Origin of the sequence: Nitrospirillum pindoramense, assembly GCF_007827955.1 — a bacterium.
GTDB lineage: Bacteria > Pseudomonadota > Alphaproteobacteria > Azospirillales > Azospirillaceae > Nitrospirillum > Nitrospirillum amazonense_B.
The window spans coordinates 172,185-224,292 of record NZ_VITR01000011.1 but is presented as its reverse complement, the minus strand read 5'-3'; the positions used below and the strand labels follow the sequence as shown (position 1 = coordinate 224,292).

Annotated in this window: 66 protein-coding genes (2 of these 66 only partly in view); 9 read left to right on the top strand and 57 right to left on the bottom strand. The window is 67.1% G+C overall.

Annotation, left to right across the window (positions count from 1 at the left end):
• The 9 genes in view from hypB to FBZ90_RS19130 are tightly spaced (at most 12 nt apart) and all read right to left on the bottom strand, a layout consistent with a single transcriptional unit that may run on beyond the window.
• Positions 1-611, bottom strand: partial view of a hydrogenase nickel incorporation protein HypB gene (gene hypB, locus FBZ90_RS19170; RefSeq protein WP_145734612.1) — the 5' portion only. Its footprint begins 304 nt before the window's first position; 611 of the gene's 915 nt are visible here — the first part of the coding sequence; the start codon lies at positions 609-611; its stop codon lies off the left edge, out of view.
• Complete coding sequence (gene hypA, locus FBZ90_RS19165; protein WP_246130504.1) at positions 611-943, bottom strand: hydrogenase maturation nickel metallochaperone HypA; 333 nt, start codon at positions 941-943, stop codon at positions 611-613. The genes hypB and hypA overlap by 1 nt, the downstream gene beginning before the upstream one ends.
• A gap of 8 nt (positions 944-951) precedes the next feature.
• Positions 952-1,914: a hypothetical protein gene (locus FBZ90_RS19160; RefSeq protein ID WP_145734577.1), complete on the bottom strand. Its 963-nt coding sequence runs from the start codon at positions 1,912-1,914 to the stop codon at positions 952-954.
• Complete coding sequence (gene hybE, locus FBZ90_RS19155; RefSeq protein WP_145734576.1) at positions 1,911-2,441, bottom strand: [NiFe]-hydrogenase assembly chaperone HybE; 531 nt, start codon at positions 2,439-2,441, stop codon at positions 1,911-1,913. Before hybE ends, FBZ90_RS19160 begins: the two co-directional genes overlap by 4 nt.
• Positions 2,438-2,662, bottom strand: coding sequence for a rubredoxin (locus FBZ90_RS19150; protein WP_145734575.1), 225 nt, complete (start codon positions 2,660-2,662; stop codon positions 2,438-2,440). The genes hybE and FBZ90_RS19150 overlap by 4 nt, the downstream gene beginning before the upstream one ends.
• Positions 2,659-3,519 (bottom strand): hydrogenase expression/formation protein, encoded by an 861-nt coding sequence (locus FBZ90_RS19145; RefSeq protein ID WP_246130502.1) that lies wholly within the window; start codon positions 3,517-3,519, stop codon positions 2,659-2,661. The genes FBZ90_RS19150 and FBZ90_RS19145 overlap by 4 nt, the downstream gene beginning before the upstream one ends.
• A 12-nt stretch (positions 3,520-3,531) precedes the next feature.
• On the bottom strand, positions 3,532-3,975 hold the full coding sequence (locus tag FBZ90_RS19140) for a thioredoxin domain-containing protein (protein WP_145734574.1): 444 nt from the start codon (positions 3,973-3,975) through the stop codon (positions 3,532-3,534).
• A complete protein-coding gene (locus tag FBZ90_RS19135) occupies positions 3,972-4,289 on the bottom strand; it encodes a HypC/HybG/HupF family hydrogenase formation chaperone (protein WP_145734573.1) in 318 nt (105 codons plus the stop codon). The genes FBZ90_RS19140 and FBZ90_RS19135 overlap by 4 nt, the downstream gene beginning before the upstream one ends.
• Complete coding sequence (locus tag FBZ90_RS19130) at positions 4,289-5,005, bottom strand: HyaD/HybD family hydrogenase maturation endopeptidase (RefSeq protein WP_145734572.1); 717 nt, start codon at positions 5,003-5,005, stop codon at positions 4,289-4,291. Before FBZ90_RS19130 ends, FBZ90_RS19135 begins: the two co-directional genes overlap by 1 nt.
• A gap of 48 nt (positions 5,006-5,053) precedes the next feature.
• Between FBZ90_RS19130 and FBZ90_RS28675 the strand changes: the two genes are divergently transcribed.
• A complete protein-coding gene (locus FBZ90_RS28675) occupies positions 5,054-5,179 on the top strand; it encodes a hypothetical protein (protein WP_276509106.1) in 126 nt (41 codons plus the stop codon).
• A 61-nt stretch (positions 5,180-5,240) separates the two neighbouring features.
• On the opposite strand, the gene cybH is transcribed toward FBZ90_RS28675, so the two are convergent.
• The 10 genes from cybH to sufB form a co-directional block, all read right to left on the bottom strand.
• On the bottom strand, positions 5,241-5,978 hold the full coding sequence (cybH, locus tag FBZ90_RS19125) for a Ni/Fe-hydrogenase, b-type cytochrome subunit (RefSeq protein WP_186455916.1): 738 nt from the start codon (positions 5,976-5,978) through the stop codon (positions 5,241-5,243).
• 13 nt (positions 5,979-5,991) lie between these two features.
• A complete protein-coding gene (locus FBZ90_RS19120) occupies positions 5,992-6,573 on the bottom strand; it encodes a HupE/UreJ family protein (protein WP_145734571.1) in 582 nt (193 codons plus the stop codon).
• 19 nt (positions 6,574-6,592) lie between these two features.
• Positions 6,593-8,392, bottom strand: a complete 1,800-nt coding sequence (locus FBZ90_RS19115) for a nickel-dependent hydrogenase large subunit (protein WP_145734570.1) — start codon at positions 8,390-8,392, stop codon at positions 6,593-6,595.
• Entirely contained in the window at positions 8,392-9,495 is a 1,104-nt protein-coding gene (locus FBZ90_RS19110; protein WP_145734569.1) for a hydrogenase small subunit, read from the bottom strand. The genes FBZ90_RS19115 and FBZ90_RS19110 overlap by 1 nt, the downstream gene beginning before the upstream one ends.
• Positions 9,496-9,672: 177 nt before the next feature.
• Entirely contained in the window at positions 9,673-10,032 is a 360-nt protein-coding gene (locus FBZ90_RS19105) for an iron-sulfur cluster assembly protein (RefSeq protein ID WP_145734568.1), read from the bottom strand.
• 5 nt (positions 10,033-10,037) lie between these two features.
• Positions 10,038-10,502: a Fe-S cluster assembly sulfur transfer protein SufU gene (gene sufU / locus FBZ90_RS19100; protein ID WP_145734567.1), complete on the bottom strand. Its 465-nt coding sequence runs from the start codon at positions 10,500-10,502 to the stop codon at positions 10,038-10,040.
• 15 nt (positions 10,503-10,517) lie between these two features.
• Complete coding sequence (locus FBZ90_RS19095) at positions 10,518-11,786, bottom strand: aminotransferase class V-fold PLP-dependent enzyme (protein WP_145734566.1); 1,269 nt, start codon at positions 11,784-11,786, stop codon at positions 10,518-10,520.
• Positions 11,783-13,111, bottom strand: a complete 1,329-nt coding sequence (gene sufD / locus FBZ90_RS19090) for a Fe-S cluster assembly protein SufD (protein WP_145734565.1) — start codon at positions 13,109-13,111, stop codon at positions 11,783-11,785. Before sufD ends, FBZ90_RS19095 begins: the two co-directional genes overlap by 4 nt.
• Positions 13,112-13,130: 19 nt before the next feature.
• Positions 13,131-13,889 (bottom strand): Fe-S cluster assembly ATPase SufC, encoded by a 759-nt coding sequence (sufC, locus tag FBZ90_RS19085; protein WP_145734564.1) that lies wholly within the window; start codon positions 13,887-13,889, stop codon positions 13,131-13,133.
• Between the two features lie 46 nt (positions 13,890-13,935).
• Complete coding sequence (gene sufB, locus FBZ90_RS19080; protein ID WP_246130500.1) at positions 13,936-15,420, bottom strand: Fe-S cluster assembly protein SufB; 1,485 nt, start codon at positions 15,418-15,420, stop codon at positions 13,936-13,938.
• 251 nt (positions 15,421-15,671) lie between these two features.
• On the opposite strand from sufB, the gene FBZ90_RS19075 reads away from it, so the two are divergent.
• Positions 15,672-16,097 (top strand): group II truncated hemoglobin, encoded by a 426-nt coding sequence (locus FBZ90_RS19075; protein ID WP_145734563.1) that lies wholly within the window; start codon positions 15,672-15,674, stop codon positions 16,095-16,097.
• Between the two features lie 33 nt (positions 16,098-16,130).
• On the opposite strand, the gene FBZ90_RS19070 is transcribed toward FBZ90_RS19075, so the two are convergent.
• From FBZ90_RS19070 to nifT, 14 genes are all read right to left on the bottom strand, one after another.
• The gene (locus tag FBZ90_RS19070; protein WP_145734562.1) at positions 16,131-16,349 is read right to left on the bottom strand and encodes a hypothetical protein; all 219 of its coding nucleotides are present in this window, start codon (positions 16,347-16,349) and stop codon (positions 16,131-16,133) included.
• A 14-nt stretch (positions 16,350-16,363) separates the two neighbouring features.
• Positions 16,364-16,672 (bottom strand): 2Fe-2S iron-sulfur cluster-binding protein, encoded by a 309-nt coding sequence (locus tag FBZ90_RS19065; protein WP_145734561.1) that lies wholly within the window; start codon positions 16,670-16,672, stop codon positions 16,364-16,366.
• A 47-nt stretch (positions 16,673-16,719) separates the two neighbouring features.
• A complete protein-coding gene (locus FBZ90_RS19060) occupies positions 16,720-17,892 on the bottom strand; it encodes a DegT/DnrJ/EryC1/StrS family aminotransferase (RefSeq protein WP_145734560.1) in 1,173 nt (390 codons plus the stop codon).
• Positions 17,889-18,149: a hypothetical protein gene (locus FBZ90_RS19055; protein WP_145734559.1), complete on the bottom strand. Its 261-nt coding sequence runs from the start codon at positions 18,147-18,149 to the stop codon at positions 17,889-17,891. The genes FBZ90_RS19060 and FBZ90_RS19055 overlap by 4 nt, the downstream gene beginning before the upstream one ends.
• An 11-nt stretch (positions 18,150-18,160) precedes the next feature.
• Positions 18,161-18,505, bottom strand: a complete 345-nt coding sequence (locus FBZ90_RS19050; RefSeq protein WP_211102177.1) for a DUF3024 domain-containing protein — start codon at positions 18,503-18,505, stop codon at positions 18,161-18,163.
• Between the two features lie 43 nt (positions 18,506-18,548).
• A complete protein-coding gene (locus tag FBZ90_RS19045; protein ID WP_145734557.1) occupies positions 18,549-18,788 on the bottom strand; it encodes a nitrogen fixation protein NifZ in 240 nt (79 codons plus the stop codon).
• On the bottom strand, positions 18,785-19,132 hold the full coding sequence (locus tag FBZ90_RS19040; protein ID WP_145734556.1) for a nitrogen fixation protein NifZ: 348 nt from the start codon (positions 19,130-19,132) through the stop codon (positions 18,785-18,787). Before FBZ90_RS19040 ends, FBZ90_RS19045 begins: the two co-directional genes overlap by 4 nt.
• Complete coding sequence (locus tag FBZ90_RS19035) at positions 19,129-19,917, bottom strand: 4Fe4S-binding leucine-rich repeat protein (RefSeq protein ID WP_211102175.1); 789 nt, start codon at positions 19,915-19,917, stop codon at positions 19,129-19,131. The genes FBZ90_RS19040 and FBZ90_RS19035 overlap by 4 nt, the downstream gene beginning before the upstream one ends.
• Positions 19,910-20,398, bottom strand: a complete 489-nt coding sequence (locus tag FBZ90_RS19030; protein WP_211102173.1) for a hypothetical protein — start codon at positions 20,396-20,398, stop codon at positions 19,910-19,912. The genes FBZ90_RS19035 and FBZ90_RS19030 overlap by 8 nt, the downstream gene beginning before the upstream one ends.
• Before the next feature lie 87 nt (positions 20,399-20,485).
• Positions 20,486-20,818, bottom strand: a complete 333-nt coding sequence (locus FBZ90_RS19025) for a HesB/IscA family protein (protein WP_145734554.1) — start codon at positions 20,816-20,818, stop codon at positions 20,486-20,488.
• Positions 20,819-20,829: 11 nt separating this feature from the next.
• A complete protein-coding gene (locus FBZ90_RS19020) occupies positions 20,830-21,054 on the bottom strand; it encodes a 4Fe-4S dicluster domain-containing protein (RefSeq protein WP_145734553.1) in 225 nt (74 codons plus the stop codon).
• Between the two features lie 70 nt (positions 21,055-21,124).
• A complete protein-coding gene (gene nifB / locus FBZ90_RS19015) occupies positions 21,125-22,624 on the bottom strand; it encodes a nitrogenase cofactor biosynthesis protein NifB (RefSeq protein ID WP_246130522.1) in 1,500 nt (499 codons plus the stop codon).
• A gap of 285 nt (positions 22,625-22,909) precedes the next feature.
• Positions 22,910-23,809 (bottom strand): SIR2 family NAD-dependent protein deacylase, encoded by a 900-nt coding sequence (locus FBZ90_RS19010; protein ID WP_145734551.1) that lies wholly within the window; start codon positions 23,807-23,809, stop codon positions 22,910-22,912.
• Between the two features lies 1 nt (position 23,810).
• Positions 23,811-24,026 (bottom strand): putative nitrogen fixation protein NifT, encoded by a 216-nt coding sequence (gene nifT, locus FBZ90_RS19005; RefSeq protein WP_145734550.1) that lies wholly within the window; start codon positions 24,024-24,026, stop codon positions 23,811-23,813.
• A 325-nt stretch (positions 24,027-24,351) separates the two neighbouring features.
• Here nifT and FBZ90_RS19000 point away from each other — a divergent pair, with 325 nt between their 5' ends.
• The gene (locus tag FBZ90_RS19000; protein ID WP_145734549.1) at positions 24,352-24,930 is read left to right on the top strand and encodes a DUF2478 domain-containing protein; all 579 of its coding nucleotides are present in this window, start codon (positions 24,352-24,354) and stop codon (positions 24,928-24,930) included.
• 25 nt (positions 24,931-24,955) lie between these two features.
• Here FBZ90_RS19000 and FBZ90_RS18995 read toward each other — a convergent pair whose 3' ends face one another.
• The 13 genes from FBZ90_RS18995 to FBZ90_RS18935 form a co-directional block, all read right to left on the bottom strand.
• The gene (locus FBZ90_RS18995; protein ID WP_145734548.1) at positions 24,956-25,165 is read right to left on the bottom strand and encodes a TOBE domain-containing protein; all 210 of its coding nucleotides are present in this window, start codon (positions 25,163-25,165) and stop codon (positions 24,956-24,958) included.
• Positions 25,166-25,233: 68 nt separating this feature from the next.
• Positions 25,234-26,994 carry a nif-specific transcriptional activator NifA gene (gene nifA, locus FBZ90_RS18990; RefSeq protein ID WP_211102171.1) on the bottom strand — a complete coding sequence of 587 codons (1,761 nt, stop codon included), beginning with the start codon at positions 26,992-26,994 and terminating at the stop codon, positions 25,234-25,236.
• Positions 26,995-27,179: 185 nt separating this feature from the next.
• On the bottom strand, positions 27,180-28,064 hold the full coding sequence (gene modD, locus FBZ90_RS18985) for a ModD protein (protein WP_145734547.1): 885 nt from the start codon (positions 28,062-28,064) through the stop codon (positions 27,180-27,182).
• Positions 28,064-28,387 (bottom strand): ferredoxin family protein, encoded by a 324-nt coding sequence (locus FBZ90_RS18980; RefSeq protein WP_416211179.1) that lies wholly within the window; start codon positions 28,385-28,387, stop codon positions 28,064-28,066. Before FBZ90_RS18980 ends, modD begins: the two co-directional genes overlap by 1 nt.
• Positions 28,384-29,688 carry an FAD-dependent oxidoreductase gene (locus FBZ90_RS18975; protein WP_145734546.1) on the bottom strand — a complete coding sequence of 435 codons (1,305 nt, stop codon included), beginning with the start codon at positions 29,686-29,688 and terminating at the stop codon, positions 28,384-28,386. The genes FBZ90_RS18980 and FBZ90_RS18975 overlap by 4 nt, the downstream gene beginning before the upstream one ends.
• A 12-nt stretch (positions 29,689-29,700) precedes the next feature.
• Positions 29,701-30,807, bottom strand: coding sequence for an electron transfer flavoprotein subunit alpha/FixB family protein (locus FBZ90_RS18970; RefSeq protein WP_145734545.1), 1,107 nt, complete (start codon positions 30,805-30,807; stop codon positions 29,701-29,703).
• A 43-nt stretch (positions 30,808-30,850) separates the two neighbouring features.
• Positions 30,851-31,705, bottom strand: a complete 855-nt coding sequence (locus tag FBZ90_RS18965) for an electron transfer flavoprotein subunit beta/FixA family protein (RefSeq protein ID WP_145734544.1) — start codon at positions 31,703-31,705, stop codon at positions 30,851-30,853.
• Between the two features lie 193 nt (positions 31,706-31,898).
• Positions 31,899-32,249: a nitrogenase stabilizing/protective protein NifW gene (gene nifW, locus FBZ90_RS18960; RefSeq protein ID WP_145734543.1), complete on the bottom strand. Its 351-nt coding sequence runs from the start codon at positions 32,247-32,249 to the stop codon at positions 31,899-31,901.
• Positions 32,233-32,958, bottom strand: a complete 726-nt coding sequence (gene cysE, locus FBZ90_RS18955) for a serine O-acetyltransferase (RefSeq protein ID WP_186455915.1) — start codon at positions 32,956-32,958, stop codon at positions 32,233-32,235. Before cysE ends, nifW begins: the two co-directional genes overlap by 17 nt.
• 21 nt (positions 32,959-32,979) lie before the next feature.
• Positions 32,980-34,107 carry a homocitrate synthase gene (nifV, locus tag FBZ90_RS18950; RefSeq protein WP_145734542.1) on the bottom strand — a complete coding sequence of 376 codons (1,128 nt, stop codon included), beginning with the start codon at positions 34,105-34,107 and terminating at the stop codon, positions 32,980-32,982.
• Positions 34,108-34,132: 25 nt separating this feature from the next.
• Positions 34,133-35,314, bottom strand: a complete 1,182-nt coding sequence (gene nifS / locus FBZ90_RS18945) for a cysteine desulfurase NifS (RefSeq protein ID WP_145734541.1) — start codon at positions 35,312-35,314, stop codon at positions 34,133-34,135.
• Positions 35,315-35,336: 22 nt separating this feature from the next.
• Entirely contained in the window at positions 35,337-35,642 is a 306-nt protein-coding gene (locus FBZ90_RS18940) for a NifU family protein (protein ID WP_211102169.1), read from the bottom strand.
• Between the two features lie 12 nt (positions 35,643-35,654).
• The gene (locus FBZ90_RS18935) at positions 35,655-35,975 is read right to left on the bottom strand and encodes a HesB/IscA family protein (RefSeq protein ID WP_145734540.1); all 321 of its coding nucleotides are present in this window, start codon (positions 35,973-35,975) and stop codon (positions 35,655-35,657) included.
• A gap of 297 nt (positions 35,976-36,272) precedes the next feature.
• Between FBZ90_RS18935 and FBZ90_RS18930 the strand changes: the two genes are divergently transcribed.
• On the top strand, positions 36,273-36,863 hold the full coding sequence (locus FBZ90_RS18930) for a hypothetical protein (protein WP_145734539.1): 591 nt from the start codon (positions 36,273-36,275) through the stop codon (positions 36,861-36,863).
• Positions 36,864-37,116: 253 nt separating this feature from the next.
• Positions 37,117-37,737, top strand: a complete 621-nt coding sequence (locus FBZ90_RS18925) for a hypothetical protein (RefSeq protein WP_211102167.1) — start codon at positions 37,117-37,119, stop codon at positions 37,735-37,737.
• Between the two features lie 19 nt (positions 37,738-37,756).
• Here the strand turns inward: FBZ90_RS18925 and FBZ90_RS18920 are convergent, their stop codons facing one another.
• The 11 genes from FBZ90_RS18920 to nifH form a co-directional block, all read right to left on the bottom strand.
• Positions 37,757-38,173, bottom strand: a complete 417-nt coding sequence (locus FBZ90_RS18920; protein WP_145734538.1) for a Rieske (2Fe-2S) protein — start codon at positions 38,171-38,173, stop codon at positions 37,757-37,759.
• A gap of 23 nt (positions 38,174-38,196) precedes the next feature.
• Positions 38,197-38,817 carry a nitrogen fixation protein NifQ gene (locus FBZ90_RS18915; RefSeq protein ID WP_145734537.1) on the bottom strand — a complete coding sequence of 207 codons (621 nt, stop codon included), beginning with the start codon at positions 38,815-38,817 and terminating at the stop codon, positions 38,197-38,199.
• Positions 38,818-38,832: 15 nt separating this feature from the next.
• Positions 38,833-39,135, bottom strand: coding sequence for a ferredoxin III, nif-specific (gene fdxB, locus FBZ90_RS18910; protein ID WP_145734536.1), 303 nt, complete (start codon positions 39,133-39,135; stop codon positions 38,833-38,835).
• Between the two features lie 15 nt (positions 39,136-39,150).
• Positions 39,151-39,384 (bottom strand): CCE_0567 family metalloprotein, encoded by a 234-nt coding sequence (locus FBZ90_RS18905; protein ID WP_145734535.1) that lies wholly within the window; start codon positions 39,382-39,384, stop codon positions 39,151-39,153.
• A 17-nt stretch (positions 39,385-39,401) separates the two neighbouring features.
• Positions 39,402-39,887 carry a NifX-associated nitrogen fixation protein gene (locus FBZ90_RS18900; RefSeq protein ID WP_211102165.1) on the bottom strand — a complete coding sequence of 162 codons (486 nt, stop codon included), beginning with the start codon at positions 39,885-39,887 and terminating at the stop codon, positions 39,402-39,404.
• Positions 39,888-39,892: 5 nt separating this feature from the next.
• Positions 39,893-40,288 carry a nitrogen fixation protein NifX gene (gene nifX, locus FBZ90_RS18895; protein WP_145734534.1) on the bottom strand — a complete coding sequence of 132 codons (396 nt, stop codon included), beginning with the start codon at positions 40,286-40,288 and terminating at the stop codon, positions 39,893-39,895.
• Entirely contained in the window at positions 40,285-41,667 is a 1,383-nt protein-coding gene (gene nifN, locus FBZ90_RS18890) for a nitrogenase iron-molybdenum cofactor biosynthesis protein NifN (RefSeq protein WP_145734533.1), read from the bottom strand. The genes nifX and nifN overlap by 4 nt, the downstream gene beginning before the upstream one ends.
• Before the next feature lie 5 nt (positions 41,668-41,672).
• On the bottom strand, positions 41,673-43,319 hold the full coding sequence (nifE, locus tag FBZ90_RS18885; protein WP_145734532.1) for a nitrogenase iron-molybdenum cofactor biosynthesis protein NifE: 1,647 nt from the start codon (positions 43,317-43,319) through the stop codon (positions 41,673-41,675).
• Positions 43,320-43,451: 132 nt separating this feature from the next.
• Positions 43,452-45,011 (bottom strand): nitrogenase molybdenum-iron protein subunit beta, encoded by a 1,560-nt coding sequence (gene nifK / locus FBZ90_RS18880; RefSeq protein WP_145734531.1) that lies wholly within the window; start codon positions 45,009-45,011, stop codon positions 43,452-43,454.
• A 99-nt stretch (positions 45,012-45,110) separates the two neighbouring features.
• The gene (gene nifD, locus FBZ90_RS18875; protein WP_145734530.1) at positions 45,111-46,616 is read right to left on the bottom strand and encodes a nitrogenase molybdenum-iron protein alpha chain; all 1,506 of its coding nucleotides are present in this window, start codon (positions 46,614-46,616) and stop codon (positions 45,111-45,113) included.
• 94 nt (positions 46,617-46,710) lie between these two features.
• Entirely contained in the window at positions 46,711-47,595 is an 885-nt protein-coding gene (gene nifH, locus FBZ90_RS18870; protein WP_145734529.1) for a nitrogenase iron protein, read from the bottom strand.
• A gap of 436 nt (positions 47,596-48,031) precedes the next feature.
• Between nifH and FBZ90_RS18865 the strand changes: the two genes are divergently transcribed.
• The 4 genes from FBZ90_RS18865 to FBZ90_RS18850 form a co-directional block, all read left to right on the top strand.
• On the top strand, positions 48,032-48,457 hold the full coding sequence (locus FBZ90_RS18865) for a response regulator (RefSeq protein ID WP_145734528.1): 426 nt from the start codon (positions 48,032-48,034) through the stop codon (positions 48,455-48,457).
• Positions 48,454-48,897 (top strand): thioredoxin domain-containing protein, encoded by a 444-nt coding sequence (locus tag FBZ90_RS18860; protein WP_145734527.1) that lies wholly within the window; start codon positions 48,454-48,456, stop codon positions 48,895-48,897. The genes FBZ90_RS18865 and FBZ90_RS18860 overlap by 4 nt, the downstream gene beginning before the upstream one ends.
• Positions 48,894-49,724 (top strand): xanthine dehydrogenase, encoded by an 831-nt coding sequence (locus FBZ90_RS18855; RefSeq protein ID WP_145734526.1) that lies wholly within the window; start codon positions 48,894-48,896, stop codon positions 49,722-49,724. Before FBZ90_RS18860 ends, FBZ90_RS18855 begins: the two co-directional genes overlap by 4 nt.
• A gap of 752 nt (positions 49,725-50,476) precedes the next feature.
• A protein-coding gene (locus FBZ90_RS18850; RefSeq protein WP_186455914.1) for a non-ribosomal peptide synthetase crosses the window boundary here: on the top strand, positions 50,477-52,108 show its start. Its footprint extends 2,454 nt past the window's final position; 1,632 of the gene's 4,086 nt are visible here — the first part of the coding sequence; the start codon lies at positions 50,477-50,479; its stop codon lies beyond the right edge, outside the window.

Genomic DNA, 52,108 nt, shown 5'->3' with positions numbered 1-52,108 from the left:
GCCGCCGGGCAAACCAGGTTGCCGACATTCTCGATGAACAGCACGGAGGCGTCGGGCGGGTTCAGGTGGTCCACGGCATGGCCCACCATGTGCCCGTCCAGGTGGCAGCCCTTGCCGGTGTTGATCTGGATGGCGGGGGCGCCCGTGGCCCGGATGCGGTCGGCATCGGCGCTGGTCTGCTGGTCGCCCTCGATGACCGCGCAGGGGAACTCGCCCGCCAGCAGGGCCAGGGTCCGGCACAGCAGCGTGGTCTTGCCCGACCCGGGGCTGGACACCAGGTTCAGCGCCAGGATGCCGGCCTTGGCGAACCGCGCGCGGTTGGCGGCGGCATAGCCGTTGTTCTTGCCCAGGATGTCGGCCTCAAGCTGGATTAGGCGCGCCTGGCTCATGCCTGGAACGGCCGTGCCCGCGGGCCCCGCGCCATAGTCCAACGTCCCATCCGCACCGTGGTGGTGATGATCATGGTCATGATGGTGATGATGGTGATGGTGGTGATCATGATCGTGGTCATGCCCGTGATCATGGTGATGTCCATGATGGTGGTGATCATGGCCATGAGGATCGGCCTCGATCTTGACCTGGCCCTCGCCGCATCCACAGACCGTACACATCACGTCACCTCCAGTTCGCGTATCTTCATCTCTTCCCCGCCCGTCACCTGCACCTGGTGCGAGCCGCAGCGGGGACAAGGGTCATAACGCCGGCCGATGGACACGGTCACGGCGCAGGGCAGGCACCAGGCGGTGCCGGCGGTCTCGACGATCTCCAGCCGGGCGTCGGCTGCCACGCTGCCGCGCATCACGACATCGAAGCCGAAGCGCAACGCCTCCACCTCCACGCCGGACAGGGCGCCGATTTCCAGACACACCCTGTCCACGCGACTGAAGTGCTGGGTGCGAGCCTGCTCCTCGATCAGGGTGCGGATGTTTTCGCAGATGGCCATTTCATGCATCAGGCCACCTCGACCGCATAGTCGACGCAGGGGTCCAGCGCCAGCATCATCACCTCCGCCCGTCGGGCACGGTCGCCCGGTGGCCAGGCGCCCAGCCCCTGGAACTGCCGTTCCGCCGTCCCGCCTGGCGCGAATACACCATCAGTGGGCGACAAGATACGATAGCGCTCCACCTGTCCGGCCACCACGCCAACCTCATGGACCAAGGTGCCCCGGGCGCAGGGCACCGACGCCGTTCCCAGGCCCGACCCCGTGGATAGGCCGCGCAAAGGGGCGGCGTCGCCGGCGCGCAAAGCGTCCAGGCGGGCCGGCACGCGGCAAAGATCGATCAGCCGGGCGACATGGCACGCGATGAGGGAACCGGCGGGCAAGGCGCGGGCCAGCAGGGGATGGTCGGCATGGCGCGCCACCAGCGCCCCTGGCTCGATCTCCTCCACCGGCGTCAACATGGACACCTCGAACAGGGTGGCGATGAAGCGCGCGGCCACCGTGCGCCCAGCGCCCGCCCAGCGGGCCAATTCTCCCGCCGAGGTCATGGCCAACCACTCCTGCGGGCGCAAGCCGGTCACAGCGTCCGCGATCAGGCGCATGGGATCGTCCGCGGCGGACAGCGCCACGAAGGCGCGCGCGCGGGCCAAGTCCGGCGTCTCCCCCAGCAGGCGGGCCCAATCCAGGCAGATGCGCAGGCCATGCTCCCGCACCACCTCCACCCACGTCCGAATTTCACGCTCCGCCAGGGTGTCCGGCGTGGCCTCAAGGCCCAGCGCCGCCTCCACCGCCAACTCCGCCGCGTGCCCCTGGGCATGGGCGCACACGGCGAACAGCGCCCGGACCACGGCCGGCGCCCGTTTCGCCGGCACGGCCGCCAACAGGCCGGTGACATCCCCGCGCGGCGTGTAGCTCAGCGTCACCGCGCCCCCCGCCTCGGCAGGCAGCCGCACAATGATGGCCGGCCGGGTCATGGCCCCGCCCCTTCACCCAAGCGGAACAGCGCCCGGCGGCTGAGCGGCGGCGGCGGTTCGACCTTGGCCGGCGGCGGGGCGGCAGGACTTCCCGCCCAGATGGTGGCCATGCCATCGTCACCGGCGTCCGGCTCAGGCACCGCCATGATTTCCGCAAGGGCGGCATCCGCCGTCGCGACCGCCGTCTCCTGGTCCGCGAAGTCGAACATGGGGGAGAACAAGGAGCAGCTCCAATACCCGCCCAACTCGTCCTCATGCCCCCAGATGCCTTCATAATGGCCGGACGGCAACGCCAAGGCCGTCTTCGCCCCTACCCGCCAGGGCCCTTCCTCCGCCACGGGCAACAGCAGCAGGTTCATGAACCACGGGGTCACCAGCACGCCGACCCAATGCCCGCCATGGCGGTGCAGTCCCCGCATGGCCACCGACAGCGCCGGGTTCATCACCGGCACGCCGGCCATGCGCGTCGCCGCGATGCGGCTGAAGGCGGCCTCGATACGGGCGGAAAGGGCCGGCGCGTCGGTCATTCGTCAGCCATCACCATGAAACCCGCCTTGGCGCTGTCGCACTCGGGACAGGTCCAATGCTCCGGCAGGTCGGCGAAGGGGGTGCCCGGCGGCACCTGCCAGTAGGTGTCGCCCACCGCCGGATCGTAGACATGCCAGCAAATCTTGCACTCCAGCTTCGTCCGGGGGCCGATCTTGCTGACGTCGCCCCCGAACGATCCGGCGAAGAAATGATCCGTCACCGGTAGATCTCCAGGATCTCGCCCAGCCGTTCAGCGGAATCGGCCAGGTCCTCCGCCGCCGCCAAGGCCACCTGTGGAAGGGCGCAAATCTCGATGCTGTTGAGGATCAGCGTGTCCTGGGAATTGAAGTACTGCGTCCACCAGCAGCCGCGCGTCCCCGTCGACCGGATGCGGCAGTTGCCATAGCCGCGCGACAGGATGACCAGAGCGCCGCGCCCCAGCGCCTCATCCAGGAAGGCCAGGTCCTCCTCGGTATGGGGCAGCAGGGACAGGTTGATGACATGGCCCGGCCCGCCAGCGGCACCCAGGCGGGGGATATGCTCGTTGATCTCGGCGACCAGCGGCGGCGCGTTGAAGATGTTGGGACGCGCCGTTTCCGGCAGGATGGCCTGGGCCCGCGCGCCGTCAAAGGCGCGCTCCACCAGCCCGGTGGGGAAAGGACCGCAATCGACGTAGTCGCGCCGGCACCGGCCGCTACCGTCACTTTCCCGTACCCGCCACACCCCGGCCAGGACGGATTCCTGAACCTGGACGTCGGTGCCGAACACCACCGACACCTCGCCCTCGCCCAGCAACTGGTCGACGAAGGCCAGGTTGGCGCCGTCCAGGTGCGTCAGGTCCACCCGTTGCGGACCGGCACCGTCCACCATGCGGCTCAGGGCCGCCAGGATGGCCTCCCCCGCCGCGACACCCTGCGGCAGCGCCTGGGCGGCATCGGCCTCCGGCACGTTGGCGGCGGAGAAGACGGCCATGCCGTCGGGCATGACCATGTAATCCAGCCGGCCGCCATCGAAGTCCGCGGGCTGGCTGCCCGGCCCGACCAGGCCACCGCCGCCAAGGGCCATGGGATCAGTCATCAGTCTCTCTCCTCAATGCACGGCGTCGGTGCCGCAGCCGGCGGGCAGGCGGAAGGCGGGGGGAACGCTGGGTTCACGCTCCAGGATTTCCGGGATCTCACGCATGTAATCCGCCCAGTCGCGGATGCCTTCGATGGCGCCCAGATAGTCCCCCAGACGCAGGAAGACCAAGGCGGGATAGCGGGCGAAGCGGAAGCGGCGCTGCAGCGCACGCTCATCCGCCCGCGCGGCGATCAGCGGCACGACATGGCCGCCCATGGCATCGTCCAGTTCCGGCAGGATGGCGGCGACGTCATCGCTCTCCGCCACCCGCCAGTGATCCCCCGCCAGGAACAGCAGGGCCAACGGCTGGCCGGCGCAAACCTCCGCCAGGTCCGCCTCCCCCACCACCTGATAGCCGCGCCGGCCCATGACGGAGCGCAGCAGGGGGGAAAAGTCATCGCGTGCATCACTCATGCTTCAAGCTCCGGGATGGGGCGCAAATGGTCGGGCAATTGAGGTTCGCGGCCGATCAGGTCGGCGAAGGCGGCATCCAGATCGGCGGGCTCCCCCCGCATGACAGCCTCCAGGGCGGCCAACGCCGCCAGCGACCGCTGGGCGGCCTCGGGGCTCATCACCTCCCGCGCGGCACCCAGAAAGGTCATGAGCCAGGTGCCCGGGGCGACGTCACCCACCAGGCTGGTGTCGATGGTCAGTATCTCCGCGCCGGACCGGCAGCGGGCATGGCCGATGCCGGCCTCCACCACCTGCATGGGAATGCCGACACACATCAGGCGCCGCTCCCCGAGGCACCGGCCAGGGGGCCCGCCACCAGGGCTTGCATCTCCGCCTCGAAGTCCGCCGGCCCGGCCCAGCCGCCGGCGCCCAGCACCCGCGCGTCGCCGCCACGGAAGGCTGCCGCCTCGTCTGGGCGCTCCGCCTCATAGCGTTCCAGCATCATTTCCAGCGATCCAATCCCCTGCTCCGCCGGCAGCGGCACCAGGCGCGGGGTGGCGGCGATGCCGAAGCCCGCCAGATAGTCCAGCGCCAGCGCGATGGCCGGCTCCATCTGGGCCTTGACCTGCGGTCGCAGGCTACCGCCGAAATCCTCCAGCTCAACCGGCTGCACGCCGATCAACAACTGGTGGGTGGGACCGTCGCCCATCATCTCCGCCATGGCCAGCACCTCCTGGAAGCCGGTCTGGTGCAGGGAGATTTTCTTGGCGCCCAGGAACTTTGGCACCTCCGCCCCCTCCACCCGCTTCAGGGTGCCGGGCGGCAGGGCATAGTCGACGGCATCGAAGACGACGAGGATGTCGGTTTCGCGGATTTCCTGGACCAGGTAGATGCCCTGGGTGCCGCCGTCGATCAGGCGAACATTGGCGGGAAAGGCATAGTGGCGGTGCATATGCTCCACCGCCCGCACACCGAACCCCTCGTCAGCCCACAACAGGTTGCCGATGCCCAGCACCAGCACGCGGGACCCGCTTGCCGTTGTCACTTCCACGCGTTCTCACTCCCCTGTCATCCGACTTGCCGGACGTTGGGACACCTAATGAGCAAGGGCCGTGCCACCGCACCGTTCACCGCCGAAATGGCTGCCCCCCTGGCCGCCGGCATTGGCCGCGGCCTCGCCAACCGGATAGTTTCTTTCCAGTTTGGCGCCAAAGCGGAAGATTGATATCCAGACAAGAAAAGGGGGCCGCGAAGCCCCCTTTCCTGACTGGAAACTTGCCTGGCCCTCAGTGTTCGTCGGTCGGCCCGCCGTCGCGGAAGGTGCGCCAGCCTGAGAACATCGAGGAGATGATGGACTGGCGGGACATGATGTCCTCCCGCACGGCGGCATAGATGTGGACGATGGCGAAGATCACGATCACCCACATGGCCATGTGGTGCCAGGTGTGGACCGTCTGGCTTTGCCCGAACAGGGGGATGACCCAGCTGGTGAACAGCCGGTGGATCCAACCCGGCCCCTGGCCCTCGCCATACAGGGCAAGGCCAGTGACGATCATGAACAGCGTGCCCCACACGAACAGGACGTGCATGGACAGGATGGCCAGCGGGTTGTGCCCGCTATACTTCTTGGGCTCGCGCTCCAGCATGGCGTACCAGCGGATCTCATGGATCACGCCCAGCCAGAAGCTTTTGCGCCACACCGGCGGCCGGAAGATTTCGCGGGCGTGGGTGTTGCCTACAAAGGACCAGTAGAAGCGGAAGACGAAGCCGACGACCAGGATCTGCCCCGCCGAGAAGTGCAGGAAGCGGATCCAGCCGAACAGGAAATGGGCGCTGGGCTCGCCATGAATGGACGGCGGGGGTGAGCCGATCAGATAGCCGGTGACACACAGCACCAGGATGGCGGCGGCATTGGCCCAGTGCCACAAGCGCACCGGCGCCTCATAGACGTAAACCGCCTCTTCCTGATGGGCTCCCGCCTTGTGCGTTCCCACTTTATGAGTTCCCAGGGAGGCCTCGCTCATGGCGCGTCCCCCCTTACAGCGCGGCGAGCGCGAGGCCCGCAGCGCCCAGGGTCAGGCCAGAGGCCAGACGCCCCCAGCGGGTGGCCAGCAGGCCGCCGCCCAGGCGCCAACCGGCGGCGTGCAGCAGGGCCGACGCCACCATGAAGCCGGCGAAGTAACCCAGCAGATGGCCTCCCGCCTCCATGCCATGGGCATAACCATGCACCGTGGCGAACAGGGCGATGAGGCCCAGGCCCGCGGCGTCGGGCAGCAGCGGGGCCACGATCAACATGAGGCCCAGCAGGGTCACCGACAGCGCCGCCAGCGTGTCCACCGGGGCGAAGGCGCCACCGGCCACGCCCGCCACCGCGCCGACCGCCAGCATGGCCACGAACAGCGCCGGCGCCTGCCAGGCCCGCGCCGCCGGCCGGGTGGCCGCCCACAGGCCGACCGCCACCATGGCGGCCAGATGGTCCAGGCCCGTGAGCGGATGCACGATGCCGGCGGCGAAGCCACCGTCATGGCCCGGATGCGCCAAGGCCGGGGTGGTGATGAAGCCCGCCGCCAGGACAGCCGCCGAGACGCGGGGGACCGATTTCGTGATGAACGTCTTCATGGGATCAGTCTCCTTGGGATCAGCGGACTTTGACTTCGGCCAGTTCCTGCCCGTCCGGCCCCATGACATGGGTGGAGCAGGCCAGGCAGGGGTCGAAGCTGTGCAGGGTGCGCAGGATTTCCACCGGCTCTTCCGCACGGGCCACCTTGGTGTTCATGAGCGACGCCTCGAAGGCGCCGATATTGCCCTTGTTGTCGCGCGGGCTGCCGTTCCAGGTGGTGGGCACCACGCACTGGTAATTGTCGATCTTGCCGTCCTTGATGCGGACCCAGTGGGCCAGCGCGCCGCGCGGCGCCTCGGTGAAGCCCACGCCCTTGACCTCGGACGGCCAGGTCTTGGGATCGAACTTCGCCGTGTTGGCGGTGGAGGTGTCGCCGGCCTTGATGGTGGCGATCAGCTTGTCCAGGAAATAGCGCTGCTTGCGCGCCGCCCACTGCGCTTCCAGCGCGCGCGCCGCCGTCCGCCCCAGGGTGGAAAACAGCGCGTCCAGCGGCACGTTCAGCGCCGACAGGGTGCGGTCGACCTGATCCTTGATCTCGACATTGCCCTGCATGTAGCCGACCAGGTAGCGCGCCAGCGGCCCCACCTCCATGGCGTGCCCACGCCAGCGCGGCGCCTTGATCCAGCTGTACTTCGCCCCCTCGTCCAACTGCACGATATTGGTGCTGGTGCCCTTGGCGTTGGGGCCCAGCTGGTAATGGGGCTCGGTCACGCCGTCCCAGGGGTGCAGGCCCTTGCTCTCGTCCGGATACTTGTACCAGCTGTGCGGCACGAACTCCTGCACCTGCTCGGGATCGGTCAGGTCGACGGGGTGCACCTCCGACAGCTTGCCGTCGATGATGGCGCCGTGGGGCATCAGCAGGTTGCGCGGGCTATAGTCGTTGGCCCGGTCGGGGATGTCGCCGTAGGCCAGCACCGACTTGTTCGACAAACCGCCGCCGTACAGCCAGTCCTTGTAGAAGCCGCCGATGGCGATGATGTCGGGAATGTAGACGTTCTCCACGAACTCGATGCAGCGATCGGTGATGGAAGAGACGTAGTTCAGCGACGCCATGTTCACCGGGGCGCCGGCCGCCATGTCTCCATCCAGGTTGATGGCGCAGGGAACGCCGCCCACCAGCCAGTTGGGATGGATGTCCTTGCCGCCGAAGATGGTGCGGACCCGCATGATGTCCTTCTGGAAGTCCAACGCCTCCAGATAATGGGTCACCGCCATCAGGTCGGCTTCGGGCGGCAGCTTGTAGGCCGGGTTGGTCCAGTAGCCGTTCTTGAACGGCCCCAGTTGCCCGGATTCCACGAACTTGCGCAGGCGGGTCTGGATGTCCCGGAAATAGCCTGGGGAACTGTTGGGATGATGGGGGGAGACCGCCTGCTGCAGCTCGGACGTGGCCTTGGGGTCCGCCTTCAGGGCGTTGACCGGGTTCACCCAGTCCAGGGCGTGGAGGTGGTAGAAGTGGACCAGATGGTCATGCACCTGCAGCGACAGCTGCATGATATTGCGGATGCTGTTGGCGTTTTCCGGAATCTGGATGTTCAGGGCGTTTTCCACCGCCCGCACGGAGGTCAGCGCGTGGGTGCCGGTGCAGACGCCGCAGATGCGCTGGGTGAAGGCCCAGGCGTCGCGCGGGTCGCGCCCCTTCAGGATCACCTCCAGCCCGCGCCACATGGTGCCGGTGGACACGGCGTTGCGGATGATATTGTCGCCGTCGAGGTTGACCTCGCAGCGCATGTGGCCCTCGATGCGGGTGACCGGATCGACGACGACGCGCTTGCCGCTGGTGTCGAGCTGGTAGCCGTTGGGTGTCGCAAGCGTGGGCATCAGTCCCGTCCCTCTCTCTTATCGTTGGCACCGCTGCTGTTGGAGCGGGCGCGCTTGACCGCGCTGGCCGCGGCGTGCACCGCGGCGGCGGCGCCGACGATGCCGGCGGCCGTGCCGCCGATCTTGTCGGCGTTGGCCTCGATGCCGAAGCCATGGACATCGCTCAGGCGTTCATAGAAGCCGCCCTTGTCCCAGAAGCCGTCTTCGGAACAGCCGATGCAGGGATGGCCGGCCTGGATGGGGAAGCTGAGGCCCCCGTTCCAGCGCACGGTGGAGCAGGCGTTGTAGGTGGTCGGGCCCTTGCAGCCAACCTTGTAAAGACAGTAGCCGCGGCGCGCCCCCTCATCATCGAAGCTTTCCACGAACTGGCCGGCATCGAAGTGCGGGCGGCGGTAGCACTTGTCGTGGATGCGCTGGGAATAGAACATCTTCGGCCGGCCCTGCATGTCCAGTTCCGGGAAGCGGTCGAAGGTCAGGATATAGGCGATGACCGCTGTCATGACCTCGGCGATGGGCGGGCAGCCGGGGACCTTGATGATGGGCTTGGCCGGCAGGCCGGGCACCTTGTGGATGGGGGTGGCCTGGGTGGGGTTGGGCCGGGCCGCCTGGACGCAGCCCCAGCTGGCGCAGCTACCCCAGCTGATGATGGCCTTGCAGTGGTCGGCCGCCTTCTTCAACTGTTCCAGGTACGGCTTGCCGCCAATGATGCAGCTCATCCCCTCCTGGTTCAGCGGGGGGTTGCCCTCGCACGCCAGGATGAAGTTGCCGTTATACTTCTCGATGGTCTCATCGATGATGGATTCCGCCTGGAAGCCCGCCGCCGCCATGATGGTATCGTCATAGTCGAGGCTGATCATCGACAGGATGACGTCCTTGGCCAGGGGATGGGCGGACCGGATGAAGCTTTCCGAGCAGCAGGTGCATTCCAGGCCGTGCAGCCACAGCACCGGGATGCGCGGCTTGGTCTCCATGGCGGTTTCGATGGCCTGGGCGTAGGAGGGGCCCAGGCCCAGCGCCGCGGCCGTCAGGCTGCAAAATTTGGTGAAGCTTCGCCGGGTGATGCCCTGCCGGCGCATCACCTCGTAAAACGTCTCGCTCGCCATTCCGGCATTTCCTCCAACGTCCCCGGCGGGGCTGTCTCGTCCCGCATCACCACACAGTTTGGCAAGAAGCATGCCAATCTATGATATGAGGAAATTCAAAGAGTTGGGTGTGCCGGCGGTTCTCCTGGGGATGGTAAGCGGCTTTCCGACTGTAAGGTAACCTCGCAGCCGCCGAGGCTAGATCAGCCCCAATTCCAACCGGGCCGTCTCTGTCATCCGTTCCCGCGTCCAGGGCGGATCCCAGACCAGATCGACCAGCACCACGCTGACGCCCGGCACCAGCGAAACCAGGTTTTGAACCTGGCCTGGCAACATCGTTGCCACCGGACAGGCGGGCGTGGTCAGGGTCATTTCGATTTGGACCAGGCCGTCCCGGCGGACCAGCACCTGGTAGATCAGGCCAAGATCGACCAGATTGACCGGAATCTCCGGATCCTGCACGGCGCGCAGCGCCTCGAACACCGCCGCCTTCAAGGCCGGGGAGCCCTCATCCGCGCTTGGATCGGCCGACAACGGTTCTTCCTGGATGACGCCCATGGCCCCTACTCCGTCTTCACCGGCACGGGCGGGCCGCCGCCATTCAGCGCCGCCTCCAGCGTGTGCCAGGCCAGGGTCGCGCACTTCACCCGCGCCGGGTAAGCCTTGACCCCCGCCAGGGGCTGCAGCCTCTCCCCGTCCTCGACCAGCGCGTCGGGCAGTTCCGACGCCGTATCGCTGGTCACCGTGCCATGGAAATGGCCGAACAGGGCCTCCGCCTCCGCCAGCGTCTTGTTCAGCACGATCTCCGTCATCAGCGATGCCGACGCGGTGGAGATGGCGCAGCCCTTGCCCTCGAAACTGACCTCCGCGATGCGCTCCCCTTCCAGCCGCAGGAAGATGGTCACCTTGTCCCCGCACAGCGGATTATGGCCGTGGGCGAAATGGCTGGGCGCCGCCAGTACCCGGAAATTGCGGGGGGAGCGGCCGTGGTCCAGGATGATGTCCTGGTAGAGATCGCGCAAATCCATGGGACTCTCCCCTTTTCACCGGGTCGCGGCGCCGAATAGCCTCTGCGCCGCGCGGATGGCCTCCGCCAGGCGGTCCACGTCCCCTTCCGTGCTGTAGACCCCGAAGGAGGCACGCGCCGTCGCCGGCAGGTCCAGGCGGTCCATCAGCGGCTGGGCACAGTGATGGCCGGCCCGCACGGCGACGTCGTGCTGATCGAAGATGGTGGCGAGGTCATGGGGATGGATGCCGTCCACCAGAAACGACAGCGCCCCCAGCCGATGGCCCCCCGCCCCCACCAGCGTCACGCCCGGGATCTCCGCCAGCAGCACTTCGGCATAGCGGGTCAGGGCCGCCTCATGATCGCGGATGGCGGCCCGGCCCAGGCTGTCCATGAAATCCACGGCCATGGCCAGGCCGATGGCGCCGGAGATGTCGGGGGTGCCCGCCTCGAACCGCTGGGGGGCGTCCTGATAGGTCGTCTCGGCGAAACTGACAGTGCGGATCATGTCCCCGCCGCCCTGCCAGGGCGGCATGGCGTCCAGCAGCGCACGTTTGGCGTAAAGCGCGCCGATGCCGGTAGGGCCATAGCATTTGTGGCCGGAGAAGACATAGAAGTCACAGCCCAGCGCCCGCACATCCACCGGCAGGCGCGGCACCGCCTGGCAGCCGTCCAGCAACACTTTGGCCCCCTGCACGTGGGCCAGACGCACCACCTCCGCCACCGGCACGACATGGCCGGTGACATTGGCCAGGTGGGTCATGGCCACCAGGCGGGTGCGCGGGCCCAGCAGGCGCTCGAACGCCGCCAGGTCCAGGCCACCATCGGCGCCGATGGGCGCGACCACCAGCTCGATGCCCAGGCGCTGGCGCAGCATCTGCCAGGGCACGATGTTGGAGTGGTGTTCCAGTTCCGACACCACCACTTGGTCACCGGGGCGCAGGAAGGCCGCCCCCCAGGACTGGGCCACCAGGTTGATGCCCTCCGTGGCGCCCCGCACGAAAACGATCTCCGACGGGTCGGCCGCGTTCAGGAAGCGCGCCACGGTTTCCCGCGCCGCCTCGAACCGGGCGGTGGACCGGGCGCTCAAGCCATAGACGCCGCGGTGCACATTGGCGTAGTCGGTGCGATAGAACTCCGCCACGCCGTCGATCACGGCGCGCGGCTTCTGGGCGCTGGCGGCGGTGTCCAGGAACACCAGGCCGGGGTTGCGCCCGAAGATGGGGAACTGACGGCGGATCGCCAGGGGATCAAAGGTGGTGGTGTCCGGCCAGGTTTCCGCCCGGTGTTCCAGCAGCATAGTCATGAGTCCCTCCCGTCCAGCCAGCGCCACAGGTGCCGATGGGCCAGTTCCGCCAAGGCGGTGGGCAAGCCAGCGGCGTCGAGGACCTCCGCCGCGAATGCCTCAACCAGCATGCGGCGGGCCGTTTCCGGGTCGATGCCACGGGCCTGAAGATAGAACAGCGCGGCCTCATCCAGGCTGCCGACAGTGGCGCCGTGGGCGCACTTGACATCATCGGCCAGGATTTCAAGCTCGGGCTTGGTGTCGACGCGGGCCGTCGGGCTCAGCAGCAGGTTGCGGTTGACCTGGCGGGCGTCGGCGCCGTCAGCCCCCGGCGCCACGGCCAAGGTGCCCAGGAACACACCATGCGACGCCCCCGCCAGCACGCCCTTCACCACCTCATCCGTGCGGCAGCCCAATCCCAGGTGATCGGCGCGGACGGACAGCGTCGCCTCCTGCCCCCCATCCAGCAGGTAAGCGCCGTACAATCGGAATTCGGCCTCGTCGCCGGCCAGGACGACCGCCATGTCCCGGCGGGAGAGACGCGCACCGGTGATGACCGCACAGGCATCGTAACGCGCCCGGTCCGCCAGCACCGCCCGCACCGCCGCCGTGTGGCAGGCCGCCGGCCCTTCCGCCTGGATGTGCAGATGGGTCAGGACCGCGTCCGCCCCCAGGGTGACGACACCAACGGTATTGCCCCAACTGGTCACCGGGCCGGCCGCTGCACCATCCCCCACCGGACCGATCGCCGTCTCCACCACCGTGGCGCGTGAGCCGGCGCCCAAAGCGATGTGCAGGCGGGCATGGGCGCCGGCCGCTGTCGTGTGGTGGATGACCTCCACCGGGGTTTCCAAGGTCACGCCCGGCTCCAGCGCCAGGACCACCCCATCGGTGAACAGCGCGGCGTTCAGCGCGGCCAACGCCCCGTCCTCATCGCCAAAGGCGCCTTCCAGCAGGTCCGGCCGCCGCCGCAGCGTCTCCGCCACTGACGCCAGCCATACGCCATCCGGCAGCGGCGGCCCGGCCGACAGCGACGGCACGACATGGCCGTTGGCCAGCACCAGGCGGTGGGTGGTGACGGGCAGCAGCCAGAGCGCCAGCGACGCCGGGGACGGCAGGTCATCCGCCATCGCCATTGGCAGAGGCGCCGCCATTGGCAGGGGCGCCGCCGCCGTCAGCGGCTCCAGGTCGGTGAACCGCCATGCCTCCTGCCGCCGGGTGGGGAAGCCCAGCAGGGCGAACCGGTCCATTTCCGCGCGTCGGCGGAACGTGAGCCAGACGGGTTCCGCCGCCGTCGCCAACATCTGGTCGAAGCCCTCACGGAAGGGGGCGCTATCGTCGGTCATCAGCATGGCTCCCCCCGCCTCAAGCCGCATCGACCAGATGGGCATAGCCGGTGCGCTCCAGCTCGGCAGCGAAGGTCTTGTCGCCCGAGGCGACGATGCGGCCATCGGCCAGGACATGGACCCGGTCGGGCACGATATAGTCCAGCAGCCGCTGGTAATGGGTGATCATGACGATGGCGCGGGCCGGATCGCGCAGGCGGTTGACCCCATCGGATACGGCGCGCAGGGCGTCGATATCCAGGCCGCTGTCCGTCTCATCCAGGATGGCCAGCCGGGGTTCCAGCATGGCCATCTGGAAAATCTCGTTCCGCTTCTTCTCGCCGCCGGAAAAGCCGACATTGACCGCGCGCCGCAGCAGGTCGTCGCCGATGTCCAGCAGCTTCAGACGCTCCCGCACCGACTTCAGGAATTGCTGAGCGTCCAGCTCCGCCTGTCCGCGCTGGCGCCGCCCGGCGTTGAGCGCGGCACGCAGGAAGTACATGTTGTTCACGCCCGGGATCTCCACCGGGTACTGGAAGGCCAGGAACACCCCTTCGCGCGCCCGCTCGTCCGCCGGCATGGTCAGCAGGTCGTGGCCCAGGTAGCGCACGGTCCCCTCCGTCACCTCATAGCCCGGCTTGCCGGCCAGCACGCTGGACAGGGTGCTTTTGCCAGCGCCGTTGGGGCCCATGATGGCGTGCACCTCCCCGGGCGACACGTCCAGGTCGATGCCCTTCAGCACCTCGCGCCCCCCGGCGATGCGGGCCCGCAATCCACGGATTTCCAGAAGCTTGCTCATAATGGTTCCCTTCACTGGGTCGGGGTGGCGGGAAAGGGCAGGCGGCCTAGCCGACGCTGCCTTCGAGGCTGACGGCCAGAAGCTTCTGCGCCTCGACCGCGAATTCCATGGGCAGTTCGTTCAGCACTTCCTTGCAGAAGCCGTTCACGATCAGCGACAGCGCGTCCTCCGCCGTCAGGCCGCGCTGCTGGCAGTAAAACATCTGGTCGTCACTGATCTTGGAGGTGGTCGCCTCATGCTCCACCGTGGCGCCGGGGTGGCGCACGTCGAGGTAGGGCACGGTGTGGGCGCCGCAGCGCTTGCCGATCAGCAGGCTGTCGCATTGCGTGTAGTTGCGGGCGCCATCCGCGCCGGACAGCACCTTGACCTGGCCGCGGTAGGTGTTCTGCCCCCGCCCGGCGGAGATGCCCTTGGAAATGACGGTCGAGGTGGTGTTGCGACCGATATGGATCATCTTCGTGCCGGTGTCGGCCTGCTGGCGGTTGTTGGTGATCGCCACGGAATAGAAGGCGCCCGTCGCCCCCTCGCCCTCCAGCAGGCAACTGGGGTATTTCCAGGTGATGGCCGACCCCGTCTCCACCTGTGCCCAGCTGATCTTGGACCGCGCGCCCCGGCAGGCGCCGCGCTTGGTGACGAAGTTGTAGATGCCGCCCTTGCCGTTCTCATCCCCGGGGTACCAGTTCTGGACGGTGGCATATTTGATCTCCGCATCCTCCATGGCGACCAGTTCCACCACGGCGGCGTGCAGTTGGTTCTCGTCGCGCTGCGGGGCGGTGCAACCCTCCAGATAGCTGACATAGGCCCCCTTGTCGGCGATCAGCAGGGTGCGCTCGAACTGCCCGGTCTTGGCGGCGTTGATGCGGAAGTAGGTGGACAGCTCCATGGGGCAGCGCACGCCCGGCGGCACGTAGACGAAGGAGCCGTCGCTGAACACGGCGGAGTTCAGGGCGGCGAAGAAATTATCGCCCTGCGGCACCACGGAACCGAGGTAGCGCCGCACCAGGTCCGGGTGTTCCCGCACCGCCTCGCCGAAGGAACAGAAGATGATGCCGAGGTCGGCCAGCTTATCCTTGAAGGTGGTGGCAACGGAGACGCTGTCGAACACGGCGTCCACCGCGACCCCGGCCAAGGCCGCGCGCTCCCCCAGGGGGATGCCCAGCTTCTCATACGTCTTCAACAGCTCGGGATCGACCTCATCCAGGCTTTTCGGGCCAGCGGCCGCCTTGGGCGCGGAGTAATAGCTGGCGGCCTGGTAATCGATGGGGGCGATGTCCAGCTTGGCCCAGTCCGGGGGCGCCATGGTTCGCCAGCGGCGGAAGGCTTTCAACCGCCACTCCAGCAGCCACGCGGGCTCCCCCTTCTTGGCGGAGATGAAGCGGACGGTGTCCTCGTTCAGGCCCGGTGGCGCGTCGTCGGTCTCGACCTCGGTCACGAAGCCGTACTTGTACCCGTCGCCTTGGACGATACCGTCCAGAACGTCGGGCGCCGGGGCGTTGCTGGCGGGGCGGTTGGCGGTCGTGATGTCCGACATGATGGCCGATCCGATCGTGGCTGGGCTTGCCAAATACGTTCAGCAACCGGCGTGCCAGCGGCGACGTCCCGCTTTTCCGCGCTTTTCCAAGGGATTGGCGCGTCCGTAACCCGACGTTTGTCACAATCCCGACAGGGGGATTCACCACCAAGGGCCGCTATCGGAGCCGATATGGCCGACATGCGCGACGGCACGATTTCTGCAGTTCCCCAAGCGGGAAATGGCGACACGGCACAGGAGCGGAAGCAGCCATGGCAATTGAAGCGACCGTCCAGACGACGATCTATGAGGCCATTGGCGGCCAGGCCGCCATCAGCCGGCTGGTGGAGGCGTTCTACCATGAGATGGACACGGCGCCGGAGGCCCGGGACCTGCGTGCCCTGCACGCGGCCGACCTGGCGGAAACGAAGCGTGTCCTGATCCTGTATCTGGCGCAATGGATGGGCGGCCCGAACGCCTATTCGGCGGAGCGGGGGCATCCGCGCCTCCGGGCGCGGCATATGGGCTTCAGGATCGGCACGGCGGAGCGCGATGCCTGGATGCTGTGCATGGTCCGGGCGCTGACGGTCACCGTTCCGGATGACGCGATCCGCCAGGCCATCCTGGGCGCGTTGGCACCACTGGCCGACTGGATGCGCAACCAGCCGGAAACGGAAGCGGGCGCCGCGCCCGGATGACCCGGCCGCGACGCCCCCCAGAAAGGCGGCGGCCTATTGGGCGGCGGCCGCCCCCTTCAAGCCCTCGACCACCGGGCGCCCCAGGCGGAAAACACCCCGCCCGCCGGCAAAGGTCTGGTACTGGTCGGCCGCCTTCACGCTCAGCAGGTTGAACCAGGCTTGCGGGGTGAGGGCCGGCGGCCTCTCCCCGATCTCCGTCACCGAGCCGTCCGGCGCGAAGCGGACGTGGATCATCACCGTTTCGACGTGCATTCGCCCCTCCTGTCTTATAGGCCGGACCCGAAGCCCAGCAGTTCCACCTTGATGGGTTCGGTCCCCAGCACCTTGGCCTGGCAGGCCAGGCGCGACTTCGACCCCACGCCCACCATGGCGTCCAGCCGCTCGTTCTCCTCCCGTGCGATGCGGGAAAGGCCTTTGCGGCCCTCCTGAACGAACACATGGCAGGTGCCGCAGGAGGCGTTGCCGTTGCACTTGTGGGTCAAGGTCTCGTCCGCGGCCAGAATGGCGGCCAGCAGGGTCATGCCCTCGGCGGCGTCAACAGTCTTGCCGGACGGCAGGATGGTGAGAAGTGACATGGAAAACGCTCCCTGAAATCTTTGAGGCTGGAATGGTGAGGAATGGATCAGTAGATCGCGGCCCCGGCGCCGACGTTGACGGAGGCGTCCTTCATGGTCTCCACCACGTAGGCGATCTGGTCTTCGCCGAGGTGCGTATGGAACGGCAGGGCCACCGCGCGGTCCGCCACCTTCTCGGTCACGAAGTAGTCGCCACGGCGGTGACCCAGGTCGAAATAGTGCCGCTGCAGATGCAGGGGCTGGCAGTAGGCGGCGGCCTCAACCTCCGCCAGGCGCAGGTCCTCGACGATGGCGTCGCGGCTGGATCGGGAAAAGCGGGTGCCCAGCTGAACCAGGTACAGGAACCAGTTCACCTCGGTGACATCCGGCCCGATGTAGGGGTCCTTGATGCCCTCGAAGGACTGGACGTACTTGAAATACAGGTGCTGCACGCCCCGGCGCTTTTCCAGGATTTCATCCAGCCGCCGCAACTGGGCCAGCCCCAGGGCCGCCGCCAGGTCGCTCAAGCCCGCCTGATAGGGCGGCGTGCCCCCCACCACCACGGAGGTGCGTTCCGCCAGACTGTGGCGGCACTGCCGGCGCAGGGCCATGGCGATATCGGTATCGTCCGTCACCACCATGCCGCCCTCGCCACAGCACAGCGCGCCGGGCTGGGAGAAATCGAACACGGCGGTGTCCCCGAAGGTACCGACCAAGGCGCCCCGATACCGTGAGCCGATGGCCTCGGTCGAATCCTCGATCAGGATCAGGCCATGCGCCGTCGCCAGGTCCCGCAACGCCGACCAGGCCGCTGGATGGCCGTTGGTGTTGGCGGCCACGATGGCGCGCGTGGCGGAGGTGATGCGGGCGGCCGCCTTTTCCGGCGCCAGCGTCCCCGCCCAATAATCAATGTCGGCGAAGACCGGCCGGGCGCCAGACAGGCTGACGGCGTGCTGCGTCTCACGGAAGCCATAGGGGGAGACGATGACCTCATCCCCCGGCCCGATGCCCTGCGCGCGCAAGGCCATGAGCAGTCCCAGCGTGCCGCTGGCCACCGCCACGGCATGGCGCCGCCCCAGATAGGTGGCGAACGCCGCCTCGAACGCCGCCGTCACCGCCCCGACCCCCAGGGTCGGGGAGCGCAGCACCCGCTCCACCGCCGCCAAATCGGCGGGCGTGATGTCCGGATCGCTGAGGCGGATCAAGCCATCCGCCTCTGGAACCTCGGCCAGGGCGGTCATGGCGCACCCCGCCGGGCCAGCAGGACGCCGGTGGCGTGGGCGGGCTCATCCGTCAGGCGGACGCAGTGCCCGCTGCCGTCCAGCAGATGCACGTCGAAACCGCCGTAACGGCGGAACGGGTCCTCGGCCACATCCGCCGCGTCGCACCGCGTCCAGGCCAGATGGGGCAGCTGGTGGCGCAGCGTGGCGAAGACATCCTCCGCCGCTGCGCCCAGAATGGCATCCATCGTCGCCAGATCGTCTGCGCTAACCGCCATGTCATCCCCCGTCATTGCCAGAACTGCCGATCGGCATCGACGTTCAGCAGGTCCAACAGGTCACTCAACCGGCCGAAGGCGCCGTGCAGTTCCCAGACGCCCTGGACATGGTCCTTGCGGAACAGCCGCCAGGTCCCCTGGCTGAACTGGATCAGCGCCACGTCGACCACCCCGCCCTCGCGGTCCACATTGCGGGAACAGCAGGGGCTTTCGATGCGATAGCCGCCCGCCGCCGGCACGACGGTGGGGCGGACGTAGAGATAGCGTTGGCGCGATCGCAGAGCGCGCTCGATGCGCTTGCGGTCCACGTCGTTGGGGTGCCCCCCGATGGGGAGACTTTGCGATGCCGCCATCATGCACATAGCCCCTCCCCTGGGCCCTTCCGCCAGGTCTGCTCCTTCACACCGGAACGATCTCTTCCTCCAGGCAGCCGATCACCCGCCGGTCGGCGAATTCGACCAGGTAGATGGGCGTGCCGCTGTCGACATGGGTGCCGACCTGGACGATCTCCCCCACCGTGCCCGCCGGTTCCAGCAGGGCGTCGGCCGGCATGTCGGGGTAACCGCCGTCGTTGACCAGGTCGGTGACCACGCGCATGCGCTGCCCCCATTGGTACAGGGGTTGCCGGGGCTCGATCATGGCCGGCCCCCCAGGACTTGGCCCGGTACCGGCAAGGCGGTGGGCAGGGGCGTGTCGTCATCCTCGGCCGGCGCGAAGACGGCCTCCAACTCCTTGCGCTTCATGCCCACGCGGTTGCCGCTGCCCAGGAATTCGACGCCGTAGATATAGAATTGCTGCAGGAAGGTGCCGATGCTGACGACGTAGCCCTCCTCGCCCTTCTTGGCCAGGATGTCGCCGATCTCCTTCCCGGCATAGGTACCGTCATTGCGGACGGTGCGCCGGGACCGCACCTTTTCCCCATAGGCGAAGGCGGGCGGGTCGACGATCTCGACCACGTCGCTGTCGCGGACGATATTGCTCATGGCACAACCTCCAGTATGGGGGGCTCCAGCATGGGGAGTGTCGGGGTCGGCGAGAGGCGCGAGGCCACCATTTCCCGCACCAGGATGTCCTCATCCCGGGCCAGATCGGCGAGCTGCGCCACGGGCAGGCGTGTGGCAACCTCGAACCGCACCCGCCAATCGGGGTCGCGCTTCAGGCGGGCCAGCAGGTCGCCCGGCAGGCGTTTGGACACCTCATGCCGCACGCTGGCGTCGGCATCGGCGACCATGCGGATCAGCCACTCCACCGGCGCGCGGGTGGCGACCAGGCGGCGCACCTCCGGCTCCTTGTCGTCGATCATGCGGGCCAGCAGGCCGGGCCCGACGCGGCGCGCCACCATCAGGCGCACATAATAATCGGGATCACGCACCATGGGGATCAGGTCCGCCTCATCCAGCAGGGCGGCGACCCGGATGCGCACCTCGCGGTGGGGATCGTCGCGCAGGCGCAGGGCATAGCGCCGGGGCAGGCGCCGCACGGCGTTCCAGCGCACCGCCTCCTCCGGATCGTCCAGCATGGGCGGCAACAGGAAGATGTCGGCGTGCTTGGCGGCGATGGCCCGCACCTCGAAATGCGGATGGCGCACATGGCCATTGGCCAGACCAGGGTTCCAGGTGAAGAACCGGTCGATGCGGCGGGCGTAGCGATCGTTGACGCAGGCGTGCTTCAGCCGGCAGCGGCCGGCGGCCTGAAGCGCCGCGTGGACGCACGTCCCACAGGAAATCACCTGGCCCCGCCAGTCCACGGCTTCATCGATGTCAGTCATGATCATCCTGCCCCATGCGATGGATGACGTTCAGCAGCACCTGGGCCCCGACCTTGTCGCTGGGGTCCAGTTCCAGCAGCTTGAGGACGGCCGCCAAGCCCTCATCCAGGCCGCCGGTACGCATGTGCAGGTAGGCGTAGCCCTTGAGGGTGAACAGGAAGAAGCGGGGCAGCGGCGCGTCGAAGCGGCTGAAATCCGCGTCCGTGGCCACGACCTGACGCCAGTCCGCGGGCAGGTGGTTGTCCTGCGCCGCTTTGGCCAGGCAAAGGCGGGCGATATCCAGCGCCTCCTTCAGCCGGCCCTTGTAGAAGTAGAAGCGATAGAGGGCGATCAGGACAGCCGGATGCCAAGGCGCCGCCAGGCGCGCCAGGCGCAGGTGGCGTTCCGCCACCTCATCCAGGTGATAGGCCTCGCCGGCGGCGGACAGGTGCTGCTGCACCTCCGGCGGCAGACCACCCCCCAGAACGGCGAGGGACAGCATGTCATCATCCGGGATGGGGGGCTGCCCGTTCCCGTCAGGGGACATCATCACGGTCCTGTCCGCCGCCCGCATGGCCCTGTCCCCCGCTTATTGCAGCCGCACGATGGGCGTGGATGCCGTGGCGCAGGACGTGGCCTTGGGGTCGCGGAACACCAGGCCGTTTTGCGCGGCGCCGTCCGCGAAGTCGATGGTGACGCCAGCCAGCAGCAGCCGGCTTTCCGCCGGCAGGAACAGGCGCACACCGTCGCGCTCGACCACCGCGTCGCCCGGTTCGGGGGTCGCGCGGACGCTCATGTCAGCCGACAGGCCGGAACAGCCGCCGGGGCTCAGGACCAGGCGGAAGCCAGCCTGGGGCCCGCCATCGGCCCGCAGCATGAAGCGGATGAAGCGTTCAGCCGCCGGGGTGATCGTGAAGGTCATCGCCATCCCCCTCAACCGGCCGCCTGATAGCGGGGATAGGCGGTGTCGATGACACAGGTGTTGTCCACCGGGCAGACGGCGACGCACTGCGGCACATCGAAATACCCGATGCATTCCGTGCACTTCTTCGGATTGATGACGAAGGTGCCACCCTTTTCCGAAATCGCCACGTTCGGGCACTCCGCCTCGCAGGCGGAGCAGCTGGTGCATTGCGAGGCGACGATCTTGTAGGCCATGGCTTTGTGTTCTCCCTTGGTAAATGGCGCCGGGGCCGGATGCGGCCGGCCCGGTCCAAACGGAACGGCATCAGGCGGCGACGATCAGGGCGCCCTGGCGGATGGCGGCGTCGCCCCGCAGGGTGTGGACCAGCTCTCCGGCGGCCACCTTTTCCAGATAGCCCTTGAACCAGGCGATGGCCGACTTCTCGATGAACTCATGGGCGTACTGGTCCACGGGCTCGATGCCGGCCTGCACCAGGTCCGCCTTGGGGCAGCCGCCGATCTTGGCGACAAAGACGGCGTGGCAGTCGTTGATGGCGCGAATGACCGTCTGCAGGCTGTCCTCATCGCCAAAACCGCCTTGGCAATAAAGATCGACGCGCCGGTGGCCCACGAACTTGGCGCCGGCGGTGGACAGCTCATAGACCTGGAATTCCTTGGCGTGGCCGAAATGCTCGTTGATGAGGCCGGAACCCTTGGTCGCCACCGCCACCAGCAGCCGGATGTCGCTGTCCGCGCCCGCCAGGCCGGCCAGTTCCTCCTGCTTGGCGGCCACCTTGGCCACCCGCTCCTCCTCCACCCGCGCCTGATAGGCCTTGCGGCCCTCCAGGTCGTAGTCCACCTCCATCTCCATGATCTTTTCGGTGGTGAATTCGGCGCTGCGGTCCTCGCCCAGCAGGCCGACGGCATCGGCCCGGCACTGGCGGCAGTGCCGCATCATGTTCATTTCCCCCTCGCAGGCGTCCTGCAGGGCCTTCAGCTCATGGGCCGTGGGGCCGCGCTGGCCCGTCAGGCCGAAGACGGTGCCGTGTTCGGGCGCGGAGATCAGGGGCATGATGTTGTGCAGGAAGGCGCCGCGGGACTTCACCGCCCGGTTCACCTCAACCAGATGGTGGTCGTTGACGCCCGGGATCATGACGGAGTTGACCTTGCACAGGATCCCGCGCTCGGTCAGCATCTCCAGGCCGCGCAGCTGGTGCTCGGTCAGCAGGCGCGCCGCCTCCACCCCGGTGTAGCGCTGGTGGTTCCAGAAAACCCAGGGATAGATCTTCGCCCCCACCTCCGGATCCACCATGTTGATGGTGATGGTGACGTGGTCGATGTTGTAGCGGGCGATGGTGTCGACATGGTCCGGCAGCGCCAGGCCGTTGGTCGACAGGCACAGCTTGATGTCCGGCGCCGTCTGGGCGATCAGTTCGAAAGTCTTGAAGGTCTTGGCCGGGTTGGCCAGCGGGTCGCCCGGCCCGGCGATGCCCAGCACGGTCATCTGCGGGATGGTGGAGGCGACGGCCAGCACCTTCCTGGCCGCCTGCTCCGGCGTCAGCCGCTCGCTGACCACGCCGGGGCGGGATTCGTTGGCGCAGTCATACTTGCGATTGCAGTAGTTGCACTGGATGTTGCAGGCGGGCGCCACGGCCACATGCATGCGGGCATAGTGGTGGTGGGCCTCCTCGCTGTAACAGGGATGGTTCTTCACCTTCTCCCAAATCTCCGGCGGCAGGTCGCCCTGCCCGGCGGCGGAACCGCAGCTGGCCTTGCCGCTGCCGCCCTGCGTGCCGCACCCCTTATGCTCGGCCACCTGCTGCATCACGGCGTCGATGGTGACCAGAGTGCCCGAACCGCCCTGCGATGTGGATGCGTGCATGTCCGTTCCTCTTGTTGGGCCGGCGGATCGCGCCGGCACTCTCGATTGGAAAGTTTGCTTTACGCCTCAAGCGACACGGGGCCGACGGCTCCCGACTATTCAGCAAAGGCCATGCCACTCATCGGACGGGCGAAAGCGCCAGAATGCTTGGGCTTTCGCCCCGTGGCCCCTGTGCGGTTGCCGACAAACCCAGCGCAAGCCGGACAACACGTCGGCAAGCCGACAGGATCAGCCGCACAAAATCGAAACCGCCCGCGCCAGGGGCACGGCAACCGGGACCAGACCATGGGCCGAGAAGAACTTCACCTCGTTGCGCGTCAGATCGCCGGGCTCCACCACGACGTAATGGCGGTCGCCCGAGCGCTTGGAGACCTGCCGCGCGTAGGTCCGCAACAGCTGGTCATGGAAGCGGCACCCGATGAACAGGAAGCCGCGCCCCCGCCGCCGTTCCTTGACGATGTCCGGAATGGGCGTCTGGATGTCGATCTCGGTCAGGACCTCGACATAGTCGGCATCGGAGATCAGGAAGTTGCGGACCGGGTCCACGCCGCCATGCGGCTTGTAAAGGATCGTATCCCAAGTTTCCGCCGCGTCCCGCCCTGTTTCCTGTCCCTGGGCGTCGTAGAAGCGGTACCAGCGATCCTCACCGATGCCGGCGCGGGTGATCCCCTGCACCTCCCCCCAGACCGTGGCGGTCGCCGCCAGGGCCGCGCGCATGGCGCCGTCGTACCAGGTGTCGACGATCAGGGGCACGCCCAAAGCCGCCAAGTGATGGTGAAGGGCCGTGGGCGCCATCGGCGCCCGGAACGCCTCCGCCATCAGAGCCGACACCGTGGAACGGTGGCGGGTGCTTTCGATATGCTGGGCGGCCGCCCAGGCGTTGCCCTTGGCCCGGCGCGGCAGCGCCACCTTGGCCGCGAAGAACTCGGCCAGCGCCTCATGCGTCACCGGCGCTTCCGGCAAGTCCGGGGACACTTGCGCCAGGGCCGGCCCCAGATAGGGGACCAGCGCGCCGGCCCGCAGCCGGGCAGCCAGATCGGCCAGCAGTCGCTCCGCCTCAAGTCCGTCCGTCAAAGCGGGGGGCGCTGTCCGGGGGCCTTCCGGGGCCGCGGTCGCTGAAACCGTCATCTCAGTCCTCCTCCCCCCGCTTGCGGGCGTTCACGGTCACAGGCAGGCGCGTATCGGCGGCCATTTCCGGCAGGTCCAGGACCCAGCCGTTGGCGATGCGGATCCAGCCACCCCACAGGCCCTCGTGTTCGGTCTCGACCACCGGCTCCTCCAAATCCTTCTTCGGCACATAGATGGAAAGGCCGCTTTCAGGCGAACGGCGGATCATCACTTTCATCGGGACCGGTCCTTGCGCTGGTGCGGCCTTGGGCAGGTTTGCGGGCCCATCCATTTCAGCAAGGGCCGTGCCATCCGAGAAAGCAGCGGAACTCCGCCCTTTCGCCGCGCCGCCCCGCGCATCGCCGCGTCGGGAACCCGACAAGGCCTGTCGCATCCCTTACCGCGCCGGCTCGCCCCGCCGCCGCAAACCGGCCTGTCCCTGTCTTCATTGGCATGGCATGCGGGATGCAGTGGCCAGATGGGGGAAATGGTCCCGGGGGACCATGTGTCCCCTTGACCCCCGGCGCCCGCGCCGGGGACACTTCCGCCGACAGGAGGTCCCAATGCCCGACAGCGTCACCTTCACCGAGAACCTGCTGAACCTGGCCGCCGTCGTCTATCAGCCGGAGGAGGATGTGGACAGCCTGCTGGCCGATTTCGCCCTGGGCTTGCGGGAGCAGGGACGTCGGGTGGGCGGCATCGTCCAGCGCAACCGCCGGAGCGAATGCGGGCCCATCAAGCTGATGGAGGTGGTGGATCTGCGGAGCGGCCGGGTCATCCCCATCTGCCAGAACCTGGGGCCCGGTTCGGTGGCCTGCCGCCTTGACACGGGCGGGCTGGCGGACGCGGCCCTGGCCGTGGCCGAAGCGGTCGCCGACCGGATGGAACTGGTGATGGTCAATAAGTTCGGCAAGACGGAGGCCGAGGGGCGCGGCCTGCGCGGTGAGATTGCGTCCGCCATCGACGCGGGCTTGCCGATCCTCACCGCCGTGCCCTGGCGCTTCTACGATGCCTGGGCGGCCTTCACCGGGGGCTACGGCACCACCCTGGCCTGCAACGCGGCGGTGGTAGCCGACTGGTGGCAGGAGTGGGCCCGCCGGGCGGAACGGCGGCAGGCTGAGCCGGCCGCCGCCCTGCAATAACGCGGGGAATAGGGCCGGGCGGCCCTTATTCCTTGCCGATCAGCACGTCGGAAGACTTGATGATGGCGGAGACGTCGTCGCCGACCTTCAGGTCCAGATCGTCCACCGCCTCGTTGGTGATGGAGGAGGTGATCAGGCGACCGCTGGCGATCTCGATCTTCACATGGGCCGTGGTCACCCCCTTGGTGACCGCAACGACCTTACCGGCGATGACGTTACGCGCGCTCAGCTTCATTGCTGTTCCGTCCTCAAGTCAACGGCCCCCTCGGGGCCCAGGCACCCGCTCTCGATCCTGGCGGGAATTCAGAATTTCTTGACCTCGATGTTGTGCTTGATCAGCGCATAGCCGACCTGGCGCGGCGTCAGGTTCAACAGCCGCGCGGCCTTGGCCTGTACCCATCCGGCCGTCTCCATCGCCTGGAGCAGGCGTTCCCGTTCCGACAAGCCGTCACCCTGCGCCACCGTGCAGGTGCCGGCCTGCGGGCAGCGGCCCTCCCCCTCCTCCGGTGCCGGGGCGGAAGCCGGCGATGCCGGTTGGCGGGGCAGCGGCACCGGGGCCGCCGGGCGCGACATGATCTTGAACGCGCTGCCTGGACCGATGGCGCCCTTCCACAGGGTGGCCGACAGGCATTCGTCATGCCGGCAGGCGAAGTCATCGGCGATGATGCCGGACTCTTTCGACAGGGTGGCCGTCCGGCGCACGCAATTCTCCAGCTCACGGACGTTGCCGGGGAAGTAGCAGCTTTCCAGGACCGCGTAGGCCGAGGAGGTCAGGCTCTTGCGGGTGCCGTGTTCCTCGTTGAAGCGCTTCAGGAACTCGCACGCCAGCAGGTTGATGTCCTCGCGGCGGTCGCGCACCGCCGGCAGGAAGATGGAAACGACGTTGATGCGATAGTAGAGGTCGGCGCGGAACTCACCCCGCGCCACCGCATCCTCCAGGTTCTTGTTGGTGGCGGCCACCAGCCGGACGTCGACCTTCAGGGTGCGGGAGCCGCCCACGCGCTCAAACTCCCCCTCCTGCAGCACACGCAACAGCTTGGCCTGGAAAGAGGCCGAGATCTCCCCGATCTCGTCCAGGAATAGGGTGCCGCCGTGCGCCAGCTCGAAGCGGCCCTTGCGTTGTGTCAGGGCGCCGGTGAAGGCGCCTTTCTCGTGCCCGAACAACTCCGATTCCAGCATGCTTTCCGGAAGGGCGGCGCAATTCAGCTTCACGAACGGGCCGGCGCGGCGGGGCGACAGGTCGTGCGTCGCCCGGGCGAACAGCTCCTTGCCGGTGCCGGATTCCCCGCGCAGCAGCACGGTGGAGTGACTGCGCGCCACGATCTTGATCTTGTCGATGACCGAGCGGATGGCCGGGCTGTTGCCGACAATGCCCTGGGGCCGGGCCTCGCGCTCCACCCGCGCGGTTTCGGACAGCTCCTTTTCCAGGCGCCGCTGCGTGCTCATCAGCCGTTCGCGGTCCCGGCCGATCAGGTCGTGCAACCGCACCGTCTGGCCCACCAGGTTGGCGATCATCACCAGGAAGCGCACGTCCTCATCCAGGCGGAAGGTGGCCTTGCCCTCCCAGGTGCGGTCCAGCGTCAGGGTGCCGATGACCCGGTCCCTTTCCTTGATGGGAACACCGATGAAGGAGATGCGCGAGCCGGCGCCCCATTCCGTGGCGGACCAGTCGTCGAACAGGGGATTGTCGGCCACGTTCTCGACCACGACCGGCATCTGGGTCGTGACGATCTGGCCGATGGCCCGTTCGGGCAGCCGGTCGAAATGGCTCTTGGCGTTCTTTTCCGTCCATCCCAGCCCCACCACCACCTGGGGCGAACCGTCATCCCCCAGCAAGGCGATGATGCCGTGGTGCATCTCCAGGAAGCTGGACAGCAGCGCCAGGACGTTGGAAAGGGTGGTTTCCAGGCGGGCGGGCACCGCCAGGATCTTGGAAATCTCATACACACCGTGCAGCGCTATTTCCGCACGGGAGGAGAAGCCACCAGCACGCGCCCGATCGGCCACCGAAAGGGGTGGAGTGGATGTCGCGGACGCATGAGAGGCGGAACCAGTCATAGGCATCGCACGAATCCTTTCGTGTCTTGGGGTCCGCCAATGCGGCGGCGTGACCCCTGCCAACTGCCAGTCCAGTCAAGTACCTGCCACAAAGCTTCGCAGGCGCAGCACGAGACCGCAAGTGAAATTCACAACCCAAGCCAGCAAAATATAATGTTCAGTTGCCGAACCATTCTCCGCAACCGCATTGATTACATGGACGTTATGTTTACCTGGATATCGCGCGGCCGGGCGAAGAAGGGGGCGGATGTGACTAAAGTATCGGCACCCGCTTTCGCATACGCACCCGCGTTCTGGGGCGTGATGCCACCAGCCGCGGCGATGACCGGCCGCCCGTCGGCGCGACGGGGCAGCCGGTCCACCAGCCGGCGCACCGCCTCGGGCGAAAACTTCTCCAGTTGGATGAGATCGGCATGGGCGGCGGCGGCAAGGGCATCCCCCTCGCTGGTCACCTCCACCATGATCGCGCGCTCCGGCGCCGACCGTTTCAGGCGGGCGATGGCCGCGCCCAGATCGTGGGGCGGCTCCAGGAAGACCCGGTGTTCGGGAAACAGCAGGATGGTGTCGGACAGTCCCAGGCGGTGGATGTCCCCACCGCCGGCCACCACCGCCTTGCACGCCAGTTGGCGGGTATAGGGGACGGATTTGCGGGTACACAGCACGGCGATGGCGGGATTGGCCGCCCGCGCCGCGTCGACGATGGCGCGGGTTTCGCTGGCCACGCCCGACGCCCACTCCATCAGGGTCTGCGCCACCTTCCAGCCGGCATGCAGGGCGGCGGCCGGCCCGGAAACCTCAAGCAGCCGGTCGCCCGGGACGTAACGCCCGCCAGCCGGCACCCTATGATCAATGACGGCCCCCGTGCGGGCCAACAGGCGCGCGGCCTCGTCGACACCGGACAGAACCATGTCCGCCCGGGCCAGGAAGCACATGCGCCCCGGCCGGCCCCCGATGCCCAGGGCACGGGTGGTCAGGTCGCCATAGCGCACATCCTCCTCCAGCAACCGCTCGATGGCCGACTCTGGCAGGGGCCAGGCATCGCCCCAGGAGGAAGCGCCCTCCAGATCCGCCGCCATCAGCCGAACTTGAACAGCACGCCGAACCCACCACGGGGATAGTTCCACTCGACCTCCCCCGTCTTGGCGGTCAGCACCCGGCAGGTGCCGCATTCGACGCAGCCATCCACCACCGCCTCCACCTGCCCCTTGTCGTTCAGGCTGTAGCAGCCGGCGGGGCACAGATGGGTCAGCGCCATCAGCGCCTTGGACGGTTCCGCATGGGGTTTGATCTTGATATGCGGCCGCCCCGCATCCACCAGGTAGCGGTTCTGGAACAGCCGTTCCTCCACCTTCACCGGGGGTGCCTTCGGGGCCGCCCCAACCTCCGTCGTGTTCATCATCGCCAGGACCTCGCCAGTTTGAGGGCGTCGCCGATCAGGCCGGGTAGTGTCCGGCCCTCGCGGAACGATTGGAAAATCTGTTTCTCCTTGGCGCGCTTGTCGACACCGTCCACCCGGAACCAGGTCTGGGCGGCGGCGCTGAGCAGCTTGGGATAAACGCCGAAGAACTGTTTGTTGCGGTGCAGGAAATCCGGGATGCGCCGGTACTTCTTCAGATCCTTCATGACGAAGGTCGCCTCCAGCCGGCGCTGGTATTCGGCCAGGTTGGCCTTGCTCGCCACCTCGCGCCGCCGCTTCAGCCACACCACCGTCTCCCCGGCGACGCGGCCCGTGGTCATGGCGAGGTTGGAGCCCTCGCGGTGGACGGCGTTCACGAACTGCCCGGCATCGCCGACCACGATCCACCCGTCGCCGAACAACTCGGGCATGGCGTTGTAGCCGCCTTCCGGGATCAGATGGGCCGCATACTCCTTGCACTCCGAGCCTTCCAGCAGGGGGCGGACGCTGGGATGGCGCTTGAAAGCCTCCAGCAGGCCATAGGGTGTGCGGCCGCTTTCCGCAAAATCCGACACGATGCAGCCGATGCCGATCGAGATCGATTCCTGGTTGGTGTAGATGAAGCCGGTGCCCGTCATGCCATCGGTGATGGTGCCCATGGCCTCGATCACCGCGCCCTCGTTGCCTTTCAGGTTGAAGCGGCTTTCGATGACCTCGCGCGGCAGGAAGTGCATCTCCTTGACCGCCAGCGCCACCGTCTCCGGCTTCAGCTCCGGCCGCAGGCCGGAGCGCTGCCCCACCAGGCCGTTCACCCCTTCGCCCAGGATGACGACGTCGGCGAAGGCGGTGCCCCCCTCCCGGTCGGTGCGGACGCCGATCACCCGGCCCTGGGTATCGCGCAGCAGCTCCGTCACCGTCGTTTCGCACAGCAGGACGACGCCGGCCTCCCGCACCTTGCCGCTGAACCACTTGTCGAACTGGGCGCGGATGATGGTGTAGCGGTTGGGCCGCTCCTCATTGAAGTCGTCAGAGCGGTAGTGCATGCCGACATAGGACGTGTCGTCCATGGTCCACAGCCGCTGCTCGATCACATGGCGTTCCAGGGGCGCATCTTCGCGGAAGTCGGGGATGATCTTTTCCAGCGCGTCGGCGTAGAGGATGGCGCCCTGCACGTTCTTGGAACCGGGATATTCCCCCCGCTCCAACTGCAAGACCTTCAGCCCTTCCTTGGCCATGGTGTAGGCGGCGGCGTTGCCGGAGGGACCGGCCCCCACCACGATGGCGTCGAACTTTTCCTCAATCATCGCGGGCCTCCTTCAGCCGGCCAGGCGGTTGACGGACAGGTGCGCCTGGAACGCCCGGGTCAGGGCCGGCAGCAGCTCGATGGCGTCGGCGACCACGCCCAGATGGGCGAAGTCGAAGATGGGGGCGTTTGGGTCGCTGTTGATGGCGACGATGGTGTCCGCCCCCTCCACCCCCACGCGGTGCTGAATGGCGCCGGAAATGCCGGCGGCGATGTACAGCTTGGGCCGGATGGTCTTTCCCGTCTGGCCGATCTGGCGGTCGGCGGTGATCCACCCCTTCTGCACCAGCGGGCGCGAGCCGCCGTAGTCACCGCCCAGCACCTCCGCCAACGCCCGGACCAGCTGGAAATTTTCCGCCGAGCGCAGACCCAGGCCACCAGCGACGACGATGTCGGCGTAGGCCAGTTGCGCCTTGTCGCTCTCACGGTCGGCGATGAAGCTCAGCACCTTGGTGACCACGTCGTCTTCCGCGAGGTCCAGCGGGTGTTCGACGATGCGACCCCAGCGCCCCGGTTCCCGCGCCGGCATGGCCATGACGCGCGGGCGCACGGTCGCCATCTGCGGCCGGTAGTTCAGGGTCAGGATGGTGCAGAGCAGGGACCCACCGAAGGTGGGCCGGGTCGCGGCCAACGACCCCTCGTCATCAATGGCCAGTTCGGTGCAGTCGGCCGTCAGGCCGGTCCGCAACGTGGTCGCCACCGAGCCCGCCAGGTCACGCCCCAGGTTGGTCGCCCCCAGCAGCAGGATTTCCGGCTGGTGGGTGTTGACCAGATCGGTCATCGCCCGCGTGTAGGTCTCATTCCGGTAATGCGCCAGGACCGGCGCGGTGACGGTGTAGACCAGGTCGGCGCCGTGCTCGAACGCGGCGGCGGCGGTCTGGGCGGCGGTGAGGCTGTCACCCGACAGCACCACGCCCGCCAACTCGACGCCGCGCTTGTCCGCCAGCTTGCGTCCTTCCCCCAGCAGCTCCAGCGACACCGGATGCACGGCGCCGTGCTCGCATTCGATCACCACCCAGACATGCTTGTAGGCCTTGAACCGTTCCGGCAGTTCGCGCTTGGTGCCCGCCCGTCCACCGGCGGCGGGCTTGGGAGGCTGTGCGTTGGGTGCGTCGCTCATCGTCTTCTACTCCCTAGGGGGCTGGCCGAGGCTCATCTGGGGCTCACTGCCCGGCGGCGAACCGCAACAGGTCTTCTTCCAGGGCCGGCTGGGTCTGGAAAATCGCGGCCATGACATCGGCCGCCAGCTCATCGGCCGATCGGTCGATGGTGGGCACCTGGCGTACCTGTTCCGCCCGGCCCTGGGGGGCGAACACCTTCTTCACGATGGTGGGGGAGCCCTTGAGACCACAGGAGGCCAGGTCGGTGATGCCGGCGTCGGCCGCACTCCACCGCACCACTTGGGCGCGGGCGGCGCGATAGGCGTCGTCCAGGCCGCCCCGGCGGATCTCGTTCACGCCCTCCAGCATGGTGATCAGCACCGGCAGGCGGGTTTGCAGGACCTGCAGCCCCCCCTCCGCCCGTCGTTCCACCGTGATGGTGCCGGCGGCGGGGTCCAGGTCGGCAATGCGGGCGACGTAGGTCAACTGGTTCAGGCCCAAGCGCTTGGCGATGCCGGGGCCCACCTGGGCCGTGTCGCCGTCAATGGTCTGCTTTCCGGTGAACACGATGGGCGGCACCCCGAACTCCCGCCCCACCTTGTCCAGCGCCGCGGCCAGGGCGAAGCTGGTGGCCAGCGTGTCCGAGCCTGCGAACGCCCGGTCGGTCAGCAGGACGGCGCGGTCGGCGCCGAAGGTCAGCGCCTTGCGCAGCGAATCCTCCGCCATGGGCGGCCCCATGGTCAGCACCGTCACCTCGCCCCCCAGGCGGTCGCGCAGGCGCAAGGCCTCTTCCAGCGCGAACAGGTCATAGGGGTTGATGATGGTGGGCACCCCCTGGCGCATGATGGTGTTGGTCACGGGATGGACCCGGATCTGCGCGCTGTCGGGAACTTGCTTCATGCAGACGACGATGTGCATCTCGTGTTCCTTCCCTAACGATCCTCTGGCCCTAACGATCCCGTGGATCATATCCATTACTAGGCAAGGGGCGTGCCAGCCGACATAACTCTCTAACCCATTGATTTAAAACCACCACCAGCGGCTACACGTTCTTAGCGTCTTCACTTTGTCGGATAGCCGACACGACCTGTCGCGTCCCCTGCGCGCACCGTCACGGGGCCTTGGCCCCCTCCAGCGCCGCCAGCGGCACGAAGGGCCTGGCCGCCGGCGGCTTGGGCGCCACCGCGTCGCGGTGCACCTTGAACAGCCGCTCGGCGATGGGGGTGGAGGCGACGAAATCCTGATAGGCCTGTTCCAGATGGCCCCGGCACAGGGCGCGGATTTCAGTGTCGTCCAGGCCGGTGAACGCGTCCTCGACCTCGCTGCCCCGCAGGTATTGGCCCATGCGCCGCAGGATGTGCAGGCGCGCGACGCGGACCACCGCCGCGTCGAACGGTACCTCCAGGAACGTGAAGAAATCCTCGGCCGACGACAGCCGCGACAACTCATCCAAGACGCCCATGGTCCCTGTCCTCCGCTTCGGGTTCGTACAACAGCGCGGCCAGCCGGCCCTGGGTATGGGCCAGGCGCGCTTCCAGAAAGGCGATACGGTCCAGCATCAGGGTCAGCGCCTCGCCCACCGGATCGGGGATCAAATGGTGGTCCAGGTCGATCCGCCCTGCGGTGCGCCGCCGGACACGCGGGTCGCGCACCACCCGGCCGGGAATGCCGACCACGGTCATTTCCGGCGGCACATCCTCGACCACCACGGAATTGGCGCCGATGCGGGCGCCGGCCCCCACCTCAATAGGCCCCAGCACCTTGGCGCCGGCCCCGATCAACACCCCCGACCCGATGGTGGGATGGCGCTTGCCCGGCGACCAGCTGGTTCCGCCCAGGGTGACCCCGTGATAGAGGGTCACGTCGTCCCCCACCTCGGCCGTCTCCCCGATCACCACGCCGGCGCCGTGGTCGATGAAAAAGCGCCGGCCGATGCGGGCGCCTGGGTGGATGTCCACGTTGGTCACCAGCCGCGCGAACCAGGACAGCACGCGGGCGGGAAAACGCAGGCCCCGGCGCCACAGCCGATGGGCCACCCGGTGGTGGATGACGGCATGAAGCCCGGGATAGGTCAGCAGGATCTCCACCTTGTGGCGGGCGGCCGGGTCGCGCGCCTTAACGCAGGCGATGTCCTCACCCACCACGCCCCATAATCCCGGTTCCCCCGCCATCGCCGCCTCCCGTCATCGCGGTCAATCGCCAGCCGCCTCGTAGAACTTCAGCAGTTCGCCCTCATTGATGGGGCGCTTCCAGGCCACGGCGCAGTTGCGCACCTCATCCAGGACGCGGCGGGCACGGCCTTCATCGGGGGAAAGGCCCAGCGATTTGAGGGCATTGTTGATGGCCGCCATCCCTGAATGCTTGCCCAGGACGATGGACCGCACGCGGCCGAACCACGCGGGGTCCAGCGCCTCATAAGTTTCGGGATCGCGCAGCAGGCCGGAGACATGGATGCCGGACTCATGGGCGAAGACGGCGGACCCGACGATGGACTTGGCCACCGGGATGGGCCGGCCGGCGGCGGCCGCCACCAGTTCGGCCAGGCCCGTCAGTTGGGTGAGATCCACGCCCGTATGACGCCCGGCGATAGGCCCCAAGGCCGCCACCACCTCCTCCAAGGCCGCGTTGCCCGCCCGCTCGCCCAAGCCCAGGACGCAGACGCTGGCGTGGGTGGCGCCGCCGCGCACGGCGGCCAGGGTGTTGGCGGTGGCCAGGCCCAGATCGTCATGGCCGTGGAATTCCAGCTCCAGGTCCGTTTCCGCGCAGAGCTGGCGGAAAATCTCGTGGGTGCGGAAGGGGTCCAGGATGCCGACCGTGTCGGCGAAGCGGAAACGATGGGCGCCGGCCTCCTCCGCCGCGGCGACGACGCGCAGCAGGAAATCCATGTCGGCCCGGCTGGAATCCTCACCCCCCAGGGCCACGGCCAAACCCCGGTCGCGGGCATAGGACACGACGCGGCGGATGCGGGGAATGATGTCCTGTCGGCTGACCTGCAACTTAACCCGGATCTGGCGGTCGGACACGGGGATGGACAGGTTGACCCGCGACAGGCCGGTGCGCAGGGCGGCATCGACGTCAGCCTCCGTCAGGCGGCACCAGGCGATGGCCGCCGACCGTTCCAGGGAGGTGCCCACGGCGGCCATGGCCTCGATCTCCGCCGGCCCCATGGCGGGGATGCCGGCCTCGATCTCATCCACGCCGGCCGCCTCCAGCTTGCGGGCGATGGCCACCTTTTCCGCCACGGTGAAGGCGACGCCGGGCGCCTGTTCGCCGTCGCGCAACGTGCTGTCGTTGATGACGATGGGCGGTGCTTTCAGCATGCTGCGTCTCCTTTTGGGGGGATGGTCAGGCGAAGGTGGGAACCCGGTCCCGCCACAGGGGCGATTGGGTGCGCAGGCGGCCGACGATGTCGGGCAGGACATCCAGAACCCGGTCGATGTCGGCGCCGCCCGTGTCACGGGACAGCGAAAAGCGGATGGCGCCCCGGATGGCGCCGACGGGCACGCGCATGGCCCGCAGCACATGCGACGGCTCCATGGTGCCCGACGCGCAGGCGGAGCCGGAGGACGCCGCGATCCCGGCCCGGTCCAGCATCAGCAGCAGCGCATCGGCATCCACATAATCGAAGGCGATGCAGGCCGTATTGGCCAGGCGGTGGTCCAGGTCGCCCAGGACATGGCAATGGCCGATGCGGGACAGCACGCCCTGTTCCAGCCGGTCGCGCAGGTCCTCGATCCAGCCCCGCTCCGTCTCCAGGTAGCGCGCCGCGAGGTCGGCGGCCGCCCCCAGGCCGACGATGCCGGGCACATTCTCCGTGCCGCCGCGCCGCCCGCGCTCCTGCCGGCCGCCGCGCATCAGGGGGCGGAAGGGCACACCCTTGCGCACATAAAGCGCGCCGATGCCCTTGGGGCCATGCAGCTTGTGTCCCGACAGCGACAGCATGTCGATCTCGGTATCCCGCAGCCGCATGGGCACGCGGCCCACGGCCTGCACGGCATCGGTATGGAACAGGGCGCCGGCGGCGTGGGCCTGGCGGGCCAGGGCCGCCACCGGGAACAGCGTGCCCGTCTCGTTATTCGCCCACATGATTGAAACCAGGGCCGTGCGCGGCCCCAGCGCCCGCTCGAAATCGTCCAGGTCCAGCCGGCCCTCGCCATCCACGCCCACGGTGTGCACCGTGACGCCGCGCGTCTTTTCCAGGTGGGCGGCCAGCGCCAGGACGGCCGGGTGTTCCACCGCCGTCGTCACGATCTCGGTTCGGCCGGGCTGGCTGTCCAGGGCGGAGAGGATGGCGGTGTTGTTGGACTCCGTCCCCCCAGACGTGAAGACGACCTCATGGTCATGGGCCGCCCCCAGCAGGGACTGCACCTGCCGCCGCGCCAGCCGGACGCCCTCCGCCGCCGTCGCTCCGAAGGCATGGGAGGAGGAGGGGTTGCCATACCGCTCCGTGAACCAGGGCAGCATGGCCGCAATCACCTCCGCATCCGTGGCGGTCGTCGCGTTGTTGTCGAGGTAGACGGGGCTCATGGGCTGGTTTCCCCCTGCCGGTTCAGTGCGGGCCCGGCGCGCGGCCCAGGACGGGCACCAGGCGGACGAAGGTCCCCAGGCGCTCCACCACCCGCGCCTGGATGCCCTCCAGCGTCGCGCTGCTGAGGCGGCACATGACACAGGCCCCGGTCAGCCGGACGCGCACGACGTCGCCATCGACCTCCAGCAGCTCACAATCCCCGCCGTCCCGTTGCAGGCCGGGGCGAATTTCCGCGATGGCGGCGCGGATGACCTGGACGCGGTGGTCTTCCACACCGTCCGGCACCGCGCGGTCGATCGTCTGTTCCTCAAGCGCGGGGATCAGCATGGCCAGTCCCCCTCAACCGAAAGACTTGCCGCAGCCGCACGCGGACTTGGCATTGGGGTTGTCGAAGGTGAAGCCCGAGCCTTCCAGCGCCACCACGAAGTCGATGGTGGTGCCGTCCAGCAGCTCATGGCTCTTGGTGTCGACGAAGACCTTCACGCCGTCGTGGTCGATGACGGTATCTTCCGGTTCCGCGGCACCGGTCAGGCCCATGCTGTATTTGTAGCCGGCGCACCCGCCGGCATCGACGCTGATGCGCAACCCGCCGGCGGGGTTCGCGGCGCCGGCGATGGCGCTGCGGACGGCGTTCAAGGCACTGGGGGTCAAGTTGATCATGGGGCACCTGCCAGGATGGGTGGATGGGTGACCCCCTTCCCTTGGCAAGGCGCGTGCCATTGCCCAATTCGTTGGAAAACCTGGCGCTTTCCCTCAAGCGCTGTTGCGTTCACGTCCCAAATGTCGGGTTTGCGACAGGGGCGTTTGCTGCAATGGGCGGGGTCGCCATCCCGAAAAGCCCCATAAAAACAGGCGGCCGGTGCCCGTAAGGCCGACCGGCAAAGCGTTTGCAAAGAGGACCGGCGAGGTCCCGCCCGGGGCCGTTCCTTTGATGCATTCCCCGCAGGAGCCTGCCCGATGACGACGCTTGAGAACACCGCCCTGGCCCGCCTGGCCCAGGAAGACCGCCTGATGAACGCCGTGCTGAAGGCGCCGACGACCAAGCCTGGCCGCTTCGGCTTTCGTGGCGACATCGCCCTGAAGTTCCAGCCGCACATCGCCGATGAAAAGCGCCCGCCCGACTACAAGCTGGAACAGGTGCTGACGTACGCCCAGGAAGGGGAAGCCACCCTGCCCGTCCTGGCCGGCTACGTGCATTCCTTCGCCTATCTCAAGGACGTGTCGGAGGTGTTGGCCGGCCTGCTGCGGCCCAGCGGCAAGTACTTCATCTTCTGCAACAACATCGACCTGCTGGCCGGCTATACGGTGACCCTGGACGGCATCGCCTTCATCGTTCTGCCCTGCGACGAATCCACCGTGTGGAAGGAGATGATGGACCTGATGGGCATCGACAAGAACGACCTCAAGAAACTGGACACCGCCGGCAAGCTGGATGTCCTGCTGGACATCGCCCTGCGCTTCGACGGGCGCTATCCGGCCTTGAGCTATGAGGACGGGGTGGCGCGCATGCTGCCGGTCAAGAACCGCAACGAGAACCGGCCGGTTTGACGGCCCTTTGGCCCTTCACCCACGGGCCGGCCACCGGGGCCGCGTCGCCCAAAGCGAGTTGCCCCGACAGCCCAACTGGCAACGTTTTTCAATTATTAATTGCCGTCTTGCCCCTTTCATTTCTCCGCTGCCATGCTAATGGTTTGCAACTTATAAGCTATATGGCCCACACGGAGGCAGCCGGTGGCGACCAGGCGGTGCATTTGGGGCCCTGGTACTCAGCGGCTGACATAAAATTCTGGGGAATATTGCCATGGCCGCATTCAAAATTATGCTTTTGCTCGCCGCTGTGATGACCGCCTCTGTCGGGCAGGCCGCAGATGAACCTGCCAAACCTGCCCAGTGCACGGTCGATACCGAGCAAATGATGCAACTGGAACCCAAGGCGTTCGATCAGGACATGAATGGGGGCTGGCGAACGCTGGCATACCAAGACGGCTGTAAGAAAGCGGCCACCGACTTGATCAAGACCTACATCGACCGTAATTGGCAAAAGCTGGAACCGGGCAGCCTACACGCCCTGTACTGGCATGCAGGTCAAATGGAAGCCTTGGTGGGTGATTACCGTGCCGCCAAGCCGTTGATGATGGCGGGCGTCAATCCCGACAAGAGGGGGATGGAACTGGGTTTCTATGAATACGCCTTGGGAACCATCGCCTTTCTGAACAGGGATTTGGCGGGGCTGAAGGCGGCACGGCGACGTCTGGCCGCTTTGCCGGAACCGGCCTGGTTTGAGGAGGAGTTCAGGGACACGGGGCTAAAATGGCCCGCCAACCTCAGTGTGCTCGACGGGCTGATCCGATGCTTCAACTCACCCTATGCCGTCGCTTATGGGGATCAATGCCCCAAGGGGAACAAGGCCCAGCACCGCTAAGCCGGCTTCACGGCCGATCCTAAACCCCTTCCGCCTCGCAGGGCGGCAGGTCGCCGTCCAATTCCTCATCCTCCACCAGCGTGACGCCGGTGACGCAGATGTCCCCATCCTCGACGGACAGCGTCACCGGCTGAAGGGCCGCACCTCGGCAGGGGCCGTCCACGCACAGTCCGGAGCCCAGGTCGAACAGGGCGCCATGCTTGCCGCACATCAGCCGCGTGCCGTCCGGGTCCAGGAACTGGTTGCGTTCCCAATCCAAGGGCACGCCGTTGTGCGGGCAGCGGTTGACGTAGCCCACCACCTGCCGGCCCCAGCGGATGACGATGACGCCCCAGGGCCGGTGCCCCCCGTCGTCATCGACGCGCAACAGCTGAAAGCCCCGGGCCTTGCGGCTGGGGATGTCGTCCAGGCGGCACAGGACGTAGGTGGCGGACATGGGCATGCGCCTCGCGCGACGGGTCAGGGGATGGGGGCCGGCCGGCCGGAGCGGAGGTGGGCCATCATGGCCTCGCCATCCTCCGCCCCGAAGCAATGGTCAAAGTCATCGCACTCGGTACAAACGGGGGCGGTGCACAGGGTGAAGCCCTCCGACCGGCAGATCATGCGGAACAGGAACTTCTTCCATTTCATGTCCTGGCTGTTGCGGCGGGCGAGGCCACCGAAGTGGCGCCGCATCAGGGACGACAGCTCGCCCCGGTCACGCAGGCCCAGATCCTGCCACAGGTGGTTGGGGCGGCTGCACCGTCGGGCGATCATGGCCGCCAGGTCGCGCTGCAGCGGGGTGCCGCCGTCTGCATACATCCACAGCAGGTCGCGCACCGCCTGCTCATCCTCCTCCAGCGCGGCGGGGCCGTCCGCCAGCGCGGCCATACCGGCCCAGGCGTCGGGGAACAGGCGCAGGGCCAGACCCTCAAGGGCGGCGCCGTCCAGGCCGGCGCAGAGCGGCAAAGAACCCCGCCCGGCCGCCGCCTCGGCCCAGGCCAGCGACAGGATGGCGGCGGCGACGTGCAGATCGAAGGGATCGGCCTCCCCCCCGGCCCGGTCCATCAGCCAGCGATAACAGGCGTCGGCGCTGCGCATCGGCTTCCCCCCTCCTCAGGCGGCATCCGCGGCGAGGGGCGCGTGGGTCTGGCAGTTCGCGGGACAGACCCGGGCGCAGGCGCGACAGCCGACGCAGGCCCCGGCATCGTCCATGACCATGACCTTCTTTTCGATCTCGTCATCCTCATCGTCATTGTCGAGATCGACCAGGTCCCCCTCCTCGGTCAGGCCCTTCAGGGCCATCACCCCACGGCCGCAGACCTTGAAGCAGCGGCCGCACCCAATGCAGCGCTTGGCATCAATGGCGATCAGGAAGTCCGGCTGCCAGGGCCGGCCATCGCGGGTCAGCGAAGACATGGGAGTAGTCTCCTTCTAGGGGGCGACGGAAAACTGGGCGCCAGCGGCGGAGCTGGCTTCCAAGGTCTTCAGGTCGGCGCGCTTGCGCTCCAGCTCGGCGAAGGCGTCGTGGGCGCGCTGCGCCACCGCCAGGATGGAGGTCCAGTTGACGGGCAGCTCCTCCGACAGGTCGTGCAGGTCCATCTTGGCCTGCATGGCGCGGGCCGACTGCTTCTTGATCTCGCCCTTCAGGGCCTCGACATCGCTCATGGCCTCACTCCCCGCGCTCAATACCGGGCGACATCGGGAAAGCGCCCGATCATGTCCACGCCCGCCTGGACGTACTTCGCCCCCTCCTCCGCCAGCTTGGCCAAGCTGTCGAAGCCGAAGCGGTGGACGTCGCGCAATTGCTTGTTCACCACCACCAGCCGGCCACCGATCAGCACCAGGCGGCCGAAGCCCTCATGGCTCATCTTCAGCATGGGGGACACCATGACGCCGGTGGCCTGCTCGATGCTGAGCGCCACGGCGTTGAAGAACAGCTCCAGCCGCCAGATGGTCTCGGGATCCGGGTCACCCAGGATGGGCAGTTGCCGGCGCTTCTCCCGGTCCACGATATAGGGGTCCAGCAGGGCCAGGTCGGTCTTGCCCTCCCAGGCGCCGTGGGTGTCCTGGGCGCGCCAGATCATGACCAACTGGCGGATGAAGGGGCTTTGCGCCGCCGCCGCCACCTCGGGCGATACGGTGGGCGGCAGGTCCAACACGTCAGACATGATGCTCAATCCTCAAAGTCCAGGATGCGGGGCGCCCCTTTGGCCATGGCCTTGCGCAGCCAGGGCGGCGGCGTGCCGTTCAGCACGGCGCGCAACCGCTCCAGCAGGTCCTCGATCGGTTCCGGCTGGGTGACCTTCATGGGGTGGATGTTGTTGGCGACGACGCGGGCGGCGCCGGACCCGCCGATGGCGGCGACATAAAGGATGGCGCAATCCTTGATCGCCTCGATCTTGGGCGCCAGCTTGTCCTCGTTGCCGTCCTCGCGCAGGTCGCCGTCGAACTCCACCGCCTCCAGCAGGCGATGGCCGTCGGGTTCCAATTCATAAATGGCGATGTGGCGGGCCCAGCCGAAATGGGCGTCGACCCGTTTCATGTCCTGCGTGGCGAAAGCGACCTTCATGCGGCTTCCCCTTCTGATTTAAGGCTGTCCCCGTCCACCACCCGCCATGTGTCGGGCGTGGCCTCGTGATGCAGTTCGGCGTCGGCCATCACCAGGTTGCTGAGCGCGAAGATCAAATCCCGCGTCCCGCGATAGCCCACCGAAACCAGGTGCCCGGCCCCCAGCCGGTCGAACAGGGGCAGGCCCATGCGGAAGAAGGGAATGCCCAGGCGGGTGGCCGCCTGGCGCCCATGCGAATGGGTGATCAGCAGGTCGCAATCCCGCTCCCGCGCCCGGCGCTCCAGATCCTCCAGATCGCCGATCAGCACCTCATCCGTCTCGACCCCGGCCAGCACGGGGGAGTGGGTGGTGGTGACGGCGGCCGTGATGTGGGCGCCCATGCCGTGCAACATGCCGCCCATGTCGGCCAAAAGATCAGGCTCGGCCCCGATGGCGACCTTGCGTCCGCCGATGTGGAAATGGCCGTCCAGCATGGCGTCGACCAGTTGCCCGCGCTGCCGCCGGTACTTCACCGGCACCGGCCGTCCACTGATCTCCGCCAGGAACATCATGAAGGCATCGGCGGCCTCCAGCCCAGACAGGCGCGGGAACAGGCGGAAGGGAACGCCCGCGCGCTCCTGCAACGCCTCCGCCGCCGGCCGCATCTGTTCGCCGATGGCGATGGCCCAGGACGACGCGCCCAGGCCCGCGACCTCATCCACGCCGATGCCGCCGATGGTGGTGGGGGTGAAATCCTCGGGAATATGGCCATCCAGGGAACCGGCCAGGTCGGGCAGGAAACTGGGCCTGAGGCCGAAATCCTCCAGGATGGTGCGCAGTTCATCCAGGTCGCCGGGGGTCATGTGACAGCCGGGCAGGACGGTGACCCGGCCCGGGTCCCGCGCGATGCCGGGCGGCGGCGGGGACACCAGTTCCCGCACCATCCGCGTCACGGCCTTGGCCCAGCCATCCTGGAACGCGTCCTTGAAATCAGGGGTGGAGACATAGACCAGCGGCAGGTCCGCCACCTCCGGGTGCCGCTCCCGCACCAGCCGGATATAGCCCTCGACATCGTCGCCCTTGGTTTCGGTGACCCCGGTGGAGCAGATGCCGATGATCTCCGGCTTGGTGCGCTTGTGGATGTTCAGGATGGCCTGTTCGACGTTGTCGTAGCCGCCCAGCACGGTGGCGACCTCGCTCATGGCCGTCGTCTGCAGGGGGATGGCCTCCTTGAAGTGGCGGACGAACAGCACCAGCCCGAAGGAGGTGCAGCCCTGCGACCCGTGCAGCAGGGGCATGGCGCCACGCAGGCCCATGAAGGCAAGGGCGGCGCCGATGGGCTGGCTCATCTTCAGCGGGTTGACCGTGCAGGCCTTCTTGACGTGGGTGACCGTCGCCATGGCGTCTACTCCGCCGCCAGGGCCGGCAGGGCGGCCAGCACATCTTCCACCCGGCTGGCGCAGGCGCCGCAGCCGGTGGCGGCGGTGGTGTGCCGCCGCACCTCATCCAGGCTGGACAGGCCATGCGCGCGGACCGCGTCCTCGATGGTGCCCAGGTCCACGCCCTTGCAGGCGCAGACGCCCGCGGCTCGCCGCGCCTGTTCCGCCTTTCCGGGGTCGGCGGCCTCAGCGGCCAGGGCGGCGTCAGCGCGGGCCTGCCAGGTGTCGGCCGGATCGTCCCAGGGGGCCGGGCGGCGCACCTGCGCCCACACCGGGTTGAACAGGGTGCGGGCGATCTCCTCCACCAGCTTCACCATGCCGACATAGCCCATGTAGGCATGGTGGCGTTCCTGGTTGATGTCCAGCCAGGGCATGGCCGCCTTCAGCGCCACGAACTGCGACCGGCCGCCCGACAGCATGATGTCCGCCTTGGCATCCTTCAGCAGGCGGTACATCTCGCGCGGGGTCATGTCCTCGATCATGTGCGCGTCCTGGCCCAGCAGCTCCTTGATGCGCTCCTTGTCCTCCTTGGTGGACTTCTTGACGCTGGTGCCGGCCAGTTCCAGGCCAGCCTCCTGCAAGGCGGCCACCACGGACCAGGACTTCACGCCGCCGGTGATCAGCAGCACCTTCTTGCCCTGGAAGCGCGGCTTGAACGGCGCGATGGCCGCCCAGGCCCGCGCCTCCTCCCGCGCGATCAGCGCCTCCGTCCGGTCCAGCAGGTCGGCCGGGGCGCCCCGGTCGACCAGCAGCCGGGCGATTTGGCGCAGGCTGTCGCTGGTGTCGCCGATGCCATAGAAGGACCCCTCGAAAAAGGGGATGCCGTAGCGTTCCTCCATCTTGCGGGCCACGTTGATCATGGCCTTGGAACACACCATCATCGCCGCCCGCGCCCGGTGGGAATAGGCCACCTCGCGGTAGCGCCCGTCGCCGGAAATGCAGGACAGGATGCGGATGCCCAGTTCATCCAGCAGCGGCTTCACCTGCCACAGCTCGCCCGACAGGTTGTACTCACCGATGATGTTGATGTCGTAGGGCGTGGTCTCGTCCGGCTCCTCCGTCCCGATGACGTGCTCCAGAAGGGCCTCGCCCGCCAGCTTGTTACCCAGGTTCTTGGGCCCGACGAAGCCGGGCGAATTGATGGGAATGACCGGCTTGCCGAACTTCTCCCGCGCCGCCTTGCACACGGCGTTGATGTCGTCGCCGGTCATGGCCGGGATACAGGTCTGATAAACGAAGACCGCCGGCGGGTCATACTTCTCGATGATTTCACGGATGGCCTTGTACAGCCGCTTCTCCCCACCGAAGACGATGTCCGTCTCGTTCATGTCGGTGGTGAAGCCGGTGCGCCACAGCGTGGGGCCGGACGATTTGGCACCGCGGTTATCCCAGGAATTGCCCTCGCAGGCGATGGGCCCGTGGACCAGGTGGGCCACGTCGGTCAGGGGTTGCAGCGCGATCTTGGCCCCGTCGAAGGCGCAGCCGCCCGCCGCCCCGCCCGGCTGCAACTGCTTGGTGCAGCCCTTCTTGCGATCGGCCGCCGACTTGGTGGCGTTCTTGGCGCAAGCGGGCTCGTTGAAGACGTCCTGGATGGTGGCCGACAGCGAACTCATTTCCGGGGTTCCTCACCTGAACGGGTCAAGAAGCGCCGCGCCGCCGGGCCCCTTCGGTTTCCCATCGGGGCTGGCGGCGCGGCCAGGACGCGAGCGCCTTGGGGAGACGCCACGGAGAGGCCAAGTCCGCCGTCAGCGGATGATGTCGAAGCTGTAGTCGGTCTTCGACGGGACGTTGGTGTTGCTGTCGATCTCGTCGAAAATCTTGTCCAGGATGGTCACCAGCACGTTCAGCCCGCCCTGATAGCCCCACACCGGGAAACGATGGTGGTGGTGCCGGTCGAAGATGGGGAAGCCGAGGCGGATCAGCGGCGTGCCCGTGTCGCGCTCCAGGTACTTGCCGTAGGTGTTGCCGATCAGGAAATCCACCGGCTCCGTGAACAGCAGGGAGCGCAGGTGCCACAGGTCGCGGCCGGGATAGACGTGGCAGTTCTTCCCGAAGGGCGAACTGTCGAACAGCGCCTGCACCTTCTCCGCCCAGGCCTTGTTGCCGTTGGTGGCCAGCACGTGGGTCGGCTCCGCCCCCAGTTCCAGCAGGAAGGCGGCCAGGCCCAGGCACAGGTCGGGGTCGCCGTAGATGGCGAACTTCTTGCCGTGGATGTGGGCGCTGGAGTCCGCCATGGCGTCCACCAGGCGTCCACGCTCCCGCTCCAGCTCCGCCGGGATTTCGACGCCGGTCAGGCGCGCCAGCGCCATCAGGAAGCGGTCGGTGCCGGCCACACCCACGGGATGGTTGAACGACACCACCTCCTGCCCATGCCCAGCGATGAAGGGCAGGGTCTTTTCGGTGCAGTACTCCTGCATGGAAACGGTGGCCGTGGCGTGGACGGCGTCCGCCGCCTCGGCCAGGGTGGTGCCGCCGTCATACATGCGGAACTCGCCATCGGTGGGCGTGTCCCACACGTCGCTGGTGTCGCCCAAAATGGTGTAGCCGATGCCCATCAGGCCGAAGATGCGCTTGATTTCCCGCAGGTTGCCGACGGTGTAGCCGTCGAAGCCGCCGATGAAGTTGATCTTGCCGTTGGGGGCGCGTTCCAGCTTGGGCGCGGTGCCGGCCTTGCCGTCCCAGAAATGTTCCAGGATGCCCTTCAGGGCGTTGTCATAGCCGGTGACGTGGCTGCCGACGAAGGCCGGCGTGTGGGCGAAGGGCACGTCGAACTCGGCCGGAACCGAGCCCTTTTCCTTGGCGGTCTTGATGAAGGCGTTCAGGTCGTCGCCGATCACCTCCGCCATGCAGGTGGTGGAGACGGCGATCATCTTGGGCTTGTACATGGAATAGGTGTTGGCCAGCCCGTCGATCATGTTGTTCAGGCCGCCGAACACCGCCGCGTCCTCCGTCATGGAGGAGGAGACGCAGGACGTCGGCTCCTTGAAATGGCGCGAGAAATGGCTGCGGTAATAGGCGACGCAGCCTTGCGAGCCGTGGACGAAGGGCAACGTGCCCTCGAACCCCACCGCCGCGAAGACGGCGCCCAGCGGCTGGCAGGCCTTGGCCGGATTGATGGTCAACGCCTCACGGGCGAAGTTCTTTTCCTGGTATTCGGGCGTCTTGGCCCATTCCCGCACCCGCTCCACCTCCGCCGGGTCGCGGCGGTTCTCGAACTGCTGGCGTTTGTTGACCAGCATCTCCTGGTATTCGGGGCCACGGAACAGCTCGAAATGATCGAGCACGTGTTCGGCACTCTGCGTCATGATGGAAACCTCTCCGAAAACATCGCCCGGGGATGGATGCCGCCCCGGCAGGGAATCCCGGGGGCGCCGCCGCTGGGGCGCCCCGGGGCGTCATCCGCCTTACTCAGCAGCCAGCAGCTTCGGCTGCGCGGCGCCCTTCCAGGGTGCCTTGGCCATCTTCCAGACGGGGGCGTTGATGGCCATGTCCATATCGCGCGCGAAGATGGCGAAACCGTCATAGCCGTGATAGGGGCCGGAATAGTCCCAGGAATGCATCTGGCGGAAGGGCACGCCCATCTTCTGGAAGACGTACTTTTCCTTGATGCCGGACCCGACCAGGTCAGGCTGGATGCGTTCCACGAACTTCTCGAACTCGTAGCCGGTCACGTCGTCGTAGATCAGCGTGCCGTCCTTGACGTAGTGCTGGGCCGTGCGCTGGTAGTCGTCGTTGTGGCCGAACTCATAGCCCGTGCCCACGACCTCCATGCCCAAATCCTCATAGGCGCCGATGACGTGGCGGGGGCGCAAGCCACCGACGAACAGCATCACCGTCTTGCCTTCCAGGCGCGGGCGGTATTTGGCGATGACGGCGTCCATCAGCGCCTGATACTTGGCGATGACCCGCTCCGCCCCTTCTTTGATCTTGTCGTCGAAATAACTGGCGATGCGGCGCAGGGATTCCGCGATCTTGCTGGGACCGAAGAAATTGTATTCGCACCACGGAATGCCGTACTTCTCTTCCATGTGGCGCGAGATGTAGTTCATCGAGCGGTAGCAGTGCAGGACGTTCAGCTTGGCCTTGGGCGTCGCCTCCAGCTCGGCCAGGGTGCCGTCGCCCGACCATTGGGCAATGACCCTCAGCCCCATCTCCTCTAGCAGGATGCGGGAGGACCAGGCGTCGCCGCCGATGTTGTAATCGCCGATGATGGCGACGTCGTAGGGGCCGGGCACGAAGCCCGCCGGCGCGTCCTTGCCCTCCGCCTTGTCGAACACCCAGTCGCGGATGGCGTCATTGGCGATATGGTGGCCCAAGGACTGGGACACGCCGCGGAACCCCTCGCAGCGGACGGGGACGATGGTCTTGCCCTCGTATTCCTTGGACTTGTTCTTCGACACCGCCTCGATATCGTCCCCGATCAGGCCGATGGGGCATTCCGACTGGATGCTGATGCCGTTGTTCAGCGGGAACAGCTCCTGGATTTCATCGATGATCTTGGACAGCTTCTTGTCGCCGCCAAAGACAATGTCCTTTTCCTGGAAGTCGGACGTGAACTGCATGGTCACGAAGGTGTCGATCCCGGTCGTGCCGATGTAGTAGTTGCGGCGCGCGGCCCAGGAATACTGGCCGCAGCCCACCGGGCCGTGGCTGATGTGGATCATGTCCTTGATCGGGCCCCAGACCACGCCCTTGGACCCGGCATAGGCGCAGCCACGGATGGTCATGACGCCTGGAATGGACTTGAGGTTGGACTTCACGCCGCAATCGGACTTGCCGGCCTCATGCACGTTCAGGTGCTTGGCGCGGCGCTTGGCGGTCTTCTCCGGGTAAACCTGCAAGACCTCGGCGATCAGTTCCTTGTTGCGTTCCTTGATCTCGGCAACGCTTTCCGTCTCCGACATACTCATTTCGCTGTCCTCATGTTTCCCGGGGATGATGGCCTGCCGGGACCCGCCCGGCCCCCATGCGGGGGGACCGGGCGGCACCGGCGGCCGTTGCCGATCAGGCCAGTTCCAGCTGGGCGGCGGTCTTGCCGACCATGCTCTCGTCCACGGCCTTCATGATCCCGTGCTCCATCAGCATGTCCTCAAGCTCGTCCATGGTGATGGGGGTGGGGATGACGCCCTTGCCGGCGTTGTTGTGGATGCGGGTGGCCAGGTTGCGGTAGTGGGCGGCCTGGGCGCTTTCCGGGGCGTATTCCAGCACCGTCATGCGGCGCAGTTCCGCGTGTTGCACGATGTTGTCGCGGGGCACGAAGTAGATGAGCTGGGTGCCCAGCTTCTTGGCCAGGTTCTCCGCCAGCTCCAGCTCCTTGTCGGTCTGGCGCTCGTTGCAGATCAGACCGCCCAGGCGCACGCCGCCGGACATGGCGTATTTCAGAATGCCCTTGGAGATGTTGTTGGCCGCGTACATGGCCATCATCTCGCCGGACATGACGATGTAGATTTCCTGGGCCTTGTTCTCGCGGATGGGCATGGCGAAGCCGCCGCACACAACGTCGCCCAGCACGTCATAGGAAACGTAGTCGATATCCTCATAGGCGCCGTTCTCCTCCAGGAAATTGATGGAGGTGATGACGCCGCGACCGGCGCAGCCGACGCCCGGTTCCGGCCCGCCGGATTCCACGCAGCGGATGTCCTGGAAACCGACCTTCATGACATCCTCGATCTCCAGATCCTCCACGCTGCCGGCGGCGGCGGCCAGGCTGAGGATGGTGTCCTGGGCCTTGGCGTGCAGGATCAGGCGGGTGGAATCCGCCTTGGGATCGCAGCCGACGATCAGGATGCGGTGGCCCATTTCAGCCAGGGCCGCCAGGGTGTTCTGGGAGGTGGTGGACTTGCCGATACCACCCTTGCCGTAAAACGCGATTTGACGCAGAGCCGACATTCAAGGTCTCCTTGAACCGATTGTTGAGCCGATTGCCAATGCCCCGGTGAGGCCGGGGCGATCCTCGTTCGCAGAAGTTGGCTCGCGGATTTCGGGAAGGAGCACATCGCTCGACAGCGCGTAGGCGTGCACTCAGCCCTCACTAGCCGACCGGTATTTCAGCAACCGGCGTGCCAGACGGGCGATTTCCAATAACCAATTGATATTAAATACATTGTTATCCAACCCCGGCATCCGACAATGATGTGCCGAACCCGACAGCCATTGTCAGGCTGTCGCAAACGAAACAAGGCCGCCGCCCCGGTCCCGCCGCCGTCTGCCACCGGGAAGGCAGGCTGGCCCCCGATTTCCCGGATATCGCTACCACCGGAATGGAAATTGCTGTGGGTCCCGTGATGCCCGCCGGTGGGCAGCCCAGCATCGGAAGGGACGCGCCATGCAGATCGGTGTCGAAACCGCCAAAGCCGTGGACCAGAGACGGGTCTTCGTCGTGGACCAGGATGAGATCACGCGCGCGGCGTTGCAGTTCATGTTGCACGATGAGATCGAGACCCATGAACTGGCGACGCCGGAGGAGGCCTACGCCAAGGGGGTGGATTGGCTGCGGCCGGACGTCGTGCTGCTGGGCGCCTCTTTCCTGGCGGAGCGTGGCGCGGGCCTGGTGGGCGAGGTGCTGCGCGCCTTTCCCGGGGTGCGGCTGCTGATCGTCTGCGCCAAGGCGGAAGAGGCGCTGGCGCTGGAGGGGCTGAAGGCCGGCGCCCACGCCGCGCTGGTCAAGCCGCTGACACTGGCCGACGTGCGGCGCAAGGTGGACACGCTGCTGGGCCGCGACGGCGCCGCCCCGCTGGTGCGGCTGGCATGAGCACGGTCGTCTTCTATGAAAAGCCGGGATGCAAAACCAACGCCCGTCAGCGCCGTGCGCTGGAGGCGGCGGGGCATACCGTCCTGGTGCGCGACCTGCTGACCGAACCGTGGACGGCGGAGCGCCTGCGCGACTTCTTCGGCCAATCGCCGGTCCCGTCCTGGTTCAACCCGGCCGCCCCGGCCATCAAGACGGGCGCCATCGTCCCGGCTGACCTGGACGGCGACGCGGCCCTGCGCCGCATGCTGGCCGACCCGCTGCTGATCCGGCGGCCATTGGCGGAGGTGGAGGGCCAGCGCCTCGCCGGGTTCGAGGCGCTGCGCGACCGGCTGGGCCTGCCGGCGGATCTGGACGCCGTGCCCACCGGCTGTTCCCACCCCCACAGCCCCTGCACCATCCCTGAAAGCCCCACCTCTGGAAGCACTGGAGCGCCCTCATGACCGATCGCCCGCCCTACGCCATCATCCTGGGCACCAATGAGATCGCCTCCGCCGTGGCGGTCCGGCTGCATCACCAGGGCTACGGTGTCGTTATGTCGCACGACCCCCTGCCCCCCGTCATCCGCCGCAAGATGGCGTTCCACGACGCGCTGTTCGATGACCCGGTGACACTGGCCGGCATCGCCGCCGAACGGGCGGACAGCGGCATGGCGGCGGCGGCGGCGTTGGCGCGCCGCCAGGGGGTGGTCATCACCGACCTGGGCCTGCTGGACCTGATCGTCATCCGCGCGCTGGACCTGCTGGTCGACGCCCGGCTGCAAAAATACAGCATCACGCCCGACCTGCGTCGCCTTGCCCAAACCACCATCGGCCTGGGCCCCGGCTTCACCGCCGGGGAGAATTGCGACTTCGCCATTGAAACCAAGCCCGGCCTGCAAGGCGCCCTGGTCCGCCAGGGGAGGACGGAAGCCGCCGACGGCATCGCCCGGCCCCTGGGCAACCGCGGGGCGGAACGCTTCGTCTATTCCGCGTTCGCCGGGCGCTGGCACACGGCGATGGAGATCGGTTCGCGCGTCTTCAAGGACTATGTCATCGGCCATTTGGGTGACCATCCGGTCCAGGCGCCTTTCGACGGCGTGCTGCGCGGGGTGGTGCGGGACGGAACCGAAGTGCCCGCTGGCGTCAAGCTGCTGGAAGTCGACCCCCGTGTCCGGGGCGCCGTCTGGGCCGGTATTGACGACCGGGCCCAAACCATCGCCCAGGCGGTTGGCACGGCATTGGCCACGCGGCACACCCGACAGCCCGTCCGCCTGACACCTGTCCGCTGAAAACCTCCACAGGCTACGACCTGCCTTGAACCCTGGTGAGGTGCCCCGGACAGGGATGATGTCCAGGGTGTACCACCTCTGTACATGTGTACCATCACCCTATTCTTCTTTTGATAAAGATTGCATTAATAATAACGCAATCATCAGGGGCACTGTTGGGTTGGGCGACGACGGGCCACAGGCAGACTCCAGGGAAATCTGAGAAACTGCCCGCAGAGCATTGATATTGCTTTTTATTTTTGGGCGATACCCTGTGCTGCAGCCAAGAGGGCCTCATGGTTGGCTGGCATTATATAATTAAATTACATCAATCGGACTGATTAACGCCGTCAACACTTCTCACTTGTTGCGGCTATGAAATTTTCTGAATAATCCAGGTAATCCGAACCGCCCCCACCAAGCCGGTCGGTCACATAAAACAATCAGACATCACCAATAACAAGAACGGTACGCCCGCTATCGATTCCGCGGATACCGTCTGGTGCGCAATCAAAGGGAATAAATCAGCGCTGTCTTTCAGCGCTCGCCTCACCTTTTTCTTTTTTCGGGGTTGGACCATGAATACACACATATCTTCCAACACTCAAACCGCGTCACCAGACGGCATCATCCATAGCGAAGACAATAATTCGAAAATTTTAAAAGAAATATATGACACTTTAAAAATAGATCAGTCCACATATATTCCCATCGGCATCACAGTCGAGCCCGGGGTAGCCGATATCACCGCTTTCGCCCCGCCCTCAGGCGGCGTGGACGAAAGCGGTGATGCCGCCAGGGATGCGGCGGCAGCCCCCGGCGAGGGGGTCAAGATACCGCTGACCACCGCCCAGCGCGGCCTATGGTTCGGTGAGAAAATGGGCCGAGCCGGCACGGTGTTCAATTTGGGCGAGGCCATTGAAATTCATGGCCCGATCGATCCCACGCTGTTCCTGAAGGCACTGCGCCAACTGACCACCGAGGCTGAAACGATCCGCGTCAAGATCGTCGAGGACCAGGATGGCCCGGCCCAGGTCATCCGTCCCACCTTTGACGACGTCTTCCCCTACATCGACGTCAGTGACCAGCCCGACCCGCGGCAGGCGGCGGAGGGCTGGATGATGGAAGAGTTGAACCGCCCCGTCGATTTCGACCGCGATCCGCTCTGGGTTTCCGCGCTTTTCAAGGCCGCCGACGACCGCTTCTTCTGGTACCACCGCGCCCACCATATCATGCTGGACGGGTTCACCGGCGGCATGGTCGCGCGCCGCGTCGCCGAACTCTACAGCGCCTACGTGGAAGGGCGCGAGCCCGCGCCCCACGGCTTCCTGCCCCTGGTCGGGCTGGTGGATCATGAGGCCGCCTATCGCGCCTCGGACCGGCTGGAAAAGGACCGCGCCTTCTGGACGGAGCGCTTGGCCAACCTGCCCGACGCCGTTTCATTGGCCAAGCGCCGGGTGGCAGGCCCCAATGGGCTGTTCCGCCAGACAGCGCACCTGTCCCCGTTGACCAGCACGCGCCTGCACGAGATCGCCAAGGGCGCGTCCGCCAGCCTTCCGCAAATCCTGATCTCCCTGGCGGCCGCGTTCTATTACCGCTCCACCGGGGCGGCGGACCTTGTGTTCGGGCTGCCGGTGACGGCCCGGCCCAATGGGCAGCTGCGGCGCACGCCGGGCATGGTCGCCAATGCCGTGACCATCCGCCTGGCCATGTCCCCAGACCTGACGCTGGAAGAATTGGTGCAGCAGGTGTCCGGCGTGATGCGCCAGACCCTGCGGCATCAGCAGTACCGGTATGAGGACCTGCGGCGGGACATGGGGTTGGTGGGCCATAACCAGCAGATCGCGTGGATGAGCGTGAACATTGAGCCGTTCGACTACGATCTGCGCTTCGGCGGCCATCCCGCCACCACGCACAACCTGTCCAACGGTTCGGTCGAAGACCTGACCATCTTCATCTATGACCGCGACGACGGCCGCGGACTGCGCGTGGATTTCGACGCCAACCCCGCCTTGTACACCCGGGATGAGCTGGCGCGGCATCAGGCCCGCTTCCTGCGCCTGGTGGATGCCATCATGGAGGACCCCACCCTGCGCATCGGCCGCATCGACCTGCTGTCGGGGGAAGAACGGCGGCAGGTTCTGATCGACTGGAACGCGACGGCCCAGCCCTCACCGGCCCCCCTGCTGGCGCAATGGTTCGAGGCCCAGGCCGCCGCGACGCCCGACGCGCCGGCGATCGGCTTCGCGAACGAGGTCGTTTCCTACCGTGTCCTGAACGCCGCCGCCAATGCCTGGGCGCGGGCCCTGATGCAGCTTGGCATCGGCCCCGGCCAGCTGGTGGCGGTGGCGACCCAGCGCAGCGCCCTGTTGCCAGTGGCCTTGCTGGCCGTGCTGAAGACAGGG

Excerpts from the sequence above, each read along its gene's own strand:
- cysE (WP_186455915.1), bottom strand. The coding sequence starts at position 32,958 with ATGGCGGGGGAACCGGGATTATGGGGCGTGGTGGGTGAGGACATCGCC.
- sufD (WP_145734565.1), bottom strand. The coding sequence starts at position 13,111 with ATGACCGACGATAGCGCCCCCTTCCGTGAGGGCTTCGACCAGATGTTG.
- FBZ90_RS19065 (WP_145734561.1), bottom strand. The coding sequence starts at position 16,672 with ATGTCACTTCTCACCATCCTGCCGTCCGGCAAGACTGTTGACGCCGCC.
- FBZ90_RS18920 (WP_145734538.1), bottom strand. The coding sequence starts at position 38,173 with ATGTCCGCCACCTACGTCCTGTGCCGCCTGGACGACATCCCCAGCCGC.
- FBZ90_RS19050 (WP_211102177.1), bottom strand. The coding sequence starts at position 18,505 with ATGATGGCGGCATCGCAAAGTCTCCCCATCGGGGGGCACCCCAACGAC.
- FBZ90_RS19060 (WP_145734560.1), bottom strand. The coding sequence starts at position 17,892 with ATGACCGCCCTGGCCGAGGTTCCAGAGGCGGATGGCTTGATCCGCCTC.
- FBZ90_RS19055 (WP_145734559.1), bottom strand. The coding sequence starts at position 18,149 with ATGGCGGTTAGCGCAGACGATCTGGCGACGATGGATGCCATTCTGGGC.
- FBZ90_RS19000 (WP_145734549.1), top strand. The coding sequence starts at position 24,352 with ATGCCCGACAGCGTCACCTTCACCGAGAACCTGCTGAACCTGGCCGCC.
- nifK (WP_145734531.1), bottom strand. The coding sequence starts at position 45,011 with ATGACGCAGAGTGCCGAACACGTGCTCGATCATTTCGAGCTGTTCCGT.
- FBZ90_RS19115 (WP_145734570.1), bottom strand. The coding sequence starts at position 8,392 with ATGCCCACGCTTGCGACACCCAACGGCTACCAGCTCGACACCAGCGGC.
- FBZ90_RS19045 (WP_145734557.1), bottom strand. The coding sequence starts at position 18,788 with ATGATCGAGCCCCGGCAACCCCTGTACCAATGGGGGCAGCGCATGCGC.
- FBZ90_RS19110 (WP_145734569.1), bottom strand. The coding sequence starts at position 9,495 with ATGGCGAGCGAGACGTTTTACGAGGTGATGCGCCGGCAGGGCATCACC.
- FBZ90_RS19020 (WP_145734553.1), bottom strand. The coding sequence starts at position 21,054 with ATGGCCTACAAGATCGTCGCCTCGCAATGCACCAGCTGCTCCGCCTGC.
- nifH (WP_145734529.1), bottom strand. The coding sequence starts at position 47,595 with ATGTCGGCTCTGCGTCAAATCGCGTTTTACGGCAAGGGTGGTATCGGC.
- FBZ90_RS19030 (WP_211102173.1), bottom strand. The coding sequence starts at position 20,398 with ATGCTGTCCCTCGCCGTTCTGGGGGGTGGTCTGCCGCCGGAGGTGCAG.
- sufB (WP_246130500.1), bottom strand. The coding sequence starts at position 15,420 with ATGTCGGACATCACGACCGCCAACCGCCCCGCCAGCAACGCCCCGGCG.
- hypA (WP_246130504.1), bottom strand. The coding sequence starts at position 943 with ATGGCCATCTGCGAAAACATCCGCACCCTGATCGAGGAGCAGGCTCGC.
- FBZ90_RS19025 (WP_145734554.1), bottom strand. The coding sequence starts at position 20,818 with ATGACCTTCACGATCACCCCGGCGGCTGAACGCTTCATCCGCTTCATG.
- FBZ90_RS19095 (WP_145734566.1), bottom strand. The coding sequence starts at position 11,786 with ATGACTATGCTGCTGGAACACCGGGCGGAAACCTGGCCGGACACCACC.
- FBZ90_RS18865 (WP_145734528.1), top strand. The coding sequence starts at position 48,032 with ATGCAGATCGGTGTCGAAACCGCCAAAGCCGTGGACCAGAGACGGGTC.
- FBZ90_RS19135 (WP_145734573.1), bottom strand. The coding sequence starts at position 4,289 with ATGTGTGTCGGCATTCCCATGCAGGTGGTGGAGGCCGGCATCGGCCAT.
- FBZ90_RS19075 (WP_145734563.1), top strand. The coding sequence starts at position 15,672 with ATGGCAATTGAAGCGACCGTCCAGACGACGATCTATGAGGCCATTGGC.
- nifE (WP_145734532.1), bottom strand. The coding sequence starts at position 43,319 with ATGAGTTCGCTGTCGGCCACCATCCAGGACGTCTTCAACGAGCCCGCT.
- FBZ90_RS18855 (WP_145734526.1), top strand. The coding sequence starts at position 48,894 with ATGACCGATCGCCCGCCCTACGCCATCATCCTGGGCACCAATGAGATC.
- FBZ90_RS19035 (WP_211102175.1), bottom strand. The coding sequence starts at position 19,917 with ATGACTGACATCGATGAAGCCGTGGACTGGCGGGGCCAGGTGATTTCC.
- FBZ90_RS18935 (WP_145734540.1), bottom strand. The coding sequence starts at position 35,975 with ATGATCAACTTGACCCCCAGTGCCTTGAACGCCGTCCGCAGCGCCATC.
- sufC (WP_145734564.1), bottom strand. The coding sequence starts at position 13,889 with ATGAGCAAGCTTCTGGAAATCCGTGGATTGCGGGCCCGCATCGCCGGG.
- FBZ90_RS18940 (WP_211102169.1), bottom strand. The coding sequence starts at position 35,642 with ATGCTGATCCCCGCGCTTGAGGAACAGACGATCGACCGCGCGGTGCCG.
- nifD (WP_145734530.1), bottom strand. The coding sequence starts at position 46,616 with ATGAGTATGTCGGAGACGGAAAGCGTTGCCGAGATCAAGGAACGCAAC.
- FBZ90_RS19145 (WP_246130502.1), bottom strand. The coding sequence starts at position 3,519 with ATGACTGATCCCATGGCCCTTGGCGGCGGTGGCCTGGTCGGGCCGGGC.
- FBZ90_RS18930 (WP_145734539.1), top strand. The coding sequence starts at position 36,273 with ATGACGACGCTTGAGAACACCGCCCTGGCCCGCCTGGCCCAGGAAGAC.
- FBZ90_RS18975 (WP_145734546.1), bottom strand. The coding sequence starts at position 29,688 with ATGATTGAGGAAAAGTTCGACGCCATCGTGGTGGGGGCCGGTCCCTCC.
- FBZ90_RS19140 (WP_145734574.1), bottom strand. The coding sequence starts at position 3,975 with ATGAGTGATGCACGCGATGACTTTTCCCCCCTGCTGCGCTCCGTCATG.
- FBZ90_RS19070 (WP_145734562.1), bottom strand. The coding sequence starts at position 16,349 with ATGCACGTCGAAACGGTGATGATCCACGTCCGCTTCGCGCCGGACGGC.
- FBZ90_RS19040 (WP_145734556.1), bottom strand. The coding sequence starts at position 19,132 with ATGAGCAATATCGTCCGCGACAGCGACGTGGTCGAGATCGTCGACCCG.
- FBZ90_RS18970 (WP_145734545.1), bottom strand. The coding sequence starts at position 30,807 with ATGAGCGACGCACCCAACGCACAGCCTCCCAAGCCCGCCGCCGGTGGA.
- nifT (WP_145734550.1), bottom strand. The coding sequence starts at position 24,026 with ATGAAAGTGATGATCCGCCGTTCGCCTGAAAGCGGCCTTTCCATCTAT.
- sufU (WP_145734567.1), bottom strand. The coding sequence starts at position 10,502 with ATGGATTTGCGCGATCTCTACCAGGACATCATCCTGGACCACGGCCGC.
- FBZ90_RS18860 (WP_145734527.1), top strand. The coding sequence starts at position 48,454 with ATGAGCACGGTCGTCTTCTATGAAAAGCCGGGATGCAAAACCAACGCC.
- cybH (WP_186455916.1), bottom strand. The coding sequence starts at position 5,978 with ATGAGCGAGGCCTCCCTGGGAACTCATAAAGTGGGAACGCACAAGGCG.
- FBZ90_RS18980 (WP_416211179.1), bottom strand. The coding sequence starts at position 28,387 with ATGATGAACACGACGGAGGTTGGGGCGGCCCCGAAGGCACCCCCGGTG.
- FBZ90_RS19105 (WP_145734568.1), bottom strand. The coding sequence starts at position 10,032 with ATGGGCGTCATCCAGGAAGAACCGTTGTCGGCCGATCCAAGCGCGGAT.
- nifV (WP_145734542.1), bottom strand. The coding sequence starts at position 34,107 with ATGCTGAAAGCACCGCCCATCGTCATCAACGACAGCACGTTGCGCGAC.
- FBZ90_RS19160 (WP_145734577.1), bottom strand. The coding sequence starts at position 1,914 with ATGACCCGGCCGGCCATCATTGTGCGGCTGCCTGCCGAGGCGGGGGGC.
- nifW (WP_145734543.1), bottom strand. The coding sequence starts at position 32,249 with ATGGGCGTCTTGGATGAGTTGTCGCGGCTGTCGTCGGCCGAGGATTTC.
- FBZ90_RS18915 (WP_145734537.1), bottom strand. The coding sequence starts at position 38,817 with ATGCGCAGCGCCGACGCCTGTTATCGCTGGCTGATGGACCGGGCCGGG.
- FBZ90_RS28675 (WP_276509106.1), top strand. The coding sequence starts at position 5,054 with ATGAGCAAGGGCCGTGCCACCGCACCGTTCACCGCCGAAATGGCTGCC.
- nifA (WP_211102171.1), bottom strand. The coding sequence starts at position 26,994 with ATGCCTATGACTGGTTCCGCCTCTCATGCGTCCGCGACATCCACTCCA.
- FBZ90_RS18900 (WP_211102165.1), bottom strand. The coding sequence starts at position 39,887 with ATGTCTGACGTGTTGGACCTGCCGCCCACCGTATCGCCCGAGGTGGCG.
- nifX (WP_145734534.1), bottom strand. The coding sequence starts at position 40,288 with ATGAAGGTCGCTTTCGCCACGCAGGACATGAAACGGGTCGACGCCCAT.
- nifN (WP_145734533.1), bottom strand. The coding sequence starts at position 41,667 with ATGGCGACGGTCACCCACGTCAAGAAGGCCTGCACGGTCAACCCGCTG.
- FBZ90_RS19010 (WP_145734551.1), bottom strand. The coding sequence starts at position 23,809 with ATGACGGTTTCAGCGACCGCGGCCCCGGAAGGCCCCCGGACAGCGCCC.
- FBZ90_RS18965 (WP_145734544.1), bottom strand. The coding sequence starts at position 31,705 with ATGCACATCGTCGTCTGCATGAAGCAAGTTCCCGACAGCGCGCAGATC.
- nifB (WP_246130522.1), bottom strand. The coding sequence starts at position 22,624 with ATGCAGCAGGTGGCCGAGCATAAGGGGTGCGGCACGCAGGGCGGCAGC.
- FBZ90_RS19120 (WP_145734571.1), bottom strand. The coding sequence starts at position 6,573 with ATGAAGACGTTCATCACGAAATCGGTCCCCCGCGTCTCGGCGGCTGTC.
- FBZ90_RS18925 (WP_211102167.1), top strand. The coding sequence starts at position 37,117 with ATGGCCGCATTCAAAATTATGCTTTTGCTCGCCGCTGTGATGACCGCC.
- hybE (WP_145734576.1), bottom strand. The coding sequence starts at position 2,441 with ATGACCGACGCGCCGGCCCTTTCCGCCCGTATCGAGGCCGCCTTCAGC.
- fdxB (WP_145734536.1), bottom strand. The coding sequence starts at position 39,135 with ATGTCTTCGCTGACCCGCGATGGCCGGCCCTGGCAGCCGGACTTCCTG.
- FBZ90_RS18995 (WP_145734548.1), bottom strand. The coding sequence starts at position 25,165 with ATGAAGCTGAGCGCGCGTAACGTCATCGCCGGTAAGGTCGTTGCGGTC.
- nifS (WP_145734541.1), bottom strand. The coding sequence starts at position 35,314 with ATGAGCCCCGTCTACCTCGACAACAACGCGACGACCGCCACGGATGCG.
- FBZ90_RS18905 (WP_145734535.1), bottom strand. The coding sequence starts at position 39,384 with ATGAGCGATGTCGAGGCCCTGAAGGGCGAGATCAAGAAGCAGTCGGCC.
- modD (WP_145734547.1), bottom strand. The coding sequence starts at position 28,064 with ATGGCGGCGGATCTGGAGGGCGCTTCCTCCTGGGGCGATGCCTGGCCC.